The sequence below is a fragment of the Micromonospora trifolii genome (genome assembly GCF_022229005.1).
Classification (GTDB): Bacteria; Actinomycetota; Actinomycetes; order Mycobacteriales; family Micromonosporaceae; genus Micromonospora; species Micromonospora trifolii.
The window spans coordinates 399,575-453,732 of sequence record NZ_JAKKFD010000044.1; the positions used below are offsets into that span (position 1 = coordinate 399,575).

General features: G+C 69.7%; 46 protein-coding genes (1 of these 46 cut by a window edge). 14 read left to right on the plus strand and 32 right to left on the minus strand.

What is annotated here, in order from left to right:
• Positions 1-64: the beginning of an N-acetyltransferase gene (locus NIE79_RS26400; RefSeq protein WP_238681121.1), read on the minus strand. 644 nt of this gene lie to the left of the window's left edge; 64 of the gene's 708 nt are visible here — the first part of the coding sequence; it begins with the start codon at positions 62-64; the stop codon falls past the left edge of the window.
• Positions 61-1,269, minus strand: a complete 1,209-nt coding sequence (locus tag NIE79_RS26405; protein WP_238681122.1) for an FAD-binding oxidoreductase — start codon at positions 1,267-1,269, stop codon at positions 61-63. The genes NIE79_RS26400 and NIE79_RS26405 overlap by 4 nt, the downstream gene beginning before the upstream one ends.
• A 521-nt stretch (positions 1,270-1,790) precedes the next feature.
• Here NIE79_RS26405 and NIE79_RS26410 point away from each other — a divergent pair.
• From NIE79_RS26410 to NIE79_RS26425, 4 genes are all read left to right on the plus strand, one after another.
• Positions 1,791-3,098: an NsdA family TPR-like regulatory protein gene (locus NIE79_RS26410; RefSeq protein ID WP_238681180.1), complete on the plus strand. Its 1,308-nt coding sequence runs from the start codon at positions 1,791-1,793 to the stop codon at positions 3,096-3,098.
• Positions 3,095-3,802: an SDR family oxidoreductase gene (locus tag NIE79_RS26415; protein ID WP_238681123.1), complete on the plus strand. Its 708-nt coding sequence runs from the start codon at positions 3,095-3,097 to the stop codon at positions 3,800-3,802. Before NIE79_RS26410 ends, NIE79_RS26415 begins: the two co-directional genes overlap by 4 nt.
• A gap of 89 nt (positions 3,803-3,891) precedes the next feature.
• Positions 3,892-5,790: an Hsp70 family protein gene (locus NIE79_RS26420; protein ID WP_238681124.1), complete on the plus strand. Its 1,899-nt coding sequence runs from the start codon at positions 3,892-3,894 to the stop codon at positions 5,788-5,790.
• A 1-nt stretch (position 5,791) separates the two neighbouring features.
• Positions 5,792-7,861 (plus strand): AfsR/SARP family transcriptional regulator, encoded by a 2,070-nt coding sequence (locus NIE79_RS26425; RefSeq protein WP_238681125.1) that lies wholly within the window; start codon positions 5,792-5,794, stop codon positions 7,859-7,861.
• Between the two features lie 238 nt (positions 7,862-8,099).
• Here NIE79_RS26425 and NIE79_RS26430 read toward each other — a convergent pair whose 3' ends face one another.
• The 3 genes from NIE79_RS26430 to NIE79_RS26440 form a co-directional block, all read right to left on the minus strand.
• A complete protein-coding gene (locus NIE79_RS26430) occupies positions 8,100-11,006 on the minus strand; it encodes a M48 family metalloprotease (RefSeq protein WP_238681126.1) in 2,907 nt (968 codons plus the stop codon).
• 74 nt (positions 11,007-11,080) lie between these two features.
• Entirely contained in the window at positions 11,081-11,650 is a 570-nt protein-coding gene (locus NIE79_RS26435) for a hypothetical protein (RefSeq protein ID WP_238681127.1), read from the minus strand.
• Positions 11,647-11,811, minus strand: coding sequence for a hypothetical protein (locus NIE79_RS26440; protein WP_238681128.1), 165 nt, complete (start codon positions 11,809-11,811; stop codon positions 11,647-11,649). The genes NIE79_RS26435 and NIE79_RS26440 overlap by 4 nt, the downstream gene beginning before the upstream one ends.
• A gap of 280 nt (positions 11,812-12,091) precedes the next feature.
• Here NIE79_RS26440 and NIE79_RS26445 point away from each other — a divergent pair, with 280 nt between their 5' ends.
• Complete coding sequence (locus tag NIE79_RS26445; RefSeq protein WP_238681129.1) at positions 12,092-12,652, plus strand: hypothetical protein; 561 nt, start codon at positions 12,092-12,094, stop codon at positions 12,650-12,652.
• 204 nt (positions 12,653-12,856) lie between these two features.
• Here the strand turns inward: NIE79_RS26445 and NIE79_RS26450 are convergent, their stop codons facing one another.
• The 6 genes from NIE79_RS26450 to NIE79_RS26475 form a co-directional block, all read right to left on the minus strand.
• A complete protein-coding gene (locus NIE79_RS26450) occupies positions 12,857-13,117 on the minus strand; it encodes a hypothetical protein (protein WP_238681130.1) in 261 nt (86 codons plus the stop codon).
• Between the two features lie 5 nt (positions 13,118-13,122).
• On the minus strand, positions 13,123-14,217 hold the full coding sequence (locus tag NIE79_RS26455) for a hypothetical protein (RefSeq protein WP_238681131.1): 1,095 nt from the start codon (positions 14,215-14,217) through the stop codon (positions 13,123-13,125).
• A gap of 8 nt (positions 14,218-14,225) precedes the next feature.
• Entirely contained in the window at positions 14,226-14,540 is a 315-nt protein-coding gene (locus NIE79_RS26460; protein ID WP_238681132.1) for a hypothetical protein, read from the minus strand.
• 606 nt (positions 14,541-15,146) lie between these two features.
• Positions 15,147-16,013 carry a hypothetical protein gene (locus NIE79_RS26465; RefSeq protein WP_238681133.1) on the minus strand — a complete coding sequence of 289 codons (867 nt, stop codon included), beginning with the start codon at positions 16,011-16,013 and terminating at the stop codon, positions 15,147-15,149.
• Between the two features lie 4 nt (positions 16,014-16,017).
• Positions 16,018-18,207: a hypothetical protein gene (locus NIE79_RS26470; RefSeq protein WP_238681134.1), complete on the minus strand. Its 2,190-nt coding sequence runs from the start codon at positions 18,205-18,207 to the stop codon at positions 16,018-16,020.
• Complete coding sequence (locus NIE79_RS26475; protein ID WP_238681135.1) at positions 18,204-19,025, minus strand: hypothetical protein; 822 nt, start codon at positions 19,023-19,025, stop codon at positions 18,204-18,206. The genes NIE79_RS26470 and NIE79_RS26475 overlap by 4 nt, the downstream gene beginning before the upstream one ends.
• On the opposite strand from NIE79_RS26475, the gene NIE79_RS26480 reads away from it, so the two are divergent.
• Complete coding sequence (locus NIE79_RS26480; protein WP_238681136.1) at positions 19,026-19,721, plus strand: Pycsar system effector family protein; 696 nt, start codon at positions 19,026-19,028, stop codon at positions 19,719-19,721.
• Between the two features lie 72 nt (positions 19,722-19,793).
• Positions 19,794-20,477 (plus strand): Crp/Fnr family transcriptional regulator, encoded by a 684-nt coding sequence (locus NIE79_RS26485; RefSeq protein WP_112583990.1) that lies wholly within the window; start codon positions 19,794-19,796, stop codon positions 20,475-20,477.
• 703 nt (positions 20,478-21,180) lie between these two features.
• On the opposite strand, the gene NIE79_RS33830 is transcribed toward NIE79_RS26485, so the two are convergent.
• Positions 21,181-21,390 carry a tyrosine-type recombinase/integrase gene (locus NIE79_RS33830; RefSeq protein WP_308193236.1) on the minus strand — a complete coding sequence of 70 codons (210 nt, stop codon included), beginning with the start codon at positions 21,388-21,390 and terminating at the stop codon, positions 21,181-21,183.
• A gap of 1,015 nt (positions 21,391-22,405) precedes the next feature.
• On the opposite strand from NIE79_RS33830, the gene NIE79_RS26490 reads away from it, so the two are divergent.
• The 3 genes from NIE79_RS26490 to NIE79_RS26500 all read left to right on the plus strand — a co-directional run bounded on the left by NIE79_RS26490 (position 22,406) and on the right by NIE79_RS26500 (position 26,852).
• On the plus strand, positions 22,406-25,222 hold the full coding sequence (locus tag NIE79_RS26490; protein WP_238681137.1) for an AfsR/SARP family transcriptional regulator: 2,817 nt from the start codon (positions 22,406-22,408) through the stop codon (positions 25,220-25,222).
• A gap of 183 nt (positions 25,223-25,405) precedes the next feature.
• Complete coding sequence (locus NIE79_RS26495) at positions 25,406-26,308, plus strand: inositol monophosphatase family protein (RefSeq protein WP_238681138.1); 903 nt, start codon at positions 25,406-25,408, stop codon at positions 26,306-26,308.
• Positions 26,309-26,369: 61 nt separating this feature from the next.
• On the plus strand, positions 26,370-26,852 hold the full coding sequence (locus NIE79_RS26500; RefSeq protein WP_238681139.1) for a hypothetical protein: 483 nt from the start codon (positions 26,370-26,372) through the stop codon (positions 26,850-26,852).
• 211 nt (positions 26,853-27,063) lie between these two features.
• Here NIE79_RS26500 and NIE79_RS26505 read toward each other — a convergent pair whose 3' ends face one another.
• From NIE79_RS26505 to NIE79_RS26570, 14 genes are all read right to left on the minus strand, one after another.
• Positions 27,064-28,095 (minus strand): M23 family metallopeptidase, encoded by a 1,032-nt coding sequence (locus tag NIE79_RS26505; RefSeq protein ID WP_238681140.1) that lies wholly within the window; start codon positions 28,093-28,095, stop codon positions 27,064-27,066.
• Positions 28,096-28,226: 131 nt separating this feature from the next.
• Positions 28,227-29,363, minus strand: coding sequence for a hypothetical protein (locus NIE79_RS26510; protein WP_238681141.1), 1,137 nt, complete (start codon positions 29,361-29,363; stop codon positions 28,227-28,229).
• Between the two features lie 265 nt (positions 29,364-29,628).
• Positions 29,629-30,978 carry a hypothetical protein gene (locus NIE79_RS26515; protein WP_238681142.1) on the minus strand — a complete coding sequence of 450 codons (1,350 nt, stop codon included), beginning with the start codon at positions 30,976-30,978 and terminating at the stop codon, positions 29,629-29,631.
• A gap of 286 nt (positions 30,979-31,264) precedes the next feature.
• Positions 31,265-32,419: an ArdC family protein gene (locus tag NIE79_RS26520; protein ID WP_238681143.1), complete on the minus strand. Its 1,155-nt coding sequence runs from the start codon at positions 32,417-32,419 to the stop codon at positions 31,265-31,267.
• 145 nt (positions 32,420-32,564) lie between these two features.
• Positions 32,565-32,906 carry a hypothetical protein gene (locus NIE79_RS26525; protein ID WP_238681144.1) on the minus strand — a complete coding sequence of 114 codons (342 nt, stop codon included), beginning with the start codon at positions 32,904-32,906 and terminating at the stop codon, positions 32,565-32,567.
• Positions 32,906-33,583: a GGDEF domain-containing protein gene (locus tag NIE79_RS26530; RefSeq protein ID WP_238681145.1), complete on the minus strand. Its 678-nt coding sequence runs from the start codon at positions 33,581-33,583 to the stop codon at positions 32,906-32,908. The genes NIE79_RS26525 and NIE79_RS26530 overlap by 1 nt, the downstream gene beginning before the upstream one ends.
• Positions 33,584-33,734: 151 nt before the next feature.
• The gene (locus NIE79_RS26535) at positions 33,735-34,754 is read right to left on the minus strand and encodes a DUF4192 domain-containing protein (RefSeq protein ID WP_238681146.1); all 1,020 of its coding nucleotides are present in this window, start codon (positions 34,752-34,754) and stop codon (positions 33,735-33,737) included.
• 65 nt (positions 34,755-34,819) lie between these two features.
• Positions 34,820-35,173: a hypothetical protein gene (locus NIE79_RS26540; protein WP_238681147.1), complete on the minus strand. Its 354-nt coding sequence runs from the start codon at positions 35,171-35,173 to the stop codon at positions 34,820-34,822.
• A 156-nt stretch (positions 35,174-35,329) separates the two neighbouring features.
• Positions 35,330-36,079, minus strand: a complete 750-nt coding sequence (locus tag NIE79_RS26545) for a hypothetical protein (RefSeq protein ID WP_238681148.1) — start codon at positions 36,077-36,079, stop codon at positions 35,330-35,332.
• Positions 36,080-36,115: 36 nt separating this feature from the next.
• Positions 36,116-36,538: a hypothetical protein gene (locus NIE79_RS26550; protein WP_238681149.1), complete on the minus strand. Its 423-nt coding sequence runs from the start codon at positions 36,536-36,538 to the stop codon at positions 36,116-36,118.
• A gap of 315 nt (positions 36,539-36,853) precedes the next feature.
• Positions 36,854-37,618 (minus strand): GGDEF domain-containing protein, encoded by a 765-nt coding sequence (locus NIE79_RS26555; RefSeq protein WP_238681150.1) that lies wholly within the window; start codon positions 37,616-37,618, stop codon positions 36,854-36,856.
• 93 nt (positions 37,619-37,711) lie between these two features.
• On the minus strand, positions 37,712-38,374 hold the full coding sequence (locus tag NIE79_RS26560; protein ID WP_238681151.1) for a hypothetical protein: 663 nt from the start codon (positions 38,372-38,374) through the stop codon (positions 37,712-37,714).
• Positions 38,375-38,948: 574 nt separating this feature from the next.
• Positions 38,949-39,806 (minus strand): replication-relaxation family protein, encoded by an 858-nt coding sequence (locus tag NIE79_RS26565; RefSeq protein WP_238681152.1) that lies wholly within the window; start codon positions 39,804-39,806, stop codon positions 38,949-38,951.
• Positions 39,807-40,143: 337 nt separating this feature from the next.
• Positions 40,144-42,702: a type IV secretion system DNA-binding domain-containing protein gene (locus NIE79_RS26570; protein WP_238681153.1), complete on the minus strand. Its 2,559-nt coding sequence runs from the start codon at positions 42,700-42,702 to the stop codon at positions 40,144-40,146.
• 342 nt (positions 42,703-43,044) lie between these two features.
• On the opposite strand from NIE79_RS26570, the gene NIE79_RS26575 reads away from it, so the two are divergent.
• Positions 43,045-43,737, plus strand: a complete 693-nt coding sequence (locus NIE79_RS26575) for a DUF6348 family protein (RefSeq protein ID WP_238681154.1) — start codon at positions 43,045-43,047, stop codon at positions 43,735-43,737.
• A gap of 165 nt (positions 43,738-43,902) precedes the next feature.
• Here the strand turns inward: NIE79_RS26575 and NIE79_RS26580 are convergent, their stop codons facing one another.
• The 6 genes from NIE79_RS26580 to NIE79_RS26605 form a co-directional block, all read right to left on the minus strand.
• Positions 43,903-45,690, minus strand: a complete 1,788-nt coding sequence (locus NIE79_RS26580) for a VirB4 family type IV secretion system protein (RefSeq protein ID WP_238681155.1) — start codon at positions 45,688-45,690, stop codon at positions 43,903-43,905.
• Positions 45,668-46,630 (minus strand): PrgI family protein, encoded by a 963-nt coding sequence (locus NIE79_RS26585; protein ID WP_238681156.1) that lies wholly within the window; start codon positions 46,628-46,630, stop codon positions 45,668-45,670. The genes NIE79_RS26580 and NIE79_RS26585 overlap by 23 nt, the downstream gene beginning before the upstream one ends.
• Positions 46,617-46,829, minus strand: coding sequence for a hypothetical protein (locus NIE79_RS26590; protein ID WP_238681157.1), 213 nt, complete (start codon positions 46,827-46,829; stop codon positions 46,617-46,619). The genes NIE79_RS26585 and NIE79_RS26590 overlap by 14 nt, the downstream gene beginning before the upstream one ends.
• The gene (locus NIE79_RS26595) at positions 46,829-48,073 is read right to left on the minus strand and encodes a conjugal transfer protein TrbL family protein (protein ID WP_238681158.1); all 1,245 of its coding nucleotides are present in this window, start codon (positions 48,071-48,073) and stop codon (positions 46,829-46,831) included. Before NIE79_RS26595 ends, NIE79_RS26590 begins: the two co-directional genes overlap by 1 nt.
• Before the next feature lies 1 nt (position 48,074).
• A complete protein-coding gene (locus NIE79_RS26600) occupies positions 48,075-48,413 on the minus strand; it encodes a pilin (protein WP_238681159.1) in 339 nt (112 codons plus the stop codon).
• A gap of 388 nt (positions 48,414-48,801) precedes the next feature.
• Positions 48,802-49,677, minus strand: coding sequence for a hypothetical protein (locus NIE79_RS26605; protein ID WP_238681160.1), 876 nt, complete (start codon positions 49,675-49,677; stop codon positions 48,802-48,804).
• 376 nt (positions 49,678-50,053) lie between these two features.
• On the opposite strand from NIE79_RS26605, the gene NIE79_RS26610 reads away from it, so the two are divergent.
• The 3 genes from NIE79_RS26610 to NIE79_RS26620 all read left to right on the plus strand — a co-directional run bounded on the left by NIE79_RS26610 (position 50,054) and on the right by NIE79_RS26620 (position 53,316).
• The gene (locus NIE79_RS26610) at positions 50,054-50,782 is read left to right on the plus strand and encodes a hypothetical protein (RefSeq protein WP_238681161.1); all 729 of its coding nucleotides are present in this window, start codon (positions 50,054-50,056) and stop codon (positions 50,780-50,782) included.
• Positions 50,783-51,367: 585 nt separating this feature from the next.
• A complete protein-coding gene (locus NIE79_RS34290) occupies positions 51,368-52,678 on the plus strand; it encodes an ATP-dependent nuclease (protein ID WP_238681162.1) in 1,311 nt (436 codons plus the stop codon).
• On the plus strand, positions 52,654-53,316 hold the full coding sequence (locus NIE79_RS26620) for a class I SAM-dependent methyltransferase (RefSeq protein ID WP_238681163.1): 663 nt from the start codon (positions 52,654-52,656) through the stop codon (positions 53,314-53,316). The genes NIE79_RS34290 and NIE79_RS26620 overlap by 25 nt, the downstream gene beginning before the upstream one ends.
• Positions 53,317-54,158: the final 842 nt, after the last annotated feature.

Consider the following 54,158-nt stretch of genomic DNA (forward strand, 5'->3'; position numbering starts at 1 on the left):
TCGAGGACAAAGCGTCAACGTCCTCGCCGGTCGCGCGACGAACCGTCGTCTCCATCAATCTCATGGCGTATCCCTCCGGAATTGGCAGAGCGAGCTACCGTCGCCGGCCGCCTCCAGCACAGTCGCCAGGTGGGCAGCGTGCGCTGAGCGTTGGCGAGACACCCACAGCGCCGAATCGAGCGCGCGATGGAACGTCGCAGCGAGATGCAGGCTGTCCGCAGCGACCCCAGCGGCTGGCAGCCGGTACCGCGCCGCCTCGATCAACCGCGGTGAACCGCAGACATAGAACGCCTGCCCCGGCTGATGGTGATACAGGGCCAGGCTGAGCAGATCGCCCTGCGCTGCGGGCTCCACATCATGGTCGTTCGAGAATGCCAACACGACCGTGAGCCAGTCAGCATGCGCCTGTTCAAGCTTGTCCAACGCGACCGCGTCGTAAAGGTCCAGAAGCGTCCGCACGCCCACCACCAACGTCACCCGCCGACCGTTTGGCGATGCGGCAACTTGCTCGACCAACGCCCGCAGCGGCGCAAGACCAGTGCCCCCGGCCGCCAACAGCAGATCGGCGTCACCAGCGGCCTCCAGCGACAACCCGACGTCGGAAGCCGGCCCCAGCCACAACAGCTCCCCCGGAGCCACCCGCTCGACCAGAACAGGCGAAACCACACCGTCCGGTACGGCACGAACGTGGAACTCCACCCGCCCATCCGGGCGCGGAACGCTCGCCGGCGAATACCACCGCCACAGCCCCGGCAGCCGAGGCGTACACACCGGCAGCGCCTGACCAGGCAAATACCGAACCCTCCGCATCGGCCGGACAGTCAACACCGCAACACCATCGGCGGCTGCCTCGCACGCCTCCACCTCGCCGAACGTCACATGCGGACCATCACCCAACGCCCCCGCCGCGCGCTCGGCGAGCCGCAGCGCCCGACGACACCCCAGCTCCCACTGACCCGCCAGCTCGGGCTCCCAACCCTCGCCCGCGAACCGGCGCACCGTATCGACCAACGCCGCCGCGACGGCCGTCCCGTGATACGGCTGAAGATCAAAACGTCGGTATACCCGACCCAACACCGCCAACGCCGCGCGCCGACCAGCCGGATCACCCCGACCCGCGACCAACTGCCCAAGCGTCGAGAAGAACACCGCCGCGAACTGGTGCGGGAGTAGCCGCACGCTGCGGTCCTCCATGAACGACCAGAAGTGGTCGGCAGCTCGGCCAGGCGAGGCGAGGGCGACCGCCAGCGAGAGCCCCAGGTCAGCCATCGCGCCGGCTGGTCCTGGGTGCGCGGACAACGCTAAGCACCACCCGACTGGGCTTCGGACCCTCCGCACACGTCTTTACCCGTGCCTCGGTAGCCCTGTGCCACGTCACGTTAATGCCCACGGGATCGAACGACCTATCGTCGGCCGGAACAAACCACTTTCTCCGGTGCATCTTTATGCCACCCCTCTCTCGGCCCCCAACTTGGCTTCTCCATCCAGGAGGCTCGCCAGCGCCTCTAGGGCGGACCACCCCCTGCTCACCGCCGAGCCGGGCGACCTGAGTTCTGCGCGGCCCAATCACCGACAGCAACTGGTCGACACCGAAACGGATGGCCCGTTCAGGAAAGCCGAACGACCAGAGCAAATCGACGCTTAGCTTGTTGTCTCGCTGTTGTCTCATGACGAGTCCGAGCAGTTTCCGCAGCTGAGAGCACGTTTCTTTGACCGGATCGGACTAGAGTGACGGCGACGATCGGGGAGGCAGGATGACGCGGACACCATCGCCACGGAGTCAGCTCTTGGTGCATCCGTTGAGCTACGTTCGAGAACAGCGAAGCTGGACGCAGCAAGATCTCGTCGATGTCATCGCGCGCCGTCTAAACACTGCAGCCCGGCGCGAGAAGGCTTGGCGCTGGGAGCGATGGGGCGTGGTGCCGGATGAGGATTCACAGGTCGCATTGGCCGACGAACTCGGCGTTGATAGGCAAACGGTTAAGGCGCTCGGGTGGCCCCACTGGCTCCCTACCGGTCCCGCGATCAGCGCGTCAGCACCCTGGACCATCAGGGGAGCAGTGGCCTTGCTTGACGACACTGCAGGACCAGCAGTGCTAGATCGCCGAGGGTTTCTGATCATGCAGGCCGGGTTAGCTGCCGCGATAGCCGAACGGTGGCTCGCAACCGAGCCACCGAAGATCAACGCAGCGCTTGAGGGAGGCCGCGTCGACACAGATCTCCTAGATTGCTTTGAGCAGCGGCTGCCGGCCCTGCGCCGCATGGACGCCAGCCTCGGGGGCGGGAGCGTGCGGTCGCTGGTTGACGCCGAGCTGCGGCTGGTAACGGATCTCCTGCGCCACAGCAGCTACTCGGAGCTTGCCGGCAATCGCCTGCTGGTTGTCGCCGCCGAGTTGGGGCGAATCGCTGGCTGGGCCAGTTTCGATGCAGGATTCCACGCGGCGGCCGAGCGTTACTGGTTTGCCGCCCTACACGCTGCCCACTCCGCAGCCGACCGCGCGGCAGGCGCGAACATCCTAAAGTGCATGAGCCTTCAGAGAGTCGACACTGAACGTCCCACCGAGGCCCTCCGTTTGGCCAACGCTGCGCGGGCTGGGGCGAAGGATGCGCCCGCCCGCGTACGAGCGATGCTCACTACGCGTTTGGCTCGCACACATGCAGTGCTTGGTGAATCGGTAGCGTGCGAGCGCCGACTCGCAGAGGCCGACACAGAGATGTCACGCGCTGACGAGGAAGCAAGCCCGGCCTGGGCCAGCTACTTTGATCAGGCGGAGTACTCCGCCCAGGTTGCGGCCTGCTACCTGCTCCTGCAGCGCCACCAAGCCAGCGACTACTGGCTTCAGCAGACCCTCGCACTCCAACCGGCCGAGCGCAGCCGCGACCGCGCAACCTATCTGATCTGGCGCGCTGACTCCGTACTCAATCTCGGAGATGTCGAGCAGGCGTGCAGCCTCGTCGCCCAGGCTGCCCCAGATGTCGTCGCCACCCGATCCGTGCGCAACCATCGCCGCTTGCTCGACATCCATGGTCGTCTCGTGGCGCATCGACACCCCGCCGCAGGAGAGTTGGATGAGTGCGTGCGTAGTCTGCTGACATGAGTGAGGCCAATAGGGTCGCAGTTGTCACCGGCTCCAACCGCGGTCTCGGCAAGGCCATCGCCCGCGGCTTAGCCGAGACCGGTGCCCACGTGGTCGTCACGGCCCGCACCGAGGAGGCCGCACATCGGGCCGCCGACGAGCTTCTCGCGGATGAGCTCTCTGCATCCGGCCAGCAACTAGACATCGCCGATCCGGCAAGCGTCGCTCGTGCCATGGCGGACGTGGGCTACCAGTACGGCCGGCTAGACATCCTCGTCAACAACGCCGGCATCGCCATCGACCGAGGCCAGGCAGCGGCCAGCGCCGACCTCGAGAAGGTGCGAGCCACCCTGGACACCAACATCATGGGGACCTGGCGCTGCTGCACCGCAGCCATCCCCGAGATGAGAAAGAACGGGTACGGCCGGATCGTCAACGTCACCAGCCACATGGGCACGTTTGGCGAGATGGGAACCGGAAGCGTCTCCTACCGAGTGTCCAAGGCTGGGGTGAACGCACTAACCTGCATCCTCGCAGCTGAGCTCAAGGACGACGGCATCTTGGTGAACGCGGCGTCCCCGGGAAAGGTCGACACCCGCCTGGCCTACGGAAAGGCGAACTCCACGCCCGACGAAGCTGCGGACACCTTCGTATGGCTTGCCACACTGCCGTCAGACGGCCCGACCGGGGGACTCTACTTCCAACGACGACCACTCGCCTGGTAGCGGCATCACCGGACAGGCTGGGCGGCACCGAGCTACCTCTGCGTGATCAACAGATGACGTGAACGAGATCTTCATGTTTGACTGTGTGTATGCAGGCGGGGGAAGCGCGGCTGTCGATCGATTGTGGTGGCAGCAGTACCGTGGCAGTTCTTGCCTGGGCTGACGGCGGCGCGTCTGCGCTGTCGTTTGACGGGTTGCCGTATCTGCCCAGCGCTGTGTACGTAGGCCCCGACGGGGAAGTACGGACAGGGCAGCGGGCGTGGCAGGCCGCCGTAGAGCAGCCGAGCAGTTTCATTCCGAGCCCTCGCCGCGCCGTCGACGGCGACGGCACGGTCGAAAACACCCCGGTGGAGGCACTTGCGCTGGCGGCGGCGCCACTGCGCACGGTCGCGGCCGAAGCGGAGCGGGTTGCGGGCGGGCCGGTGCGCGATGTGCGGCTTGTGGTGCCGGCAGGTTGGGGGCCGCGTCGGCGTACCTGGATGAGGCAGGCCGCGCATCGGGCGGGTCTTGCGCAGCCGCGTCTCGTCGAGGCGCCGGTAGCCGTCGCCGAGTACCTGCTGGCGACCGGCCTGCAACTGCCGGTCGGGGCGTTTATCGTGGTTAGTGACGTCGGCGCGGGCGCGGAGGTGACGGTGCTTCGCCGCGGCCCGGCGGGGTTTGAGGTCCTCTCGACCCTCGCTGACCCTGCCGCCGGCGGCACCGCCGTCGACTCGGCCTTGACTGCCGTTCTGACCTCCGGTCGGGACGCATCCGTTGACGGCGTGGGCGATTGGGCGACAGCGCAGAGCATCCGTGCCGCGAAGGAATCCTTGGCAGTCCACCCGGCGGTCACGGTGCCGCTAGCCGGGCAGGCTCCGGTCGTCGCGAACAGCGCCATGCTCGTTGAGGCCGCCCTGCCGGTGGTGCGACGCGTCGCGGAGTTGGTTGAGGAAACGATCGCCGCTGCCGAGCTGTCCGCCAGTGACCTCGCGGGGATCTTTTGCGTCGGTGGCAGCGCCCAGCTGCCGCACTTGGACGCGGTTATCGCCGAGCGTACGGGCATCACTGCCACGGTTGTCCCCGAGCCGCAGTTCGTCGCGGCTCGGGGTGCTGCGGACGCTGGCGCCGCGGATGCGGGGGCGGCGGTTGTGGTGGAGGTGCCGGTACCGCCGGTGCGACGGGCCGTGGCGATCGCGGTGCCGGGCTTCGCGTCGCTGGCCCTGATCTGGCAGGTCCTCCTGACCGCGGAACAGTTCAATCTGATGAACGTCTACCGCTCGGTGAGTTTGAACTGGGGCGAGTTCACGATGGCCGCCGTGTTCGCCCTGCTGGCCTGCCTCGCCGCGGGGACGGTCCTCGGTTCCCTGATCGCCGCGCGTAGCCCCTCCCCGAGTACCCGCACCGAGGGCGGGAAGGTCAGTATCGGCATCCTCGCCGCCGTCAGTCTCGGCGCGGCGATCGCCGGTCTCTACGCGGTCGTCACCAGCCAGTACTTCGGCGAACCCGTGGGCCCGTTCCTGAAATGGGCGTTGTGGCCGATCACGCCGATCGTGGTGATGGCCGTGGCGATGGCGGTGGTCGCCGCCCGGCAATGGCGTGCCCCGCACGGCGGCTGGTCGGCGCTGCTGGCCGCACCGACCGGGTCGATCGTCACCGCAGCGCTCGGCATGGGGTTGATCCAGTACTCCCTGACGGCCGACAGGTGGCCCGACCGGCTGTTGTGGATCGACGTCGCCGGGCGCGTCGGTGGACTTCTCCTCGGCGTCGGGCTGGTCATGGCGCTGGTGGCGCCGCTGATGTTCCGCCTCATCCTCAGCGCCCCCGTCGCGGTCATCAGCGCCGCGATCGTCAGCAGGCAGGCCGCCGGCATTCTCGGCGTCAGCTACGCCGTGGCCGTAGCGATGTGGTGGGCAGCCCGACTGTGGACCCGCATCATCCGCCCCACCCCGGCCGGCGCCACCACGACATCACCCGCAGTGCTTGCCGGCACGTCGGGTGGAGGTACGTGACGTGCGGTGGCCCCGCCAGCTGATGTCACTGCTGGTCGTCCTCGCGCTCCTGGCCGGCCCGCCCGCGGTGCTGCTCTTCCTGATCGGCCCACCCGTCAGCGGGTGGCCCCGCACGAAGCAGATAGAGGCGTGGGTGCAGCAACCGCTGACCGAGGAAACCCTCACCGCCGCGTTGACGACCGGCGCATGGCTGCTGTGGCTGCTACTCGCCTACACCGTCACCGTCCGGGCCGTGACCCGCCTGCACGCCACCGCGGCATGGCTACGACACGTTCCCCTGCCCACGCCGTGGCAGGCGACGGCCAGCGGAATGGCGGGAGCCGCCGTGTTCGGCATCACCACCCACCCCGTCACCACCGCCGCACCGCAACCACCACCATCGTCAGCAGCGGGAACACCCGGGCAACCCGCCGCCGCCACCCCGACACCCGACGACAGGGCGGTCAGCGACGGCGGGATCCTCGTGCCCGGCGGATGGCTACCCCGGGATACCGCCGAGTCGGTCGCCGCCGCCGCAGCCCTGCTCTGGCTCCGCCGCCGCCGCGACTACCGACCCCGCCCCCTCACCCCGAACGCCCCCGACGAAGCACAAACTCCCCGGCTGCCCCCGGCCGTTACGGCCGTGCAGGCTGCCCTCGCCGACGCTCCCGCTGCGTCGCACGCGCCGGCACCCACGGACAGCTTCACCGCCCTCGTCGAGGTCCTCCCAACCGGCGGCGTGGGCCTCACCGGGCCGGGAACTCTGCCCATTGGCCGCGGTCTGCTCCTCACGGCGGTGCTGGCCGGTCATCGTCACCCCGCCCCGACGGTGGTCGTCACCAGGGCAGCGCTGACCGACCTGCTCGGCCCCGACGCAGAACCGCTCGGTGAGCGCCTGCCACAGCTGACAATCGCCGAAGACCCTGGCGACGCCATCCGGATCGTCGAGGGTGTCGACCCCCCGAGGATGGTGATCCTGGTCGGGGACGACGGCGACGCCGACGACGTGACACACCTCGCCGGTGTGACGGCCGCGAACGGCGGAAGGCTGGTCGTGCTGGGAGGCTGGCCGACCGGCGAGACCTGGCATGCCGCACCGACAGGCCGCCTCCACGACCCCACCCACCCCGACAACCCTGCCCCTCGACTGTGTGTCCTGGACCAGGTCACCGCCGTCGACCTCCTCACCGTCATCGCCCACCCCGAACCGACAACGCCCTCCCCCGCGCCACCACGCACGCCGCTGCCCTCAGCGGCGACACCGAAACCACGGGTGCCACGACAGAGCACCCGGGGAACACCGCACCGGCCACCGGCCGCCACCCACCAGCGGCTGCACCTGCGGGTCCTGGGCGAACCCACGCTGCTCATCGACGGCGAGCCCCTCACCATCCGGCGCAGCGCCGCCGTTCAAATCCTCGCCTTCCTCGCCGCCCACCCCACCGGCGCCGACACCCGGGAACTGACCGCGGCCATCTGGCCGGGCCTACCCCGCAGCTCCCTGACCGGCCGGCTCTACACCACCCTCAGCGACCTCCGCGGCGCCATCCGGAGCGCCAGCGGTCTCCCCGTCATCGAACACACCGACGACCGCTACCGCCTCAACCCTGCTCAGGTAGACGTCGACCTGTGGCACCTGCATGCCGCCGTTCACCAGGCCGCCGCGACCGTCACCGACACCACGGCAGCCTGGCGGGCGGTTCGTGACGCCTACCCCGCCGACCTCGCCGCCGGACGCACCTGGCCGTGGCTGGACCCCATCCGCGAGGTCACCCGCCGGCGCGTCATCGACACCTGCGCCGCCCTCGCCGACTGCGAAAACGACCCCCAGCGGGCCCTCGTTCTGCTGCAGGGCGGCGTTGACATCGACCCGTACAACGCCGACCTCCACGAGCGCCTTGTCACCACCCTCACCGTCCTCGGCGACCGCGAGGCCGCCGACCAGCTGCACAACCGCTACCTCCGCACCCTTGCGCAGGCCGGCATCGACAACGAATCCCTGGGCCACCGCGCTACCAGGAGCACCACCGCCCAGCCGGAACCTGCCCTCCACTCCTGGGAGCACCGCAGCACCCACATCCCGCTGAATTGAGATGAGCTCCACGTCCGCGCATCGGTAGTCGATCACGGCGCGGTTGTCGTCCTGCGGCTGTTGCCGCTGGCAATGCTGCCCAGGTCTTCCGGTGGCCGGAAGTTAGACGCTTCCGACAATGCGGGACGCCGGCGTCAGACAGGCGTTCTCGGCGCCTACCCAGGCTCGGCGACCTGATCGCGCCGACGATAGTGACACGCTGCAGGTCCCGTAGACGTCGACCGACGGGTCGGCGAGGTCAGCTCCGGCGCAATTCGATCCGGTACCAGGTTCCCGCATCAGTGGGGGTCTCGACCAGGGTGTCGGTGGTGCAGTTGTATCGGTCGGCACTCCAAGGGCCGCTGTCGAGCCCCGCCCGCACTTCCCCGTTGACCAGCACGGTTTTCGACGACTCATGGGAACGTTCGGCGTCATAGCGGATCACACCGTCTTGCACTTCGTAGCGGGCGTCGACGTGGCCAGACCAGATGATGTCGATGCGCTGGTCGTCGATTGCCGTCGTGAAGCGGGTTTCGTTGCCGTAGTCCACGACGACGACGCCGTCGGGCCGGAATGTCTGGGTGATGCCGGTGGTGATGATCCGGTGAGTACGGCCGGCGAGTTCCAGGTCGAACTCCCGTGACACCTCGCGCCAGGTGCCCACGAGGCAGGGATCCCCCGCCGCTGCGACCCTCTCGGGAGGTGGCACGGGATTTGTGCCGATGGGCACAGGATCCGGTTCCCAGAATGCGTAGTTGCCCGGCACCTCGGCGGCCGCGCCGCCCAGGACCAGCAGCGCCAATCCGGCGAGTCCGGCAGCCAGGACTCCGCGAGTTGATCTCGGCGTGGCATCCGCATCTCTGGTAGGCGTGGGGATCGGTGCGACCCCCCCATTGATTCCGGAGGTGTTAGTGCGGCGGCGCCAAAGTCCGCCGGCCGCCGCCGCGAACAGCGCGGCCGGCACCGCGAGCAGTACCCCCGATGTCGCGATCCACGCCAAGTGGAAGGTGATGTAGCTGTCGGGCAGGAAGCTCGGCAGTTCACAGGCGCGTCCTCCGGGGCCGGTGAGCTGCAGGCAGTCCGAAATACCCCGGCTCAGATAGAAGCCGAGCGTGGCCACCGCCAGGGTGGTGGTCACCGCCAGTGGTACCAGTACCGGTCGCAGCCGCGTCGAGCGGGCCGCAACGACAGCGGCACCCATGGCTTGCAGCAGGGCAGCGACGGTCACATACGTATTGCCGTACACCATGGAGAAGTGGAGCAGCTCGCTGCCGGTGAGCTCCTCCACGTTGAAGTCCGCCGGCAGGTAACGGACGTCGGCGGGCAGCGCTGCGTGGGCCGCGAACGGCAGGGCCAGCCCGACGGCGATCACGCCGAGCCCTGCCACAGCACCGATGCGGAACGCCCGCTGCACCCCCGGTGGGCGGAGCCCAACACGCCGGAACCAGCCCAACAGCAGCGCCGGTACCGCCCACAGCAGCACGAGTCCGGCGGTGGCGAGCGGAGTGAACTGCACGAGGACCCGCGGATAGTAGCTGTAGACGATGCTCGTCCAGCTGGTTAGCTGGACGTACCAGTCGATCCCCCACCCCGCCTGGGGGGTGGAGTGCCACTGGAGGCTCTGCAGGCTGTTGCCGCCGTAGGCGGTGGCGTACCAGATCGCAAACAACGGGGCCCCGACTGTGATCGCGGTCGCGGTGCCGACGCGCCGCCGCCACCGGTGCCCACCGGACCGGCCGGTCGGCTCGACGAGCACGGTGTCCACGGACCGCACCCAGGCGGTGAAGACGAAAAGACCCACGACGAGGATCGTCGCCGTCACGGGCCACCCGATCATGCGCAGGAGTCCGGTTTCGCCCAGGTCGTAGTTCTCCGCGTACGTCAGGGAGAACGGACCGCTGAGCGCGAATCCCAGCGCCGCGACGGCGGGCAGCAGCAGTCGGCGTCGCGTCCCGGCCGCTTCGACGGTGCCGGTTCGGAGCACCGCGCGGGCGAGCAGGTGCAGCAGGAGCACGCCGACACCGAGTGACATCAGTGCCAGAGCGATGACGAGATACTCCTCCACCAGGCCACCGACGGTGAGGGTGACGTTGTAGAGCGCCAGTCCGAGGACGACGCCGTAGCCGGCGGTCTCGGCGAGGCCGGGCCGCAGCGTCCCACGGGGATCGGCAACAGCCAGTGCCCGACGTGTCGGCGACGGATGGCTGCCGAGCCTGGCCAGCAGCTCGGTCCACATGCCGCCGAGGCCGATCCGTCCGGTCCGCACGGGCGGCCAGGGCAAGGCGTTCAAAACCCTGCCGAGTGCGCCGCCCGGCGTATCCCAGCCGGCGGCGGTGATATCCGCGTGCAGTTCGCGGGCCCGGAGGATCGCGTTGCGCGCGAGGTACACGACCGCGGTCAGCACCCCGAGCGCGACGAACGGCAACAACACTTCGGCCACGGGGTGCGCGGTGTCCAAGTCCTCACGGGCCCGGAAGAGATCGGGCTTCAGTGACACCGCTACGAACGGGACAACGGCGACGGCGACGAAGGCCCACCAGGTCGCGATGCTGAGGTAGGTGCGGTCGACATCGCCGTTACGCAGATGTGCCAACTCGTGCCGCAGTACGGCACGGAAGCCGGCCCGGTCGAGGTCATAGCGGACCAGCAGACCGACGTCGAGGCAGATCCGCCGCCTACCCGCCAGCCCGAACGCCTGGCCGCCATGTGTGGTCGAGTAGGGCGCGACGAGCCACCTCGGCGGCCGGCGCAGCCCCGCCTGCCGGGACATATCGGCTAGTTCATCCAGCAGTTCGGCGTCCGCGCCGCTTGCTATCGGGCGCATCCGCCGACGCCGGGATAGCCACCACGGATGCAGCAGATACAGCAGTACGGCGACAAGCAGCTCCGCCAGGATCCCCGCCCCGACCCACAGTGCCTGCTCCCGAAGTAACGGACGCATGCAGAGCCGCATCAGGGCGGGCCCGTGGATGGCCGCGTCATCCGGCGGTGCGTAGGCGGTCGCCTCCTGGACATCGGCTAGGCACTGGTCCAGCGCAATGTTCACCGGCCCGGCCCCGGGCGACGCGAAATACAGCGAGCCGAACGCGACGACGCTGGATGCCAGAACGGCGGCCACCAACATCATGAAACGGATGTCGGTACTGGCCTTCAGCGCCGTTCCCAACGGGGGCGCCGGGGGTGGCAGAGCATGCTGATCGGGTAGGGGTCGGAACGGCTCGTCCCCCTCATCCTGCGCCCTCACTGCGGTGGCTCCGCCCGTGGCCGGCTGACCCAGTCGCCCACGATCGCGGCCGCCAGCAGGTCGGCCTCCGGGGTCGGCATCCGGCCGTGCTGAATCAGGGACCGGGCAATGAGTGCCCGTACCTCGGCCCACTGGTCCGGGGCCAGCACCGGCAGGCCGACTCCCGGCGCATCCGCCACCGCCTTGCCGTGATCATCTGCGGCCGCCCCGGCATCCGGGTGCGGCACCGGCGTCAGACCCAGCACCCGGCGGACGCCCCTTGTCGACGACAGGGCCGCGGTCACCACACCCAAGCTGACGACGTACGACAGCACCTGCGCCGACGCGTCCAACAGCACCGGGGTGAGGAGGTACTCGACTTCCGGCAGGCCCAACTTGAGCTGCCCGCTGCCCGGGTCGCCACCAGCAAGAGCGCGCTTCGGATCAGCGATGTAGGCGTCCCGCAGCAGCTCGAAGACCCGCCGCTCCGCGGCGACCTGAGCAGGTCGCAGCGATGCGGCGCGTTGCAGCATGACCTGAGTCAGCTCGACGACCATCTGTTCGTCGACGGCTGGCGTGACCTTCACGCGGCATCACCGGCGATGCCGCCATACTGGACACCCGCCCTGGAAGTGAACACGTAACGTACTCGGATTGCCGGTCGATCGATCGCCCGGCGAATACACAGAACCTGCTTGGCCTGCTGCATCACGCCACGATGATGCACGGCGAAACCCACGATCATCACTTAAAGTCACTGTCATTATATTGACGTGGCCGCGGGAACAGCCGGTGATCATCGCAATCCTGACGCCATCCCGAGGTGAGCGGGCCGGCGCCGCGATCACGAAAACACGGGATCCGTCAACGATCGGTGTGCGCCGCAATTCTGATCATTGCTCTCGGGCACCCGTGCCGGTCGTGTTGCCGACAGGGTGAGGCTTGCCTGCATACGTCACACTCACCGCACGAGCAGCGATGCCATCAATATCACCGCCGCCATCAGCGGAATCATCACCGTGATCTTGGTGGCCGCGTTCCTCTATGTACGGAAGCACAGCGATAAATGGACGATCATGTCGTTCGCGGCGGCGGTCCTCTTCGGATTCGCCACGGTCGCCCAGGTCGCCCTCGCCGCGGCACCGGCAGAACCTGATGGCAAGAGCCCCTCCTCCACGCCAGCTCCGAGCATCGCACCAACCACGTCGAGTCCGACACCGCAGGATCTGCGCTATCAGCTCAGCTCGTCGCCCGGCGACCCACACACGGTTAACGTCACGGCCACCGCATCCGGCGAGCCCGAGCCGGGGCTGACGTACTGGTTCATTCTCGAGGTGAACTGGGGCGACGGGAATATCGACTACTACCCCCGGCGTAAGATGACCGGACGGTCGACATCCTTCGACCTGACGATCCCGGCCAACGCAGAGACCACGTACCTGCGGAACGGCCGGGCATATGGTCTGGACAGTGCCCAGAACTCCCAGGCCGAGGACCTGCTGAAGCGGCAGGGAGCCCGCGGCGTCAACGACTACTTCGATGAGGCGACCGGCCAACCGGTATCGGACGCGGTCACGCTCCCCTACTGACGCTGGCAGCCCGGCGAGGACCTCTGCCGTCTGCGGAGCTGCCGCAACTCGCGGGAGACGTGCGCCTCCTGTCGGTGTCCGTTCACCACCTGGCACGTCAGGGCCGGGGCAGCGGAATCCCCGCACCCCGGCGGCGGCACGCTGGTGCCTGCGAGAGCCAGATGAAGATCACGACCGCACCTCCGGCGACCAGGAGGGAAGAGGTCAGAAGCGCGAGGCGAGGTCGTCGCGCTCCTGGGTGGTCATGCCCTGGTAGGCCTTCCAAAAGGTCCGGAAGGACTCTGTCAGCTCATCACCGTACGTGGAGGTGTTTGCTGCTTGCCGGAGAGTGAGGTGTCCGTCCTGGATCGCGGCGGCCATCTCTCGAAGGAGGGGGTTGTTGCTCCTGCTGATGTGTTCGAGGGCGTCTCGGAGGGCGTCGGCCCGTCGTGGGTCTCCGTCGGCGATATCGTCCAGGTCGTCCATGGTTGCTATGCCTTTGCTCCGGCGAGCGGGTGGTCGTAGCGGCCCCCGTCGGGTAGCGCAGGGAGGGCGGCGGTGTCGAGGTCGTTGAGGATCCGGACGAGGGCGGTGCGGAAGACGAGGACTGCGGCGGCGATGTGCTGGCACAGTCTGGTGGCTTCGCCCCACAGACGGAACATGTTGGCGACCTCGGCGGCGGCGAGGCCGTAGCCCACCACGGCACCAATCCCCGTTGCGCTGGTCGCGGTCCCCGCGACGGCGCTGACGCTGGTGATGATGGCGGCGTCGATGATGCCTTTCACCACCCCGCCGAGCGATTCGCCTGCTGACCAGACAGCGTCCGCGAGCTCCAGGTAGGCCTTGCTGATCTCACCCAGAGGTTCACGAAGGTCAGCAACGACGTTGGCGGTGGTGGTGAAGTATTGGAAGGCCCCGTCGCCGGCGACGCCTCGCCAGAATGGACGCAGGGTGGTGGTGCCGGACTGCACGTTGTAGGCCAGCTCGTGCAGGGCCCGTCCGATGTTGTCGACGACCGGCGCCATCCTGGCCAGGGCTTCCCCGTCGCCGGAGACCCGGTTCTGGATCTCGCCGATCGGGTCGAAGCCGAAGACGTCATCGAGGACCTGGTTGATCCAGGACGACGGGCTGGCGTAGTCCATCCACCCCAGCGCATTCGACGGGTTCTGCGCCTCCCCGGGGGAGTCGAGCTGGCCTCGCACGTCACGGGAGTCGACGAAGTTCGCCGGGGTGCAGGGGTTGCTCGCCACCTCCATCTCCAGCGCGGTGATGCAACGGTCGAACTCGCCGGGCAGGGTGCGGTCGAGGCCGTCTGCGGCAGCGAGGTCGGTGGCGCGGTAGTAGTCGGCGCTGACCCGCAGTTCAGGGGCGGAGTTTTCCAGGAGGCAAGCGAGCCGGTTGAGGGTGGCGTTGAGGACCTCGACCGCGTGTTCATGTGAGGCCTTGGCGATGTGCAGCGCCTCACCTCCGGTGGCGACCTCGGCATGCCGGTTCAGGTAGCTGCGGATCTCCCACACGTCGGCAGCGGCGCGGTCGACCTGACGTGCGAAACCGACCAGCGCATCGGGCTGAACGACCAGCGTCATCTCGCCGCCTAATCCACGAGGAAGACGCCGACCACGCCGGCGACAGTGAAAGCGACGGCAGCGAAGAGCACGTAGAGGCGCACGCGAGGCTCCCGCATGGCGTAGGTGCACAGTCCGAGTGCCCCGCCCACGATGGACGCGGCGTACCACGGCAGGCGCGCAGCGGTGACGTCGCCGGTGACGACCATCAGAGCGATCAGGACCGCCCAGACGATCGTTGCGAGGGCAATGGACTGTCGCAGGTTCCGATAGGCCGTCGCCTGCAACCGCGCAACCGACTCGCGGTAGACCTCCGCCGCCTCGGCGTGTTCCTCCTCAGGCACCCGCCGCCAGACGCTTCGACTGCCCGGCCTTCGCCCACGACTCATGCCGGCGAACATATCAACCACAGTCATGCCGCCGCTGCCCTGCGTAACAACCATCGACGGCACAGCGGGCGGGTGTCCCCCGATACCGTCGTGTCCAACAGATCCGAACCGACTCCGCAACAGAGTCACCAGAGTTCGTGAACGGGGTTTCCCGCGCACACCTGCCAACCCGCGTGCTGCCGAATCGCCCTGGTGCGGATCAGGCGCCACGCGTCGCGCGTCGCGCGGCGCGGATCGGCAGGCACTGCCGGCAGCACACCATCCCCGCAGCACATCGGACAACCGGTCTGGAGGTCGCCGGCAGGCTCGATAGCGGTCGCATCGCTGCCGAGCGTGAGTTGGGTGGATGGCTGAGCTGGTACGAGCGCGGCGGCTTACTGAGGCGGAAGGGCTGCCCGGCGGTCCACCAGATCATGCGGTGGGGCAAGCACAAGACCTGTGTCGTGCCAGTACTCGTTCATCGGCGGTGACGTGGCGTCTTGAAATCAGTTCAGGCTGCCCGATGTATTCGTTGATCACCTCGCTGAGGCGCCTTCGGCGGGTTAGGGCCTCCCGTAAATGTCACCCCTTAGATGAGCCGTTCGAGCCTGAAGTCGGCATTGTTGTGGGTCTTGGTCCGTGAGCGTTCAGTCGCTCGGTCAGAATGTCAAAAGACGTGGCCTGCTCGTAGGCGTCGCCGTTGCGTAGCCGTTCACCGAGGAGGTCCTCCAGCCGCTGCGCGGTGGCGTTCTGTTCGGCGATGAGGTCTCGAACGACAGCAGCGAGACTTTCGTTGGTCATCTTGGCCGCGCCGCTGGCGACGGGGTTGTCGACGAGCTTCTCGAGGATTGCCAGCCAATGACGGCTCATCCGATCCACGTATTGTGCGCGTTTCGCGTCCACGTCGTACTCGCAGTCGAGCTTGATCAACTGCTCCCAATACGGTTTGACTGCTCTCTTCACGCCCTCATCGAGTTCTACCCACACGTACGGCTGGCAGGTCACCCGCACTCCGTTGCGCTCGTACCGCCACGCCCCGCTGTCGGCGATGGCCCGCTGCAGCTCTACTTCAAGTTCTCTCGCGCGGTGCGCGACGACGTTGCGGGCTCGGGCGGCGGCGAGACGTGTCAGGGCTCGAACGGCATAGGGCATGAAGTACTGGGCAGAGCCGCTGAGGAACTCCCTCGGTATTCCTTCGGATGACCATACGAATGTGGCGTGGACGCGAAACGTGAAGACGTAACCGCGCGCCGGCACGATGATCGGCGCCGGTGCGTCCCGGCGTTCGGTTAACCGGCCTGGCGGCGGTGGTGGTGGGGGCGGTGGGGGCATGGGGACAGGCTCGGGCCCGCGCAGCGCCGCCACGAGACGGTGCCATAGCGTCAGTAGCCATGATCGGAACCGGCGCCAGGCGGCGGGAGAACTGGCCGTGTTGGTGGTGTCGGTCATGTCGTCACTTCCTCATCGCGGCGTCGAGCCATTCCGGTAGCCCGTCCTCGAACTGCGAATGCCGGGCGAGGTGGAACCTCATCCGGCGACCCATGCTTGGTAAGGCGGTGAGGTCGGTGACCAACGCTGCGGTCGCCTTACGCAGGGCTTCGTCGGAGTCAGCCTTGGTCAGCCATTGCTCGAAGGTGCTCCATGCCCTCCGCGACACATCGGCTGTCAACAGCGCCACCTGCCAGAGGCGTACGAGATCGTGGCTGTCGACCTCCTGCGCTGCGGCTCTGACCAGGAGTTCGGGAGCGCCGCTCGGGGAGGTGTCGGCCGGTATCGCGGCCAGACTGAGCAAGGCGCTGGCGGCGTGCAGTTGTAGCTGTCGGTCGTCCGACCACTCCGCGAGTTCGAAGATGATCTGATCCGCCCTGTGCGGGGCGTAGAGCTGGTACACGCCCTCGGCGACCATGTACGTGTGCTGCTGCATCGGATCTTGGGCGATGCGACGTAGGTCGGCGAGGCTCCAACTGAGATCCGGTTGTTGCAGCCCACTGGCGTACACGCGGGCGGCTGCGTCTCGCTGCAAGTTGCGATGCCCACTGGCCCAGTCTCGGACCTGCCCACGGACGAGATGACCCACCTGTCCGCCCATGTCAGCCGCGACCATCGCCCAGGCCGCTGCCTGCCGAAGCCGACGTTTGGGTGAGGCCGCCCAGCCGTCAATGAGGTCGGCGCAGACCCGCGCGAAATCATGGTGAGCGAGCAGGCCAGCCGCCTCAGCCGCCGCTCGCTGCATCGGCTCGTCATCCTCCGAGACCAGCCTGTCCAGCCACTTGAGCAGGGCTGGCCGAGTGCTGTCGAACTCATGCCACGCCTCATCGATGATGACGCCGCGCATGCCGCCGTCGTGCAGCCATGCCGAGCGTGACGACCCGCCCCGTAACCGGGTGGCTTCTCGGCCCTCCTGCCAGTCCACCGCGAGCGGTCCGAGCAGCTCCGACACTGGGTGCTGCAATGCCAACCGGCCCCAGTCCACCCGCTTGGCCTGCCCGTCGATCTCCTCGAGCAGAATGCCGGCCGCCTCGAAGGCGTAATGCAGGGACTGCCAGGCGACGACGGCGTACGCAATCCGGAAGGCCCTTTCGTGCTGGTCAGCCCGCCGGGGCCGTCGGCTAGCCTCGCCGGCATCCGAACGCAGGATTTCCGCCGCACGAGCCCTGCGCCGCGGTTGCGAGCTACGGAGGATCTCGGCCAGTGCGCCGCCGTCGGCCGGATGCCCCTGCCCGAGGGCTTCGGCGATTGGCACCACCTCGCGAGGTCCATAGGTGCTGTGCAGGGCATCGACGAGGTCGCCGTGGTGGAGATACCCGCGGACGAGTTCGGCGCTTTCCTCGTCGCTGAGCCTCAGCCGGTCGCGCAGGTGATGACCAAGATGAGCGCGGAAGACGGCCAGCGGTGCTGGGCTCCTGTGCTGCACCTCGGCGCTGTGCCGAACACCCGCACGCGAGTCGTCATGCCTGATCAGCAGCAGGCTCGCGGACCGTCGTCGAAAGAGATCTGCCAGTAGGCGCATTACCTGACTGTGGCTGTTGCCGGGCAGCCGGAGCACGTAACCGTGATCCTCCTCGATGCTGTCGCCCGCTCGGCGGAGTACTTCCGGCGCGACATCCCCCGGCAGCAGGATCTCATGTACTCGATCCGGGCTGTGGCGGCGAGCCAGTGCCGCGCAGGCGGTACTGAACCGCCCGGTGTGCGGCCTACCTGCCAGGCAAGCCGTGGATCGCTGGCCGAGCTTCTCCCCGAGTTCCTCATCTGCGCCCGCCGCTGCGTACACCGCGAGCAGATCGGGTACTCCCGGCAGATCCCTGATGATGGGTTTCGTCGACGGTTGACCCGTGATAGTCACGACGTGAATCGTGTTGTTGTTGCCGACAGCGTTCACACCGCGGGCGTCGATCCCCGAGTAGACGGCTGAGAACTGGGTGCCGTACAGCTCCGCACCCACTCGTGGGTCCATCCGTAAGGAACCCGGGACAATCTCCTCCTGCTCCTCCTGCGACTCGGCTGTCGAGTCCGAAGCACTCTCCTCTTCACGGCGAACCGGCTCATCTATCCGCGGCTCCTGCAGGGCTGCGTCGCCGGACGCCGCCTCTCCGGAGGACGTACTGGGCGGCGACCGGTCTCCGTCAGGGGTGGTGTCGCTCATCGAGGCGAACCCCACGAGTCGAGGTCTTCTGGGCGGCCCGAGACGGAGATCGAATTGCCGTTGCCGATCGCACCAATTCCCCGCGACCGGATGTCCTGGAAGACCTGCCCACCACTGGCCGACTGTGGGCGAGACCGGTCGTCACGGCGTTCGACGCTCTCACCGCCGCTCCCGTCGTGTGGTTGGTCAGAGGCGGAAACGGGAGGACCAGGCTCGTAGGTGGTGGAAATACTCTCGCCCGGAACGTAGATCCAGGCGGTGGCCTCGAAGTGCTTCTCAGGTAGTCGTGCCGTCACCTGTTGGAAGTGCTCAGGCCGAAGATCCTGGTACTGGCGGACGATGTCGTGGTAGAGCCGGTCCGACACAATCAGCGCGACCGCAGCCCCCGGGAACTGCCGTAACGCGGCCTTGAGCTGGGGCGAGTCCACCAGTCGGCAGACTGTCACGACGGCGTCGCCTGGGTAGCCGTTCGCCCCGTCGAGATGAACCGGCCCTTCGTGAACACCGACGCGCAAACGGATACGTGCCTCATGCCTGAGCCCACGGTTGTGTTCGCGCAACAACCGATCGAGGACCGGCGTAAGCCGCGTCACAACCGCCCGCTCGCTGGCGCCTGGCGGGAGGATAGCTAGCTCACCATCGCCTCCCTGTTGGATCAACCAGTTGGCGCGGTCGAAGCCCAACTCGTCGCACGCCGTCGCCATGACCTCCCGAAAGGCCAGCTGCGCTCGATGCTGTAGGACGTTGTCTCGGCCGCTGTAGGACTCCATGTCCACAGCGACCAACACACGCCGGTCTGGGTCCGTGACGTAAGCCATGTGCTTTCCATCCCTCACTGGCTCGACAAGTCGTTCGAGACTCATCTCTACAGGCCGGCGGAGCTGGAGATCCCATACAAATACAGGAACAAGGTCCACTGTCGAGTCAGCGACAAGCGATACTTCGACCCCATGGCTCTCGCCAATATGGCCTTGACTCGAAGCATGGGAAGAAGCCGGAGAGCAAGCAGCGGCGAGGACACGTGGCGGGATCTTCATGTCGGCCTAGTCACGGCGGCATCACTGCAAGCCTCGATCAGACATGCGGACGCGAAAGCCTTGGCGCTGCTGACGGCCGAAGGAGGCATGGCCGCGACGGTCGTGGATCAAGCCTTGCCAGTCTCGCCGGATGGCAGCACAAAGGTTGCCGCCCTTACCGTGCTCCTTGCGGCCACCATGGTGATAGCCATGACGGCGGCCACCTGCCAGCTCGCGCTGTCGCTTCGGCCCCGTCTGCCCAGCGCTGGTGGTACGAACCGGTTCGGTTTCCCGGATCTCGTCGCGGTTGGCCAGCGGCCATCGATTGCCACAGCCACCCGGCACAGGAACGAAGCCTGGGATTTCGTGGTGGTACTCGCCCGGATCGCGATGGCGAAGCATCTATGCATTCGTCGGTGTATGCCCTGGTTTCTCACGTCGCTGGGCTCCGCCGTCAGCTTGGTGATCCTCAAAGCCTTTGCGGGTGCGATCACGTGACTGGCTACTGCGCGGTGTAGCGGCATCGACGCGAGACGTGAAGGATGATCTCTGGAGCCTGAGGAGGCGTACATGGAGGAAGTGCTCTGGCCACCCGCTACGTTCCTCGGACGCCTTCAACCGTCGACGCGAGAGCAACTCTTGGCGGTGGGAGTCAGGCGCTCGGTGCGAGAGGCCCAGGTGCTTCTCCGGGAGGGCGCCTTGGAAACCCACGTGGTCCTGCTCCATGACGCGCTCGTCAAAGTCACGGCAGCACTCTCCGACGGCCGGCACGCCTTGCTGGCGATCCGCGTGTCTGGCGACATAGTTGGAGAGATCTCCGCCCTGAACGGCACGCCGAGGACGGCGACGATCACTGCGTGTCGTCCATCAACCATCCGGATCATCCACCGCAACGCATTCAGGGCCTTCCTCCGCGACTACCCTGAAGCCGCTCTAGAGGTGGCCGGAATCGTCGCCGACCGTCTTCGGTGGGCCAACCGGCGACGGATCGACTTCACCTCATACCCTGTGCGAGTTCGTCTGGCCCGAGTCCTGTGGGAACTAGCAGCCGCCTACGGACGACGCAGCCCTCGCGGGTTGGTCATTGACATCCGACTAACGCAGGACGAGCTGGCTACCCTCTGCGGCGCCGCGGAAATCAGCCTGCAGAAGGCGCTCGGAGGCCTTCGGGCGGACGACGTTGTCGCCACGGGCTACCGCGAGATCGTCGTACGAGACAGCGAGGCGCTGCGTCTAATTGCCGAACTTGACTAGCTTTCGACCGGTCCCGGGCGGGCAGTTCGACCCGGCGGACCGGGTTGTCGCCGATCAGCCCTTCTCGAACTGCGGCGTTCAACGCCGCTCGCGAGGTGTGGTGTGCACGTGGTGCAGGGTGCACGATCTGCGGCGGCCCGGCCCGGTAGTGGGTGACGGCGATCCGCGCGAACGCCGCGTTAAGCTGCCGTTCGGTCAGGTCACCCAGGATCAGTTGCCCGAGGTGCGGAATCAGGAATACCGCCACGTCTCGGCGTTTAGGGCATCCCCGTTGTCGCGCGGATCCGGGTTTGGTTCGACAGCCAGCACCGCAGCCACCGGGCCAGGGTCCACGAGCGGCCCGCCTGCTCCTCGCGTTACAACGCCAGCAATTCGTCGCGCGCCCGCCGGGCGGCTGCCGGCCTTCCGCACGCAGGCAAAGACCGGCGGGCTTCAGCGCACCCCGCTAGTGGTACGTTGTCGAGCCGGGCGATCAGACCATCGGCGAACGATCACACGGAGCGAGTGTTTGACGTCAACAACGGCTTCAACGGGGAGTAGCCGGGCCGCATCGCCGACGGGCGCGCAGCGCGGACCCGCACTGTTCTGGGCCATCGACCTCCACGTGCACACCCCAGCCTCACGCGATGTCGACGACAGCGGTAGGAACCGCCACGGGCCAGGCCGTGCCAGCCTGTCCAACGCCACCCAACGATGACCAGGGTCAACCAACAGCACCGGATGAAGGCCACTCCCGGACGTGGCCCGGCTCGATCGAGGCCAGTTGCCGAGCGCCGAAGAACGGCAGCAGGTGCGCGCAGACCCGATACTCGTTGCTTTGCCTAGTCGACTCGTTGGACCTGTGGTGGCGTGTGGTTTGTCCGTGGATAGCATGCAGCCACCGTCGGGGACTCAGTGGTTGTGTGGACCTCAGGGGATGCGGCGGTGGCTACCGCCCCAGGGGCTGAGCCTTTCTCCATGATCGATGTGCGTGAGTCTGGGTCCCATCCTGCAGACCTCGGATGGCAAGGGCGAGCCTGTCGATCAGCCAGTCAGATCCGGTTGTGCTGTCGCAATCGCGAAGGACGGCGGCGACCTCGCGGTAACCGATCGGTCTGGCGCGAGCGAGCTGTATAGCAGGATTCTGAGCAGCAGCGTCGTTCGGCGGAGGGCATGGGCGACGTGAGCTACACGGACCTCCGCCGACAGGTGCGCGACATCGTCGATCAGCACATGAGCCGTTGGACATAGCCCTGGCCGTGGCTCTGATGTGGGACCAAGACCAACAAAGCACGCTCCCGCCCTGACGGTGGCAGCTCCGAAGTGGTCACCCACCAGCGAGACGTACCGGAAGATCCTGATACTGCTGGAGCCAGGTAGAGCTGGAGCCAGACCGAGACCACTGCGGCGGAAATGTGCGCACCATAAGGATCTCCTGCATGCTGCCACGGTCCAGGTCACACGCCGGGATGTGCCTGCCATCCGCTGTCGCATGATCGGTCCCTGGCCGGAATCGGTACGGCCCCCACACTTGCTTAAGACGTCCTCCTGCGTCAGCCCCCATGGAGCGGTATCAAGCGGCCGCTCTTGGTCGTCACGACAACGGTTTCGATCGCGTCCAGGCGGTCCAGGCCGTCGGGTCCGACACGTTTGACCGCACCGTACGCAAGGTGATCCGCGGGGCTCATGCACTCATGCTGCCCCGGATCTTCCCCGTCATCGCCGGGTAGCCGGATCCGACGCTGTCCCCGCGCGGCGATCCGTGCACCTCTCACCGCCGGACCGCCGCCTCGCCGACCTGCAGGTGTGAGGTCGTGTCAGGCGTCGTGAGGTTCTGTGAGTCACCGAGTCACTCCCCCGGCAGGTCCGTGGTCATAGCGTCGCGGCACCGGGTGATGCCACCCGCCGCCACCGGTTCCGGCCGGAACCAGACGATGAACGGAGGGCAGGTGACACGCACCCGCACCCTCGCGCTTGCCACCAGCGTGCTGACCACTGCCACCGCTCCGGTCGTTCTCTCCGCGACCGACACCTGGCAACCCCCGTCACCGACGTCGGATGACATCCGGCAGCTGATCGCCTCTCCCCTGAGCCCTCACCTCGTCACCGCCCTCATCGGCGCTGCGGCAGCGACGCTGTGGCTGGTGCTGATCACGACCCTGCTCACCCACGCCTACGCCATGCTCGCGCGCCGGGCACGCTGGACGGTCACAATCCGCCTCCCCGGCCCGATCCGCAGCCTCACCGCAGCCCTGCTGGGCGCCAGCGCCGTCACCACGGCCACCGGCACCATCGCCCACGCCACACCTGTCACCAGCACCACCGACCAGCCCGCCACTGAACCGGTCACCGCCGCACCCAGACCGCTGGCCACCCACTCCACCGCCGAGCATCCGCCGCCCGCCCACCGGACCGCTCCCACCCACACTGTTCAACGGGGCGACACGTTGTCCGAGATCGCCGAGGAAGCCCTCGGCGACGACAAGCGCTGGCGTGAGATCTTCGCCCTGAATCGCGGCACCCATTTCGCCACCGTCGGTGGGACGCTGCGCAACCCGAACCTGATCTTCCCTGGCTGGGTGTTGACCCTGCCCGCTGCTGACATGCCGCCGGACTCCGCGCCACCGCGCAATCCCCCCACCCAGGACCCACCGCGAGGGCCGACCGCTTCACCACCGACGACTGCGACCGCCGCGCCGCGCACAACTGCGCACGCCTCCTCACCAACGGCAGCGCCGAACACGTCGCCTACCGCCAGGCCCCAGCCCTCGGCAACATCACCTGCCGCCGACGACGGGGTCGTCGAGCCACCCTCAGCGTCGGTGTCGCCGACGCCCGGCATCACCAACCCGGCAACATCGACGACCGCACCCGGTCCGCCAACCGCCGATCGGAGCAACGCCACCACACCGCCGGCCGGAACCACCGACGACAGGCCCTCCCACTCGCTGTGGGGATGGGTGGAGATCGGCGGTGGCGCCATCGGCGCCGGACTGGCCGCCGCGCTGGTCTCGGCCGCCACGATGGTGTGGAAGCGCCGCCGTCACCGCTACCGGCCCACGCCCATCACCAGCCCGGTTCTCGCTGATGCGGACCTGACGCCACCGCTGGCGGCGCTGACCCGGCTGCGCCACGGCGTGCGGCGCATCGCACCGCACCTGTTGACCCGCACCCCGGCGCGCGGGCGGACCGTCCGCGAGGACACCACCGCGCAGGTGACACCTCCACCGTCGTCCGCCGCGCCCAACGACACCGAATCCGCGCGCGTCGGCGCCGGGCTCGGGCTGGATGGACCCGCCGCCCTGGACGCCGCCCGCGCCCTGCTGGTGGCCACCCTCACCCCCGGTGCCGACGGCCCACACGCGCACGGCCGCGTCATCATCCCGGCCGCCACACTGACAACGCTGCTCGGCGTGTCCGCGGTGGACCTCCACCCGATGCCCGGACTCACCGTCGCCCCGACATTCGCCGCAGCGCTCACCCTGCTGGAGGAGGAGATCATCCGCCGCAGCCGGATCCTCGCCGACCAGGAGGCCGTAACCGTCTTCGCCCTCCAGCAGGAGCACACGGTCGGTGAGCCGCTGCCGCACCTGCTGCTCATCGCCGACGTCCCCGAGCACAGCTGGCACACCCGGCTGGCCACCGCGATCCACCTCGGCACGAACGTCGACATCGGCGCCGCCCTGATCGGCACCTGGCCCCACGGCATCACCCTGACCGTCGCCGCCGACGGCACCACCGGGGGCGGTCACGGCGAGCGCGTCGGCGTCCTCGGCGCCACCGCGGCCACCGACATCCTGCGCATGCTCGCCGAGGCGCACGGCGGCACAGCACCCGCCACCACCACGCCGGGCCCACCTGCACCCGGCGCGCCGGCGACCGTGCGACACGGCGACACCACCCGCGCAGCGCCCGAGAAGGTGAACCCCACACCGCAGAGCTCCCTGCCGGCGCAGGGCGCAGCCCCACCGGATCAGGGAGCCACCGCTGCCGCCGGCCGCGTGCGCGCCCGCGTGCTCGGCCATCCCACGATCCTCGACGGCGACGGCATACCGGTACGCGGCCTGCGCGCCAAGAGCATGGAGCTGTTCGTGTACCTGGTCGTGCACCGCGGCGGCGCGAACCTGGACGACATCATGGAGGCGATCTGGCCGGACGTCACCGTCTCCCGCGCGTCAGAGCGCCTCTCCACCTGCGCGGCGAACCTCCGCACCACCATCCGGTCCATCGCCCAGACGGGCACCGGACCGAACGACGCCACCCCCAAGATCGAACCGGTCATCAACACCGGCGGCCGCTACCACCTCGACCCGACCCTGCTCGACGTCGACTGGTGGACCGTCCAGGACTCCTACGCCCGGGTCGCCACCGCCGTCGACGATGCGGATCGCCTCGCCCACCTGCACGCCGCGATCGCCGCCGCCTGCGGCGGCCTCGCCGACGGCAGCACCTACGAGTGGATCGACACCGACCGCGAGCACGCCCGACGCCACCTGGTGAAGGTCTACGCCCAGGCCGCCGGGCTGCACCTCGGCACTGATCCTGCCGCCGCGCTCGCCCTCTACGACACCGCCCGCGCCCTCGATCCGCTCTCCGACGAGTTGACCCGCCGGGCGATGCGCACCGCGGCGCGTCTCGGTGACGCCGTCGGCGTACGTGAACGGCTCGTGGCGCTGCGCGGCGACCTCGGTGACGCCGGCATCGACATCGACGCCGACACCGAGGACCTCGCCACCAGCCTGCTCCACGAGCTCACCCACCAGTGAAGTCTCCGCCAGCCGACATCACCCGTGAGCCTTTCCAACCTGATTCTGCAGGGTGTAGCGGGTGTGTCTCCCCGATGGGCGATAGATACGAGCTCTGAACCACCGCCGACTGCACAGGCAGCCACCGCAAGCAACGCCTCCCTGGCCCAATCGCAACAGCGACACCTACGCCCACGATTGCGGATGCCGGCGTTGATCCTGGAGATGCCGGTGCGTACGCAGCCGCCTCCCGGCGTCCATAGCGGCGCTCTGGGCATAATGGCGATCATGGAAAATGATCTATTGCTTGCTCGCCGTGCTGCTCTGACCGGCGCCGCAGTAGGCCTGCGGTACTTTGCGACCATCGCTCAGCTTCCCCGGGAGCTGAAGTCGGACGGCAGCGTGGTGACGGAAGCTGATCGCGCTGTCGAAGCAGCTATCCGAGAGGTGTTGGCCGACGCGCGGCCCGACGATGCGATCCTCGGCGAAGAGGAAGGGCAAAGCGGTCGGGGCAGGCGCCGTTGGATCGTTGACCCGATCGACGGGACCGCTCTGTTCATCGCTGGTGACGACCGATGGCTCGTGCTCGTCGCGTTGGAAGAGGCCGGCGAGATCGTCGTCGGCGTGGCAGCGGTACCCGCTCAAGGCAGCATCTGGTGGGCGCAGCGGGACAGCGGAGCATTCCGAGCGGACTTCTCCGGACTGACGGTTACCGACGAGCGACGGATCACCGTCGACGTCGATAGACGGGAGACCCTACGCGGAAGTCGACTCGGCGTGATCCCCACCGACGACGGGCTCCTCCCGGCTGAACGCGAGATGATCGCGCCGCTGAGCGTCATGACAGAGACCGTGCCGTGGAGCACCCACGCCGCGCTGCTAGTAGCGAGCGGGCAGATGGACCTCGCCATCCAGGCTCGGGGACAGGTGTGGGACTACGCAGCCACCTCGCTTATCGTGGACGAGGCGGGCGGGCGCTACAGCGGGCTCGACGGGCAGACACAGCCCACCCCCGGGCCCGCTCTGTTCGCGCGCAGCGCCCTCATGCATGCCGCAGCACTCGAAGTTCTCATGGCCGGCGCTCATCCATCGACCGAAGGCCGTTAACCAACAGAATCGTCTTCCGCCAGGTCGACGCAGCCGCGGTGGCTGATAGCCTGCCGAGCTGATGACACGACGGTTCGGTGACAGGGCCACCTTCGCGGTAGAGGTCGGCGAGGTCGAGTCGCCCACCCTTCGTACCATTGATGTGTGGGCGGCGGGAACGCACCTGACCACGGACGACAACTCGGCCTACCTCCCCTCCCTACGCCCGGCCATGCGGTCGACGGCAGCGCGGATACGGCGGCGCGACGTCCCTGCCTGCCCCTACCCGGGACGCTCTCCAGAGACTGTTTTCCGGCTCCTGGAGCAGGACGGCACAGAGTTCCGGGAACGTTTCTGGTTCCTGCAGTGGGGCGAAATCCTGGACAATGTGTCCCGGTACGCCTATCTGGACGGCGACCTGGTGCTGGTCTTCTCGTTCTGGCGACCGACGCATCCCGTCCCCGACGATCTCGGCGCGATCTTCGTTGCCACGCTCCCACCGGACGAGTTCACCACCACCGTCCTCGCCGCAGCTGACCTGCTGGACGCCGAGTCCGTCCGCTAGACACACCTGCGTGACCTCTCCATCCAGAACCCCCTGCACCCGCCACCGTCCCGTTACCGAGAGTAGTCGACAGGGATGCAAAAAAGGACCTGTCGCGCCTCCCAGGCGCGATGGTGAGCAGCCGGGCGGGCCGCCCAGCGACGTTCTAGCACCGAGTGACCTACACACCCCGCGACTTCCCGGCGAACCTCCTGGATGGACGTGACGTGCGCTAGGTGGCCGTCAGGTCGATGCCGCGCGAGGCGAAGAAGCCGACGGGGTCAACGGCATGGGATGCGGTCGCATGCTCGCCGATGTGGGTCTCCAGGTGCAGGTGCGGCCCGGATGAGTGGCCGCTGCTGCCGACCTGACCGATGACCTGGCCAACGGCGACCTGCTGGCCCACATCGACCGCTGGCCGCCGCCGCATGTGGCAGTAGCGGGTGACGGTCGAGTCGGGGTGGCGCAGTTCCACGTACCAGCCGCACCCGAGAACGGTGACCGGGTGGCCGTCCACGTCGCAGGAGTAGGGGCTGCCGTCGCGCCGGTGGGCGTTGCAGACCACGCGGATCACCAGACCGGAGGCGGCGGCGTGGATCGGGATTCCCTTGGCGGCGGCGATGTCGACTCCGTCGTGACCGGGCCGGTCGTCGGTCCGGAATCCGGATACGAACGTTCCCTGGATCGGTCTCATCCAGCCGCCGACGCTGATGCACTGCTCGCCGGGACTACCGGCCGGTTGGTCGGAGACGAGCCCGACGAGGGCGGCAGCGTCGCCCTCCCACCGGGCGTAGGCGTCGGGGTAGGCCGAGCGTTGCACGGCCTGCGCGGCGACGGCGAGCGGCAGGGACTGCCAGCCGGCGACGGTGACGAGCGCACGGTAGAACGCTCCCGCCGCGTACTCGGGATCCATGATCTGCGCGGGGGTTCCCCAGCCCTGGCTCGGTCGCTGCTGGAACAGCCCCCGGGAGTCGTGGTCGTTGTCCTCGCCGAGGTGCCCGAGGTTCCGCAGCCCGGATTCCTGCAGGGCGGTGGCCACGGCGATGACCTGCCCGCGGACCGGTATGCCCTGCTGGACGCCGACGGTGACGATGACGTCGGCGTGGTGCACCTGCCCGGTGTCGTAACGGCCGGTAGTGCCCGCCGGGGTGGTGACGACCGAGCAGGCCGTCGCTGCTCCGGTGAGGGTGACCAGTCCGGCGACGCACAGGGACGCGACACCAACGACGACGGCGGCGGTGAGGGCGATGAGGCGGCCGCTCACGGCAGCCGACGCAGAGTGTGTACATGCATGAAGAACTCCCGTCGAGGTAGGTGCCCGCGCCGATCTACCGTGCGGGCTCCCGCAGGGGTCCGGCGTGGACTGGGCAGGGATGCGCGCCGCTTGGCGCAGGCTCATGAGGTGGATGACGGGTGGTGCGGGGCATGACCGTTGATGGCGGCCAGTTGGGCGATCCGGTCGATCAGGGTGAGCGGTGAGTCGAGCAGGCCGCTGGCGCCGGTGCGACGGATCCACTGGACCTGCCGCAGGGAGATGCCGTGCCGGTGCGCGAACGCGGCGAGTTCGAGGTCCGGGTCGGCTTTGAGGTCGGCCCACAGTTGCCGCCACCGGTCGTAGGAGGCTTGGTCCTGTGGCACCCGGCGCAGCACGTCGGCGGGCGGCATCGGTCCGGCCACCGTCACGGACTCCCGCTCGGGGTCCGCGTCGACGTCGCCGCCGACGCCCGGCAGGGGCACGGGCGGTGGGCGCAGGTCGGCGCCGATGACGCGCGCCCAGCCGGTCACGTCGGCGTGGGCGGTGAGGTCGGCGGCGACCGCGTCGAGGTCGAGGGTGGTCGCGGCGATGTCGGCGCGGACGGGGTCGTCGTGCCGGGACCGGATCAGCGTTTCCACGTGCGTGGCGAGGGCGGTGCGGCGTTTCTCGTCGCGGAGTTGTTGGCGGGCGTGGGCGAGGGACTGGTGTAGCGGCAGCTGTTGGGTGAGGGCGAGGGATCGGGCGCGGCGGGTGACCGCTGGTTCGCGCCACCACTGGGTGAGGCCGTAGACGGGGGCGGTGTCGGCGAGTTTCCCGGTGGCGCGCAGGGCGTCACGGCGGCGTGCGGCGCTGTGCATCAGCCAGATCGCGTAGGCGAAGACGCCGAGGCCGCCGAAGACGACGGCGAGGTATGCCACGTCGGCGTGGCCGACGATGTTGGTGGTGACGCCGACGGTCACGGTGGCGGCGGACAGGGCCCGCCATCCGTAGGCGGCCTCGCCGAGGCGTTGCCGCCAGTCGGCGAACGCTGCGGTGACGGCGCCGCCGAGGTCGATGACGATCGCGAACGGTGCGACGAACACGGCACGCCACCACCAGTGCAGGGTGTCGGGCCACGGCGGGATCTGCACGCCGACCCAGATCTGGCCGATGGTGGAGCCGAGGGCGGCGATGGCGTAGAAGATCCAGGCGGCGTGTTCGACCGGTGGGCGACGCGAGGTCTCCGTTCCGTTGGGTAGATCCACCCGTCGGGGCCGGTGGTGCTCGTCGAGGGTCATGCGCTTCTCCTCCAGTGGGGAGGGTGGCCCAGCGCCGAGGGGGCGCGACGCTGGGCCACCCGGGGGTGGGCATTCCGCCGCGACGGCCACCCATGGGGTGTCCGTCGCTGAGTGCGTGCGGGTCAGGTGGTGAGGCGAAAGGGCGGCGAGTGGGTGCCGTCCGCGGCCCGCACCCCCTCATGAGGTGAGGGCGGCCGGAGTGCCCGCTCCTGCAGCGACGTGGGCGTGGTGGCGGTGATGCCGGCTGTCGCCTGACGCCGTCGGGTTAGGTCAGCGTCACCGCGGGAAGCGTTGCCGCCAACGCGGCGGTCTTGGACGCCGTGCGGAACATCGACACCGCGTTCGCGGCGATGTCGGCGATACCGTCCGTACGTTCCCGTGCCGTGAAGGGCAGCCGGGCGTGCGGGCCGACGCGGAACGCGGGCAGCTCGTAGTGCTCACGCGCGACGACTGTCCCGTCGGCGGTCGTGTACTCGTAGAAGTCCCCGAGGCCGAGGCCGCCGATGGTGGTCTCCTGGTTGCCGGTGCAGACCACCACGAGGTCGTAGGTGCGGCCGTCGATGAGTCCCACACCGGGCAGCGCAACGGGCTGCGCCCGGCGGGGCAGCACGGTGAGTCGTCGGACCCCGAACCGGTCCGGGCGCAGGTACCGGCCGATCCCCTGATACCTGCTCCGGCTGTCGTCGCGCCACTGGTCGCAGGTCCTGGGCAGGTCCTCGGCGTACCAGTCGATGCGCTGCACCTGGTCCAGGGCCGCGGCGGCCATGAACGGTTGCGGGGCGAGGCCCAGGCACGATTCGACGGCGCATCGGGCGGAGTCACCGCCGCCGATCACCGCGACCCGACGTACCCCGCGCAGCGGCCACATGCCAGCCATGCGGTGCATGAACTGCGGGTAGGTGAGGATCGTGGTGCCGTTGGCGACGTCCTGGCCGGCCGGGTCACCCAGGCCGCGGGCGTCGATGACCCGCCCGGCGGGCAGCGACGTCCTGCCCTCGATTTCCACCTCTACCCCAGGGTCGCCCTCGTTGACGGACAGGACGGTGGCGTGGGGGACCACGTCGGCGAACTGCGCCAACGCGAGGCGGATCACGAAGGCCATGTCCGTGTTCGTCTGGTACTCGGTCATCGACACGTTCGCTGCCTGGATCGGTGCGCCCGGCAGGTAGTTCGGGCTGGTGCCCTGGTCACCTGCCAGGCCCGCGCTGCCGGCGCGGTTGCGGGAGTTGAGGTGGAACACCGGCCGGGTGGTCATCGCGAAGGTGCCGCCGACGCGGCCGGTGCGCTCCAGGACCAGCGGTTTCGGGTGACCGCTGAGGACGCGCACGGCGGCGTAGGTCGCGGCGTGGAAGCCGCTGCCGATGATGACGTCACGGTTGAGGTGTTCGGCGTTAAGTAGTTCCTGCTGGCGCTGCTCGTCGGCCCAGGTGGCGTCCAGGACCTCGTCGGCGTAGGCGCGGCCGTACGGGTCCAGGGCGATACCGGTGAGCCGGGCCTGCGTCGGGCTGGGGAATTCCTGTTCGCGGTGCATCATCGCCCGCATTCCCGCGGCGGCGGACTCCTTCACGCTGATGGCGGTGAGCAGGGACGTGATCTGCGCGGATGGCTCGAACATGGTGTCCTTCCTCGGTCACCGGGTGCCGCGCCGGCCGCGCACCTCACCCCGGGGCAGCCCCCCGGGGTTACGGCACAGGGCCGGCACGATCCCCGGGAAGGGATTTACTGGGTGGGCGTTGGAGGGGCTGGCGGTTGCCGATCCCCAATGGACGGGTCGTCGGCAGGGGCGCCGGGGCGCGGCGCGGCCCGGCCTGTCGGCCCTGCCGGAGGATGGTGCGGTCAGGCGGTGGCCGGAAGGGGCCCGCTGCGCAGCGGTGCGGTCAGCTGACCGTCACTGGTGTCCATCAGCCGGCTTCCGGTCCCACCGGCGGCGGGCCGGCCAGTGCGAGCGCCACCGGCTCCGGTGCGCCGGGTCCGGGCGGGCTGGGATCGGCGGCGTCGTCACGGTCGCCGGGGGTGAGGTCGGCCAGGATCTGCTTGGCGACCCGCAGCACCGTGGCGGCGCACTCCTTGACCAGGTCCATGTCCCCGTTGGCCCAGCCGAACACGTAGGCGTCGGAGAAGGCCGCGCTGTCCATTCCCAGGGCCCGCAGCACGATGTGCGTGACGCTCTCGGCTTCGGTTTCGGTGCGGCCCCGGTGCAGGGTGTGCCCGGACGTCAGGGCGTCGAGGTGCCCGCAACGGAGGTGCGCCAACTCGTGCAGGGTGGTCTTGGTCCGCTGCGCCGGGTCGACGTCGTCGCGGACCTGCACGACCCGGATGTCCGGGCCGGGGACCGTGACGCCGTTCGCGCCGTTGAGGTGCCCGGTGTGCGGTGCGACAAGCTTGTAGTCGTAGCCCTCGCCGGTGATGAGGGTGACCAGGTCGTCGTAGACACCGGTCGGGTCGTCGCCGACGAGCAACTGCGGGCGGTCCCCACGCTGGTTGACCCGCCGGCGTACGAGCACGGTCGGCGGGTCGAAGGGTTCCCCGTCGGTCTGTGACAGCTCGAAGGTGTTGGCCAGACCGAACCCGACCACCTGGACCGCCGGACGGCCGGAGGGTTCCCGGCGGACGGTGCGGCCGTTGGCCTCCCACGCGGCGGCCTGCTCCTCGGTCGGCCGGCGCTTCATGGGCGCCCAGATCTTGAAAGCCTTCTCACCGGCGCGCACATACCGCTGGTGGGCTTTCCACCCGGTCGAGCCGTCCTTCCTGCCGTACGGCAGGAAGTAGCGGGGCGTGATGCCGCGCTCGTCGGCCTGCACCAGCAGCAGGATCTGGTTACCGAGGCTGTACCGGGCCCCGAACGCGGCAACGTGGTCGATGAACTCGATCCACTGCGCCGGGTCGGCGGCCATCCGCGCCAGCCGGTCGTCGAAGTCGGCTTTGATCTTCGCCAGCAGCCCGTCGCGCTCGTCGTCGCCGCGGCGGGATGCCTCCTCAGTGGTGCTGGTGGTGTCGTGCTGCGTAGCTGCACTATTGGCCCGGGCCTTTCGGGCCGGGGGTTGACGCGTGGCCATCAGGGTGGCCTCCTATCCCCGCCTCGTGGCGGCGGACAGGTGGGGACCCGCTGCGGCCCCCACCTGCCCGTAGGCACGAGGTGAAGCCGCCGCCCCGCGAATGGGGCGAGTTAAGGCCGGACGCGACTGAACAGGTGAGGACCGGTCACCGGGCGATCACCACCTCGTCGTCGAGGATGGCGAACCAGGGGATGACGGTCGCCCGGCGCAGCCGGGTCAGCCAGCTGTCGATGACGCCGATCGGGCCGTCGGGATCCGGCAGCGGATGCCGGCGGGTGAAGTCCGGGTCGTCCTCGGCCAGGCCACCGGTCTCGGCGAGGGTCCTAGCGAAGATCCGGATGGCTTCGCGGGTGACCGCGTCGGCGCTACGGCCGACGATGAGGATCGGCGCGTCGTCCCAGTCGATCAGCCCGTACACATCCCCGCCGGGCGGCGGCGCCGTGGGCCGCTCCCCCACCCGGCAGACGACCGGTCTGCGGGTCTTCATCACCGCGTCCCGGTGCCGGCGTCCGGGGCGGGTGGGCGGTCGTGGCCGCGCATCCTGACCGGGTCGAAGACCGCGGTGCGTCCGCGGCCGATCGTCTTCGCCGCGCGCATCGCCCGGTCGGCGCGCCCGAGTGCCCGCCGCTGATCCGGGTCCTCATGGGGGGTGAAGACGGCGACACCGGCGCACGCGGTGACGGTGACGGTGATCCGGTGCCCGGTGATACGCAGGTCGGTCGGGTCGGCGACGGCAGCGACCAGCCGGCCGGCGTGCCCGGGCGCGGCGGCGGGATCGTCGAGGATGACGGCGAACTCGTCGCGTCGCATCCGGAACACCGCCCCGCCCCCAGCGGACGCGACATGCGCGAGGCGGCCGGCGGTCAGGACGAGCAGCTGGTCGAGCGCGCGGTCGCCGAACCGCCCGACGACCGTCCGCGTGCCGTCGAGGTTGACCACCATGACGGCGACGGGGCGGCGGCGTGCGGAGGCGGCGGCCAGCGCCGCGCGGAAGCCGGCGCGGTTGCCCAGGCCGGTCAGGTCATCACGGTGGGCGGCCTGTACGGCGGCGGTGAGCGCCGCCCGGTAGCGCCCGGCGGTGCGGCGGCCGGTCAGGTGGGCGGTGATGGCGGCGGTGAGCGTCAGCGCCGCGACGACGGCGGTGATCTGCGCGAAGGTGGACATGGGTGCCCACACCTCCAATCCCCAGGGGTTGGGTGGTGAGGGCAGCCGGGATGCCACCGGCTGCCCTCACCTCAAGCGGTGCGCGAACCCCGGTGTGCGGGGTTCGCGGGCGGTGCCGGCGGCGCCCGGTACAGGCACCGGACGGGGGGTGTTACTCGGTGGTGGTGCCGGTGATCGCGGCCTGCCAGACCTGCGGCGGCACGCCGGCCTGCAGGGCCTGGCCGAGCAGGTGCGCGAGCCGGTAGTCCGGGTCCGCGTCGAGGGCCCGGTCCAGGCCGATGCGCGCCAGGGCGCCGTCACCGTCGAGGTAGGCGGTGACGGCGAGCAGGCAGGCCGGGGCGGCGCTCAGTCCCGGCGTCGCCCGTCGGGTCACGTCGGTCCACAGCCGCCGCTGCGCGTCGCTGCCGTCGCCGGTGATCCAGGCGTGGTCGCGGACCTCGGGGACCATGAGCACGGCGGTCAGCCACGCCACGTCGTCGTCGGACAGGACGTCCCCGCGCACCGCGCTCTCGTAGGCCTGCCGGACGGCCGTGACACCGTCGGTGACGACCTGTTCGGGCGGGGATGACGGCGACTGCCCGCCAGCGGCGACGGTGGGGTCCCGGCCGTCGGTGAGCATGCCGGCGAGGCGGCGCAGCGCCGTGTCGGTCGCGGCGCGCATCCGCTCGCGGGGCGGCCCGGTGATCGGGCTGATCAGGTCCTGCAACGCGGCCCGGTCCGGCAGCGGCGCGATCCCGAGGTAGACGGCCTCCGCGGGGACCCTGCTGGCGGACGGGTCATATGCCACACCGTCGGCGCAGGCCGGCGCACCGCACAGGCACCAGTAGCGGTCGCCGTCGACGCGCAGCACCTCGGGCACGGTGACATCGATGCTCTGCAGCTCAGCGGACAGGGCGGCGGTCGCGGGTGCGACGCGGTCGCACCCGCCGTAGCCGACGAGGATCACCGCCGACGCGTACCGCGCCAACAGGGTCGCGGTGTGCGCGGCCGGTTCCGCGAAGTCGTCGATTTCGGACGGTTCGGGCAGGTCGAGTCGGGCGACGAACCGGATCCGCCGGTCGTCGAGGGCGATGCAGACCAGGCTGTCGGTGGGGTGGAACCCGAGGAGGTAGGGCACCGCGACGACGATGTCGTCGCGGCTGGTGAGCCGGAGCGTGCGGGGTGCGACCACGGTGGGTCCTCCTTGACGATGCGGTGAAAATGGCCGGCGACCCCGGGGCCGCCGGGTGGGGCACATCAGCGGCAGTGGGTCAGCGCGGCCAGGACCGCGTCGACCTGGGCGGCGGTGAGGCTGCGGGCGGCGCCGTCGCGGTAGCCGGTCAGGGCGATCGGGCCGGCCAGCGGCAGCCGGGCGCCGCCGAGGTGGGCGATGAGCAGACCGGCGGCGGGGTTGGGGCGGCGACCCACCGATGGTGCGGGCGCGTCACGCCAGGCGATCAGGTGTGCGGCGGCGAGCGGGATCGGTGTCGGCGCGGCGCCGACCGCGCGGCGCAGCCAGGTGTCAACGCCACCGGTGCGTTGCCGGGTGTGGTGTTCGTGGCTGGTGCCGTCCTCGGCGACCACGATGAACGTGTAAGCGGTGTGCGCCATGCGGAACCCCTTTGGGAGGTGGGTCGCCGGGCAGGGCCGTCCGGCCATGCCCGGCGACACGTGATGGCCGGGCGTCGGCCAGGAGCGGAAGATGGGGCCCCCGTCGAGCCCTTCCGATCGGAGCGGCTCTTCGGGGCGCGGGTGCGGTGGTGGTGGTTAGGCGTCGAACACGGGCTCGCCGTCGACGGTGACCCGCATCGGCACGGTGCCGTCGGGGCGGCGCAGCCACCCGGCCGCGTCCTGCAGGTGCGCGGACACCTGCAGCACGCCGCCGGCGTCGACGGCGGCGATCACCCACACCCCGGCGACGTGGATCGCCGGGTGCGGCGCGTCGAAGCGCGCCGCGACGACGCGGGCGTCGAGGTTCGCGCCGAACGCGACCACCGGCGTCGATCGGTGGATCTCGTGGAATCCTGCGGCGCGGCGCCGCCACCCGTCGGGGTCGTTGCCCGGCGGCGCGGCGCCGCCGTGCCTGTCGGCCCACTGGTGGGCGCGGTCGGCCATCAGCTCGCACAGCCGCGCGGCCTCCCCGAAGAGGGTGGCGTGGGTCAGCTCGGCCACCATCTGCGGTTGTGGCTGCCCCAACGGCCCGCGCAGGTGGTGCACGCGCAACCGCACCGCATGCGAGTCGTCGTGCAGGACCAGGTGGTAGCGGTAGTCGAGGTCACCGATGTACGTGTCGTTGGCGGCAGTGGTGCCGGTGACCTCCACCCGCGGCAGGGTGCCGGGGAAGGTGTCGGCGTGGGCGAGCCAGCTGTCCACGGTCAGCGGCCGCTGATGCCGGTCGGCCCACGCGACGAAGTCGGCCACATGCGGTATCTGATACTCCGGGCTGCCCCAGCCGGCCCAGAAGCAGCGGCTGTTCCCGTGTTCGTCGGTGATGGTGACCACGGCGCGGTTACCCATCGGGTATTCCTCCTTCGGTCGGGTGACGGCGCGTGCTCACAGCGCAATGCCGTGGACGGTGACCGTCGGGGTCGGGTCGGTCAGGCGCAGGACAGCGGTCGGCGGTACGACCGCGTGGGCACCGTCGGCGTGGGAGATGACCCACCAGCGGTCACGCCTAGGCCAGATCGCGGCGACGGTGCGGGTGGTGCCGTCGAAGGCGAGCACGTCGTCCCCGGCGCGCAGCTCGCGCACCGGGCGCAGGCACACCCCGTCGGCGGGCCGCACCCTCCAGGGCGCCACCACCTCCGTGCGCCGACGACCAGGCGCCACAGCGAGGTGGTAGTCGACGCCGACGCGCGCGGCTGCCAGGGAGGTGACGGTGGCCGGTAGCCAGGCGGCGCGGGCGTTGACGTGCACGGCCTGCCCCACATGCAGCACGGCCGCGGGGAGGAAAGGAGACGTGAACAGGTCGGTCATGCCGGGCTCCTTCACGGGGGATGACGAACCCGGACACGGCGGCGCTGCCGTGCCCGGGTGGGGTGATCAGGTGCGCAGGCCGGGCAGCGGCCGGTGAAAATGCCCGCAGGGGCGCCGGCGCCGCAAGGCAGCACGCGGCGCGGTAGCGGCCCGGTCAGCGGCCGGCAGTGCGGCGCGGCGTCAGTGAGTGCCGCGCGGACCGTGACTGCCGCAGCCCGATCAGGTGCCTGCCGTCGGACGACGATCAGGTAGCTGTGGTGGGGGTACCGGTTGCGGGCCGCACCCCGTGGTGCGCCAGCACGGCGCGGGGTGGGATCAGGAGGTGCCGGTGCGGTGCCCGTGGGGACGGCGGTCGCGGTGTCGCACCGCCGGGCGCACACCGGGTGCGGGCGGCTCGCCGTCGCGGACGGGGTCGTAGTGCGCGATGCCGCCGCCGCGGCGTTTCGCCGCGTACATGGCCCGGTCGGCCCGGCCGAGGGCACGGTGCGGGTTCCCGCCGGGTGTGCGGCAGATGCCGATGCTGACGGCCATCGGCCGGGTGACGCCGTCGATCGTGATGGGCGGCGCGAGGACACCGGTCAGGGACCGGGCCAGGGTCCGCGGGTCGCGGGGGGTGACGAGGACGAATTCGTCGCCGCCGAGGCGGGCGACGAGGTCACCGACGTCACTGGCCTGCTCGAGTCGGGCGGCGAGCTCGGCGAGGAACCGGTCACCGCCGTCGTGGGTGTGGGTGGTGTTGATGGCGTGCATGCCGTCGACGTCGATCAGCGCGACGGTCACGTCGGTGCCGGCGGCGTCGATGAGGTGGTGTTCGGCGACGCGGCGGACCGCGAGCCCGGTGACCGGGTCAAGGTAGGCGACCGCAAGGTCGCTCTCCAGGTCGGCGATGCGGTCCGCGGCGTGCACGGCACGGTGGTGGGACAGGGCCAGCAGGATCGACTGGGTGATGCCGACGGCGGCGATGATGCCCGCCACGCAGGGGCGACCGGTGAGCAGCAGGGCGAGCAGGGCGGCCTGGGCCCCGATCGTGGTGGCGATCGGGATCCGGCGCAGGGCTGTCGCCCACGCGGTCAGGCGCATGAACGGTTCTCCTTTCGCACAGGGGGGACGCGCATGCCGGTAGGCGGACCGGTGCGACCGGTCCGCCTCGTCGTTCGGGGGTAACGCAAGGGTTCAGCGGGTGTGCAGCGCCACGAGAACATCGCGGTGGTGCAGCAGGCTGATCTGGTGGTTGACCGCCGCGAGGTAGGCCACCTGGGTGACGTACCGGTCGGTGGCGGCTACCAGGTGAGCGCCGTCGAGGCAGACGAGGCTGCGGCCCGGCACGGCGCGCAGCCACCCGTAGTGGGCGTAGCTGTGCGCGCCGGACTGCAGCGCCTCCAGGTGGCTCGTCGGCAGACCGGTGAGCCGGTGCGGTAGGGCGTTGTAGGTGAGCATGCTCGCGATGCGGGGTTGGGCGAGGTACTGCTGGCGGGCCGTGGCGATCGGGTACGTGCCCGCGCTGGCCCGGTGCCGGTCGAGGAACGTCCAGTAGGGCTGGGCGGGGCGGGTGCCGGCAACGATCTGGTTCCAGAGGTGCCAGCGCCACCAGAACGCGTCGCGGGCGGCGGCGCGCATCGCCTCGAGGTCCAGCCATCGGAGGGGTCCACCGGCGGCGGTGTTCTTCCGGGGCTGCAGCAGCCTGCCGCGGTGCCAGCGGGTGCGGGTGATGAAATGCCGGGCGCTGCTGAGGGGGGTCAGCGGGGTGCCCGCGAGGCGGGTCGTGGCCGTGGTGGCCAGTCGGTGGGCGGGGGTGCCGTCAGGCAGGCACACGATGGTCAGGGACCCAGGGGGCACGGTTCCTCCTTGCACGGGGGCGGCGGCCGGGCGCGGGCGCGCCGGGGACGGGTTCCCAGGAAAAGGGGAGGTGAGGTGAGGAAGGGGGCTTGACGGCGATGCCGTCAGCGGTTCGCGGAAGAATCCACAGTGGACGCCGGATCGGCGCGAGGTGGTGTCGAGGGTGGGCGGGACGCCTACGGGCGGCGCAGGCCGACCGGCCAGATGGCGGGTGGGCGGTGGCGACCGCGGTCGTGGGCGGCGGGGCCCGGATGGTGCGGCATAAAGGGGGTTCATTGAAATGAGCCCTCACCGTAGCCCGGTCACCCAACACACATCGGCCTCGCGGACCTTTGCCGGCGCGGGCGGTGAGGCACGCCGGTGCGACGGCACCGCCGGGTCCACCGCTGTTGGGTGAGGTGCGGGTGCCGGTTGGCCAACCCGCCACCGTCGTGGCCGTTGGGTAACCCGACGAGACGTCTGGGACCCGGCTTCGCCCGGCTTCACCGCTGACTCCTCGTCGGCCACCATCACCGACACCGAACGCTCAAGGCCCCCGGCTGGTCCGCGAGTCAGCGCGTCGCCACCCGCGTGGTCACGAGGTGACGTCGACGACGAGGCGCAGCGGATGGTCCTCCGGTCGCGCCGGTCCGGGGGTCAGCGGGCCGGGTGGGCCGTGGCTGCTCGGCAGGTCGGCCAGGGTGAGCCGGTGGCGTCCGTTACCGGCCAGCCGCCACACCGGCCCGGCCGGATTCGACCCGGATTCCGGTGAGGTGGTCGCGACGGTCAGGGTGGGTTCCGGCCGGTCGGCGAGCCGGCGGTGCAGGTTCTGCTCGCGTAGTCGGCTGGGCAGGACGAACAGCAGCGGGTACTGCGGGCCGCCTTCGGCATGCAGCTTGCGGTGCGACGCCAACTTGTCCACCAGGCGGCCGATCGGCTCGGTGCCGCGGTCGAGTTCAAGGAAGAACCCGGTTTCCTGGTCGCCGTCGGTCCAGACGCCGTGGCCGTCGGGTTTGATGCGGTGACCGAACACCGCGGCGGTGGTGCGCTCCGACCACCAGCGGGTCAGCGCGGCGCCCGGCTGGTGGCGGGCGTGCACGAGCAGGGCGACGAAGACGTCGTTCACCGCGAGCAGGTGGCGCAGGGTGGGGCTGGAGTAGATGCGGTCCTGACGGTCCCGCACCGCCCGGGCGGTCGGTGGGCTGTCGTCGCGGGCGAGGGCGACGTAGCGGGAGGACAGCAGGCCGGGTAGCCAGCACACCGGGTCCGGTGCGCCAGGCCGGTTGCGGATGAACCGGTCGATGAACCGCAGGCGCCGCAACAGGTGCAGACGGTGCCGGCAGGTGGTTGGGTTGGAAAACAGGACGGCCGTGAGGTGTTCGGTGGTGAGGGTGCCGTGCTCGTCGAGGAGCGCGGCGATGGTGTAGTCGCGGGGTCGCAGCCGATGGGACACGTCGATGAGGGTGTGCGCCGGGGTCGGACGACGGGTGGTCGCACGCGACGCCGTTGGCGGCGTGTCCCCCGTGGAGAGCTCCCCCTCAGGGAGGTGTCGGGATTCGGTGTCACCGGACATGACGGCTCCTCGCTGGGCTGTTGGGTGGGCAGGGGCGGCCTTGGGCCGGCAGCACGGCGCCCGGCGCCGGCCGGGTCGGTGGCTGCGACGACGACCGGATCCTGGCCGACCCCCGGTGGCGGCTGGACCACACCCGGTGGGTGCCCGGCGGTCCCCGCCGCGGCGGCGAAGGCCCTGAATCTCACCGGGCGGCGTCGCCTGGTGGCGCGCTGGTGGGTCACGGCGCCTCCCCTGCGATGGCCGGCGGGTTACCCGGATCAGCGGTGCCCTGGCCGGGGAGGTCGGCCACCCCGGCGAGCCGGGCGATCGCAGGCCGTCGTGCGGGCTGCCCGGCGCGGGGCGGCGCGGCGGCCTGGCGGACCGCCGTCGACTCCCCGATCAGTGGCCGCGGCGGGTTGGTGCGCAGGGTGAACGCGGCGGTTTCGCGGCTGTGGACGACGAGCCGGCATCCCGCCCGGTAGGCGTCCAGGTGCGACAGGTCGTGCTCGTCGAGTTCGGGCATGGTGTGCCGGGCCAGCTGGTGGGCGTCTTCGGGGGCGCAGGAGAAGAACACCTTGTTGCGGGCGTTCGCGGAGATGGCCAGTTGGGTGTCGCGGGGCATCTGCGTCAGGTTCTGGTGGGCCAGGACCAGGCCGAAGTGGTAGCCGCGGGCCTCGGCGAGCATGTCGCCGACCGAACCCGGCAGGTTCATGAAGTTGTGGGCTTCGTCGATGTAGGCGAACGCGTCGCGGCGGTCCGCCTCGGGGAGGCGGGCGCGGCCGGTCGCGGCCTGCCAGGCGGAGGCGAGGACGAAACTGCCCATCAGCCGGGCGGTCTCCTCACCGATCTGTCCCTTGGGTAGGCGGGCCAGCAGGATGCCGCCGTCGAGGACGCGGCGCATGTCGAAGCTCGACTGCGGGGCGCCGAGGGTGCGGCGGACGAAGTCGCGCAGCAGGAACGCGCGCAGCCGGGACAGGACCGGGCCGATGACCTGGGCGCGCAGCGGCGGTGGGGTCGACTCGAACCATTCCCAGTAGCCGCGCAGCCCTTCGGGGTCGTCGAGGTCGTGGGTGAAGGCGTGGCGGAACGTTTTGTCGTTGAGCAGCGGCGGGATCAGCGTCAGCGTGGCGTTGGCCTTGCGCAGCAGGGTCAGGCACGCCACGCGCAGGGTGTCGTCGATGCGCGGTCCCCAGTGCTTGGCGAAGATCCGCCCGAAGATCGACACGATGTTGTCGACGACCAGGTCGTGGTCGGCGCCCTGCAGCGGGTTGAGGGTGGTGCCGGCCGGCTGGTCCGGGTCGATGATGGTCAGCCGGTTGGCGTGGCTGGTGGGGATCCGGTCGAGCAGGTCGAGGACCAGGTCGCCTTTGGGGTCGATGACGACGACGCCGCGGCGGGCGTGGATGTCGTCGAGGATCATGTTGAGCAGCAGGGTGCTCTTGCCGGAGCCGGTGGAGCCGAGCACGTGCAGGTGCTGGCGGGCGTCGGTGACGCTCACAGCCACGGAGTGCCCGCCGACGTCGGCGCGGCCGAGGACCTTCGTGCCGCGTCCTCCGGTGGGCACGGCGACAGGTGCGGGCATCGGCTTGGCGCGGGCCCGGTCCAGACCGGGCACGGCGATGTCCTGCGGCAGTGCCGCGATCGCGGCCACCTCAGCGGCGCTGAGCAGGAACCCGCGGCGCAGCACCCGGGCGGCCAGGACACGCGCCGGATCGTGCAGGGGCCGCTGGCGCAGCCGGTTGCGGCCGGTCCAGGATCCGAACGCCGACGCGACGCCATGCGAGACGGTGACCAGCCGGGGCGTGAGGGTGACAGGGTCGCTGCCGCGGGGGTTGGTGTGCGCGACGCCGAAGCGCAGCGCGACCTCCCACTGGGTGCCGGTGAGCTTGTCGATGCCGGCGCGGGCGTCGCGCTCGCGCCGCGGGTCACCGCCGGGCACGGATGGGTGCGCTGCTGGTGACGGGGGCCGCCGGCCGGTGGTGAACAGCTCCAGGGTGAGGTCGAGGACGGCGCGCAGCCACGTGGCGGGGTCGAGCAGGTTGCGCGGTGGGTGTCCGGTGCGCAGGCTCTGCACGCCGCGGCGCAAGAATCGGATCTGCCGGGCGGTGGCGGGCCGGGCCAGGACCTGCACGCAGGCGGACTCGGCGGCGCGCAGGCCGGACGCGGCGGCGATCAGGGTCCGCAGCGGGTCGCTGTGGTGCTCGGTGTGCAGGGCGTACCAGGGCGCCAGGGTGGGGGCGAGTGCGCCACCGACGGTGAGGGCGTCCAGGGGCAGCGGTGGTGTGGCATCGGTGACGGTGCACGCCGCGCCGGGCCAGGCACCGCGGATCGCGGCCTGGATCGACGCGGGGTGGACGGTGCCCGGCACCCACACGGCGATGGTGAGTTCCCGGCCGTGCCACCGGTACTCGACGGCGAGGTGCGGGCGGCCCTCGCGCAGCCGGCGCCGCCACCCCGTGTTCAGGACCTCGGCGAGGGTGGCCCAGAGCGTGGCGGCGCCGTCCGGATCGACCTGCGGCGGCGGGCTGATCGTGATCAGGTGGGCGTGGCGGGTCATCCGGGCGTGCCGGCGCCCGGCCACGACGACCCGCGCGGTGTGGTCGGCGGCGATGAGCAGCACGGCGACCAGCGCGAGCCAGGGCCGGTCCCGGCACCAGTCGATGGCAGCGGCGGCGGTGTCGTGCAGCCACTGAGACGGGCCGGGCAACGGCGCGGCCGGCGGTGAGGTGGGAGCGGGCGCGGGCGTGAGGGTGGCAGCGATTGCGGGGATGAACGCGGAGACGACACTGATGCTCACTGGTCGGACCCCTCGGTGAGAGCACGGACAAGAAGGGGCCGGCGCCGCCGGTGCTGGCGGCCCGCGGCCCCTCGGGAAGGTGGTCGAGTCCCGGCCGGTCGGGTGTGACTCCTGCTTTCATGACGTCCAGCCAAGCTCCTCGATCGAGGGTGTGGGGCTGACTGTCGTGCGCTCGTTGGGTTCGCCGCGTCGGCTCGGGTCGGCCGAAGATGAGGCGGACTACGAGCAGGAGTTGGTGAATCAGTACCTGCTGGCGTGCGTGGGCGCGGGAATCTGCGACAGCACCGTCAGGGGTGACCGTCGACGTTGGGCCCCTGAGCGATGCCGGTACTGTGATTTACCATGATCGACCAGCGGCCGACCCCACAGCCCCTCCCTGCCGAGCGTGTGCTGGAGCTTGCCGCGCCGATGCTTGCCGAGGTCGGTGGCGAGTGGCTGCTGACCGAAGGGCCGATGCTGCGCTCGGGATCGTTGGGTGTCCGGGTTCTTCCGTCGGACAGCGACGATTACCGCCACCTGGACCTGGAGATCCTGCTGAATGTCGACCGGCCGGACGTGCCAACGGTCGTCGACTGCACGCTCGGCCTCGCGGCTGATCCGGTCGAGGCGGCCCGTCAGGCGATCCAGGCATGGATCGAAACCTGCCTGGTGACGGTCCTGGAAATGATCGAGCAGCAAGGGCGACTGGCGAACCACTTCAGGTCCGGCGACCAGGGCGGGTTCGCCGGCTGGCATGCGATAGTCGGCAGTGCGACCGGGTGGTCCGTCGACGGATCGCAGGCTAAGCAGGAGTGGTTCGCCGAGGCGATGCCGTGGTCGACCCTGGCGCCGGTGATCGCGGCCGGGCTCGACCGCCCGTATCTCAATGGCGTTCGCATGCTCCTCGGCCAGGGTGGTGACTCCACCGAGTGCGAGGTCCGGATCAACGGCCAGCGGCACGAACCGTCCGCCGCCGCGCTCGCCGCCCTGGATTGGCCGCGTACCGACCATTTCGGCCTGGCACGCACCTTCGTCCTCCTGGTCGGCCCCGACTAGTGCCTTGACCGCAACGGTGGTCGGGGTTGGTCAGGCCGCCCTCGTGGTGCAACTGATGCTCAGGTGTCGGACCCCTCAGTGAGAGCACGGACAAAGGGGTAGGGCGCCGCCGTTGCTGGCGGCCCGTGGCCCCTCGGAAAGGTGGTCGAGTCCCGGCCCGGGGTGTCACTCGTCGTCGGGCACCTCCAGGTCCCCGATGCACAGCCGGTGCTCCTGCGGGGAGGCCACCGCTTGGAAGCCCACCCGGTGGGTGCCCGAGATCAGCAGGCCTTCGCCGCGGCCGGCGGAGAGCAGGACCCGGGCTTCACCCGCGGTCAGGCCGAACACGTCGGCGATGACGTCGATCGCCTGCGGTGCCTGCCGCAGCAGCACCTGGGTGGCGGCGTTCGCGATGACGACCTGCCCGAGCTCGGAGCCGAGCAGGTCCCCGACGTCCTGGGTGATGACCGCCAGCCCGGCCCGACGTTTGCGGGCGGACTTCGCGAGCCGCGACAGGAACCGGGCGCCCTCACCGTCGCGGAGCAGGGTCCACGCTTCGTCGACGACGACGAGCCGCCGGGGTGTCTGCGCGCAGCGGACGGCCGGGGTGTCGACCTCACGCCAGATCGCGTCCAGCGCCAGGAGCATGCCGGGGGCGCGCAGTTCGTCGGCGAGGTGCCGGGTTGACCAGCACACCAGCTGCCCGCTCGGGACGGTGGTGGTGGGGCCGTCGAAGAGGTCCCGGAACGATCCGGTGGTCCACGGCGTCAGCCGGGCGGCGAGGGTGTCGGCGGCGTCGGTGCGCTGGTCGGTGAGCGCGACGGCGACGTCGCGCAGCAGCGGGGCCGGCCGGCGCCAGGTGTCGGGGTCGTTGGAGATCCCGGCCCGGTCGTAGGCGTCGTTGATGGCCTTGTCCAACGCGGCCCGTTCCGACGGCGGCGGCTGGTGTCCCAGCAGGACCGCGATCAGGGTGTGCAGGAACAACGCCCGGTGGGTGCGCGCCTGCGGGCGGCGGTCCCCGGGTGGAATGTCGAGGGGGTTGAGGCGGACCCCGCCGGCACCGAGGGTGATCGTGGCGCCGCCGACGGCGTCGGCGAGGCGGATGTACTCGTTGTCGGGGTCGATCACCGCGACGTGCACCCCGTCAGCGAGGGAGCGGAGCACGTCAAGTTTGACGAAGTAGCTCTTGCCGGCGCCGGATCGGGCGAGGACGACGCTGTTGGCGTTGTGTTGTGCCCACCGGTCCCACCAGACGATGCCGTTGCTGGCCGGGTTGAGGCCGTAGAGCATCCCGCCGGTGTCGCCGGGCTGACCAGGTAGCGGCGCGGGCAGGTCCGCCGAGGCGAGGGGGAACGCCGAGGCGATCGCGTCGGTGTCCATCACCCGCCGCAGGCCCAGCCCGTCGGTTGCCAGGGGCAGGGTGGTGGTCCAACCCTGCAGCTGCCGCCACGTTGCCGGCTGGGTGTCGAGCAGCAGCGACGCGGCAGTGGCCCGCACGTGCGCGACGGCCTCGTCGAGGTCGTCGAGGGTGGTGGCGTGCACGCACAGGTACAGCCCGACGCGGAACAGTTTGCTGTGCCCACGGGCGATCCGGTCGGCCAGCTCGGCGGCGTCGTCGGCGGCGGCGTCGGCGGCCGGGTCGGTGAGGCGGCCCTTGTCGGCGTCGGCGCGGCGGGTGGATTCCAGCCGGGCCCGTTGCTTGCGCAGCTGGGCGGCGGCGGTCTGCGGGGTGAGGGGGTCGATGTAGACGACGACGTCGAGGCGGCCGGGCCAGGCCAGCAGCGGATCCAACCAGGCCGGTCCGACCTCGGCGGGGTACCCGGTCACGATCAACGTGGCCGTGTACCCGTCGCCGACGCGCAGGTAGCGGGGCGTGTTCTCGATCCCGGCCGGGCCCGCAACGGCCGCGAGCCCGGCCGCGTCGGCCGGGCCCGCGTCAACGCTGGTGGGCTTAGACCATGGCAGTGGGGGCATGTCCGTCTCCTGATCCGGTGATGGCCGCGTCCGGCAGGGCACGCGCCCAGGTGACGTCGGCCGGGGTGTAGGGGTCGGTGGCGCAGGTCAGCACCGCGGCGGCGTGACCGCCGTCCAGGACGGTGGTCTGCGCCCCGAGCGCGGACAGCGCCGACGCGGCGTGCGCCGCGCGGCGCAGGACCTCAATGTCGCGGGCCTTCTCGCCGGTCGCGGTGACCGCGACGGTGACGGTGCGCCACAGCGGGTCCCGGTGTGCCGCGAGGTCGTCGAGGAAGCGGGCGTAGTCCCGGGCCGCGCCGGCCAGCGCCGGATGGGCGATCGTCTCGCTGTTGTCGGCGATGCGGTGGGCGTGGCGGGACAGATCGACGCGCTGCGCGGAGATCACGATCTGCACCGGTGCGGACAGCGAGTTGAGCCACCGTCCGTAGCTGCCGATCAGGGCGGCCTGCTCGTCGCCGGTGCGCAGCCCGATGTTCACGGTGCTGCAGGCCACCAGCGCCACGGCGTGCGTGCCGACGTCGACGACACCCGTGGCGCTGATGGCCGTCGCGGGTAGCCGCAGCACCGGCACCGCGGTGGCGGGTGTGGCGGTTCCCGGCGCCCAGTCCGGCGCCGCCCCCGGGTGCCCGGCCGCGGCCGGGGCCAACCGCTTCGGGCCGCGGGTGTGCCGCAGCGCCGCCATCAGCCAGGCGTCCATGGACAGGCCGTCGCGGCGTCCCAGGGCCAGCACGATCGCCGCACCGGCGAGCGGGGTGAGGACCGCGATCAGGACCGGCTGCGGCAGCAGCGTCCCCACCGACCGGACGATGCCGTAGCCGAGCGCTGCGGCCACCGCCAGGATGGCCACCTGCCGCGCGGTCAACCCGTAGACGATCTTGTCGGGGGTGTCGACGTCGGCGGGAATGCGGGCCTGCGGGGGTGCGTCCTCACTCGGGCGCATCGTGGTCCCCCTGACGTGTGGTGCCAGTGGCACGGGCCTTCATCGCCCGGGTGTAGAGATCCACACCGTCGGCGATCTCCGCGGCGGTGTACCGGTAGATCGGCCGACCAGTGGGCCAGGCGATCGCGACGATGGTGGATGTGGCGTGGGATGTGCTGGTGACCTCGGCGTCCGCACGGGAGGCATGGTCAATGGTCATCAGGGTGCCTTTCGAGAGGACGAGGCGGCGCGGGCCTTCAAAGCGCGGGTGTAGAGATCGACACCGGCGGCGATCTCGTCGCGGCGGTACGGACGCACCGACCGGCCCGTCGGATCGGCGACGCCGATGCGTCCGGCACCGGCGCCGGACGGCCGCGCCGGCGGTCGGGGTGCGGATCCGCCGATGAGCAGTGCCGGGGACGACGGGGCCGGGCGGGGTCGCCCCGCCCCTGGCCCGCCGGTCACCGGCCACGGCCGGGGGGCCGCACCGCCGCCGGTCATGCCAGGGCCGCCGCCTCTCCCGCCGACGGCCCGGGCGGTCCCACCTCGGGAGCCGACCGCCCGGGACAGGCCCCGGGTCAGCTGCTGCACGAGCACGACCCGCAGGATCGTGCCCATCGGGTTCGGCCGGCTCTGCGTGACGTAGCGGCTCATCAGCGCGGGAATCTTGACCACACCTAAGAGCAGGCAGACGACGATGAGCAGGTTCATCACCGCGCCGGGATCGCCGGGCAACCCGAGGACCGGAAGATTCGCGTCCGGGGCCAGGAAGATCGTCAACGTGGTGTGCAGGGCGACGGCCTGCACGGTGACCGTCCCCAGACAGCCGAGCAGGGTCCGCCACCACAACTTCGCCGCGCCCTCGGTCTGCGCCGTGCCGTGCAGGGCCAAGGCGATCGGCGCCACGCCCACGGCGATGACCAGCAACCCCAACCGGATGATCCACTGCACGACCAGCGTGCCGAGCAGGACGACGATGAGCCCTCCGATCAGCAGGAGAAGAAACCCGACCGGGCTCGTTCCCGTCTGCCCGGACAGCGCGGCGGCCGTGGTGGCGCGCAGCTGCTGCAGCGAACCGGGCGCGGTGATGTCCTGCCCGGTCAGGGCAGCGGTGAGGGCGTTGACCAGCTCGATCGCGGTGGAACAGATCGGGATGGCGAAGTTCGCCGCGATCAGACCGATGACCAGCCGGGGGATGAGGTCCCCCGGCCCCACCCGGGACTGAATGGTGTCGCGACCCATCACGACGATGGCCACCCACAGGAACGCCATCACGTAGCAGGTGTTCACGATGGCCAGCGACGTGTCGGCGAATGCGGTGACCTGCGGCAGCCGCGTGACGTCGGGGCTGACGAACACCGTGGCGGCCAGCAGGTCCCATAGGACGTTCAGCGCGCCGAGGATGGTTGCGGCGAACCATCCGATGACGGGGTTGATGAGTTGGCCGACGAGCCAGTCGTCCACCTCAGCCCCCGACCCAGCCCTGCACGACGGCGAGCAGGATGGGCGCGAGCACGGCCAGGGCGTAACCGATCAGCGCGCTCTTGAGCGCGGACTTGGCCTTGTCCAGCTCGGTCGGGTCCCCGCCTGCCGCGAGGTAACGCAGGCCGCCGATGGTCAGGAACAGGGTGGCAACGCCGATGAGGATCCCGACGATCCAGGTGGTGATGTTGCTGATGACCACGGGCAGCGAGTTGGCGACCAGGACGTGCGGCGTAGCCGCGTACGCCGGGGCCGGGCCGGTCACGGACGTCAGGAACGCGACCGTGACCACGGTGCAGCGGTAGAGGATGTGGCGGACCATGGTGAGCACCTCCCGCCCCGCAGCTGCGGGGCCGATTGGGGTTGAGGTGCGCCACCGGGGACCGGGCGGGCCGTGGGAGCATCGCTCCTTCCAGCCGTGAGGTGATCGGGTGCGAACACGGCCACTCAGGCCGGCCGCGCCCCGATCCCCGGGGCGCCGACACCGCCCGACTCTCGGTCCGATGTCTTACCCACCAAGGCCCACTGTTGGGTGGCCAACACGACGTCCGGCGCGTCGCGGCGACCCAACAGCGACCCAACACGCCGCAGCTGTTGGGTCGCTCCTGCGACAGCGACTCGGTGTGGGGCGAGGACGGCGCGCTGTTGGGTCGTGGCGACCTGACAGTGAGTCGCGGAGTCCGTGGGAGTGACGCGCTGGTGGGCGACGGTCAGGCATTCGTCGATACGACGACCCGCTGGTGAGTCGCGGCGGCCCGGTGGTGCGTCACGGCATTGCTGCGGCGCCGGCGAGGATGCAGCGACACGAAGGCGAGATCGCCCGCGCGAATCGCCTCCAGAAGCCGACGTTCGGCCTTCAACCGCCACGACGAGGCCAGGCTGGCGGTGATACCCAGGCGCGCCGCTGCCTGCGCGAGCGTGGCGTCCTCCAGGCGGGTCGCAGCGATCAGGTTCGCCTCGTCCGCGTCGATGACCCCGGCCGCGACAGCCCTGGCCAACACCAGGTCCGGGTGATCCCACGGCTGCACCGGCGCAATCGGCCCGGTCACGCCCGTGTGAATGAGCTGCGCATCGCAATCCGCATCGCGGGCCTTGCGGGCCGCGCGCAGACCAGCGTCAATAAGGCGGCCGACTACCCGCGGCGGTTCCAGGTCAATGGTCGTGAGACGTTCGATGAACCCGACCAGCAGCTCCGCGTCCAGGTCACGGGTGTCCCCCCGCCACCCCAACGCGAGGAGTCCAGCGAGGTGCCGCAGGCCCGGCAAGGCAATACCAACCGCGGCCACGACCCACGCCGGGCCGTCCCGGCGAGCGCGGACAACCAGCTCGCGCCATACCGCGTCGCGGACCTCGACACTGGTACGCGGCTCCAACAGCAGCGCGCGCAGCCGTTCCAGCGGCAGGATCTCGTCGGGCAGGCCGTCGAACCCTCGACCGTCGAATCCGACAGGAGTGGGCGGCTGGACCAGCAAAGTGAAGGCACGGCCGGCCGCGGACAGCGACGACGACGGCCAGGATCGAACAGACATGGCATCCCTCACGAGGCGCTCAGGCGCCGCACCATAACGGCGGCGCGAGACCTCCATCCGCGCACAGCTACCAAACAGTCCACGAACACACGAGCGCGGACGAGAGCCTGTTACGCCTGCTCACAGGGCACCTCCACCCAACATCCAACAACAGGCGCAGCCCCGCATCGGTAGAGTGCGCCACCCACCAGCCCAGCTCACCGTCCTGTTGGATGCTGTTGGCCAGGGAAGATCCGCGAGTTGCGGACCACCAGACCCGGGGCCGTAGAGATGCCCCTGAGGTGAAGCACAGCAAGGCGGGCGTTCGCCCAACAGGTCCAACCGCTGTTGGGTGCCGTTGGGTGACCATCCCCGTCACCGGGTGCTCTGAGCCGGGCCGGCGAGGCCATTCGTAGACGCGAACACGGTCAGCCAGCGCGGGAGCCACCCGCCCATGACTGCTTCACCTGACGCCACCCCGAACGGCGCGACCCACCCGAACCCGTCGCACTACCAGGCACGACAGCACACCAACGAGGCGGTCCTCATCGGTGGTGATGTCCCGATCGCCGTCTGGCGCCTCGACAACCGCGACGACACCGCACCCGCCGCCCACCCGGGCAGCCGGCTTGCGTCGCGCCTAGCGCAGCGACTCATCCTCGTGTACACCCACCGCGGCGACACGATCGTCGATTTCGACAGCGACCCGCACCTGGAGAACGCCAGCTGCCTCACGTCCCGCACGTACCGGCCTATCACCGACCCCACCACGGTCGCCGACCTCGACGCGCTCACCAACCCGATCAGCCTCGTCGTCCTGCGATGGCCTCCACGGCACAACACTCGGACACCGGCCAGCATCACCGACCTGTTCGCCGCCTGCCGGCTCATCATGACCGCCGACACGTGTGCCATGGCCGCCGTCAGCTCCGCGGCACCCGGCCAGCCCGGCACGACGCACGCCGAACACCTGAGCGAACTCCTGCCCGCCGCCCGCTCCGCAGGCCTCACCCACATCCTGCACATCGTCGCCGTCACCGGACCCGGCGACCACGACGAGTTCCTCTACTACACAACGCAGGCCGAAGCCGAGGCGGCACGGCAGGGCTGGCCGACCGGCGACAACGGATCGAGCTACGGCGTCGACCTCATGGTCTTTACCAACGGGAGTCGTCATGGCTGACCGCGACCCGAGACAGGCCGGGGTTGGCGCATCCCAACCCGCCACCCCTCGCCGCGGCCACAGCAACGACTCAGCCCCAGTCACCGACAACGCCGCCGCTGATCCGGTGCACGACCGTACCACCGCGTGGCGCGAAGTCGATGGCGCGCCGCTTGAGTCGGGAACTCAACCTGCCACCCAACCGCACACAGCCACCCGCCCCGAGCTGCGCCCCTTGCTGGGGCTGCCGATACCGATTCCGACGAATGCTGCCCGCGGTGCCGAGATCCGGTGCGTGGTCACGCCGGTCGACCGCGATGGGCGGCTGGCCGACCGGTCAGCGTTGATGTTCCTGGGTTGGTCCGCCGGGTACGCAGTCGAGTTGGCGATTGAGCCGGGCCCGATCGTGGTCGCCCGCACAGGTCATGCCCTCCGCATCAACCCTCGAGGCTTTCTACGGCTTCCCCTGACGGCACGCCGCAGATGCCGGATCACTGCTAGCGATCGAGTGCTCGTCGCTGCGTTCAGGCCAGCGGTGAGCTGGACGACAACTTCGACTTCGGCAACCTCTGCCTGCTCGACCTGCTCGGCTTCACCGCCCAGCAGTTGTCCGAACTGGCGGCTACCACCGCTCCGAGCTTGCCTGCCAACCGGCACGACGAGAACGCCATGGCCCAGCACCGTCGGCATGAGCAAGTCTGGCAGGAAAAGCTCGACGAGCGCCAGTACCGGCTAAATGCCGCGAGCGTCGACCTGACGAAGATGGTGCGTCGGGTATGGGGCGACGAAAGCGTGACGCTCAAGTTTGTCGCGGACGGCCAGTACCTCAAGGTCGTCGTGCAGGACGATATCGGTGTCGAAGTCGAGCTCGACCAGCGCAGCGATGGTTTCCGCTGGCTGGTGAGCTTCTTCGTTGTCTTTCGGGCGCAGGCCAAGGGCGATCTGAAGAACGCCATCCTGCTGCTCGACGAGCCAGGGCTAAGCTTGCACGCGCTCAAGCAACAGGAGTTTCGCAAGACCGTGTCGCTGTTGGCCGAGAACAACCAGATTGTCTACACCACGCACTCGCCATTTATGGTCGGCCCCGACGAGCTGCACCTCGTACGGGTCGTCCAGATGACCGACCGGTCCACCGGGACCAAGGTCCACACCACGCTTATCGTCGATGATCCGCGGTCGGTCTATCCACTGCAGGCCGCACTCGGCTATGAGCTCGCGCAGAGCCTCTTCGGTCAGAAGCGGAACCTTGTCTGCGAGGGCATCACCGACATGTGGATGCTGGAAGGCGTCACGGCCGCGATGCGCGAGGCCGGCGTCGCAACCATGCGCGCTGACATCGCGATCACCCCGGCTCAGTCCGCGAGCAAGGTCATCTATTACTGCACATTGCTGCGCGGTCAGAGATTGAAGGTAGCGGCGCTGCTGGACTCCGACGCCGCTGGCGACCAAGCCGCTACTCAGGATGAGTTCATCCGGCTCATGAGGCAGAAGGAGATCCTGCGGGCCAAGGACTTCTACATCGGCGAGGTGACCCGACCGGAGACCGAGGATCTCCTTCGCGACACCCTGATGACGGTGGCAAGGGAAATACTCAACTGGGATGTAACACTATGCGTTCTGCCCCGACAACGTGTGGCAGCCCAGCAGAGACACCCTCATCCGTTACGCCGAGAGCCTCATGAACCGGGCCTGGTGGTGGATCTGGTGGGACTGAACCGCCAGGGGCATAGGTTGACCTACAACCGTGGCCGAGCCCGGCCAGGCCTCGGTCGAGGCGCCCGGGCTGTCGCTCTCCTTACGGCTGCCCACGCTGGTCGTGCAACTCCTAATTGGCCTGCGCGGCTTGGGCATCGCCCATGGGCGGACGAGGCTTGCGCTCCTATAGTCCCTTCGTGGACGCCAACACCGAAGAGTTGAGAGCCGCACACGACGTCCTCGCCGAGTTCTACGCCGAACGCCTGGCTGACGCTCTGGATCGCATGCCCGCGGAACGGGCCGTCCTCGACCTGTTCTGCGACCTGACGCTTGCCACGGACATGGGCATCAACGTCGGCGACGTTGGCTGCGGGACGGGACGCCTCGCGCCCTACCTGGCGGCCAGGGGCCTGGCACCGTGGGGAGTCGACCTCTCACCCGAGATGATCCGCGTAGCCCGGCGTGACCATGCGGCCTTCCGGTTCGACGTCGCCGACCTGCGCGAGCTGCCCTTCGAGGACGCGTCGCTGGCAGGCGTGGTTTGCTGGTACTCCCTCATCTCCCTGAAACCAGGCGATCGACAAGCGGCCTTTGGCGAGCTGTATCGCGTCGTCAAACCGGGCGGCTACCTGGTGACCGCGTTCAAGGCCGGGACCAGTCAGGTCCGACGCGCGGGCCGCAGCACCAATCTTGGTGTCGAATTCGACCTCTACTGGCAGACCCCGCAGGAGATGGAACAAAACGTCACGGACGCTGGCTTCACCACCGTGTTCTGGGGCGGCATCCCCGCCGATAGGCCGGACAGCCCCGCGCAGGGGTATCTGCTCACCCGGAAAGCTGTTGCTGATCCACCACGTTGACGCGCAAACCCTCAACTCGGCATGACCGGACCGCTTCGCCACCACAGCAGGTTACTCATCGCGCCGCCCCGTCGGCGGCATGATCGGACGTGTCAGCTCATCCACTACCGTCCGGACCATGGCGGCCAGAGCAGCGGGAGCGTTTCGTCGGACGCCGATCGAACGGTCAGACCAACGGGTCGCATGGGACCGAACAGACCAGGCCTTCTTCGCTGCCGGAGCCTGTCACATCCTCGCCTGGGCCTGCCGGGACTCCTATCCAGACAGGTCCATCGAGATAACCACGGTAGGAACAGTTAGCAGCATCGAGGCGTCGAATGTGCGCTGACATCGACAATTGAGGGCGTCGTGGGCGCCGGTGCAACCCACGACGGTGACGCTTTCGGGCCCGCCGAAGAGTTCACCAGCTTGGAGTGCCTGGTCAGGACGCCGCCCGTGGGATCGGCGTCTCAGATGACGGGACCGTGACGGACTCCAGCAGGCTCACTCGCGATGCTTCACGTCGATCCACAGCAGACCTACAGGCGTGGCGTTAGGCGACCCGAGACGCCGGCCGGCGACGGCCATCCTGGAGCAACACGCCTGACCACTTCGACCTCTACTGGGAGGTCACGCCGCACCGCTCCATCGCATCACCGCAGGTCAAAGCCCTCGGCTCTGTCCGCCGTCGGTGAGCACTTCGGGCGCGGTGACCTCTTCGCCAACCTGCACCCAATCTGCTCCCAGTTGCAAGGCCAAGCCAACCATCGGCTCCTTACCGCCTTGACCTGCGCACACTCCCCTACCAGGCGACATAGAGCGTTCTCGACTACATCGCAGAACCGCAGAGCACTCCGCGGGAA

Excerpts from the sequence above, each read along its gene's own strand:
- NIE79_RS26485 (WP_112583990.1), top strand. The coding sequence starts at position 19,794 with ATGGAGGAAGTGCTCTGGCCACCCGCTACGTTCCTCGGACGCCTTCAA.
- NIE79_RS26590 (WP_238681157.1), bottom strand. The coding sequence starts at position 46,829 with ATGACCATTGACCATGCCTCCCGTGCGGACGCCGAGGTCACCAGCACA.
- NIE79_RS26405 (WP_238681122.1), bottom strand. The coding sequence starts at position 1,269 with ATGGCTGACCTGGGGCTCTCGCTGGCGGTCGCCCTCGCCTCGCCTGGC.
- NIE79_RS26545 (WP_238681148.1), bottom strand. The coding sequence starts at position 36,079 with ATGGGTAACCGCGCCGTGGTCACCATCACCGACGAACACGGGAACAGC.
- NIE79_RS26455 (WP_238681131.1), bottom strand. The coding sequence starts at position 14,217 with ATGACGCTGGTCGTTCAGCCCGATGCGCTGGTCGGTTTCGCACGTCAG.
- NIE79_RS26465 (WP_238681133.1), bottom strand. The coding sequence starts at position 16,013 with ATGACCGACACCACCAACACGGCCAGTTCTCCCGCCGCCTGGCGCCGG.
- NIE79_RS26520 (WP_238681143.1), bottom strand. The coding sequence starts at position 32,419 with ATGGCCACGCGTCAACCCCCGGCCCGAAAGGCCCGGGCCAATAGTGCA.
- NIE79_RS26540 (WP_238681147.1), bottom strand. The coding sequence starts at position 35,173 with ATGGCGCACACCGCTTACACGTTCATCGTGGTCGCCGAGGACGGCACC.
- NIE79_RS26475 (WP_238681135.1), bottom strand. The coding sequence starts at position 19,025 with ATGGCTTACGTCACGGACCCAGACCGGCGTGTGTTGGTCGCTGTGGAC.
- NIE79_RS26515 (WP_238681142.1), bottom strand. The coding sequence starts at position 30,978 with ATGTTCGAGCCATCCGCGCAGATCACGTCCCTGCTCACCGCCATCAGC.
- NIE79_RS26415 (WP_238681123.1), top strand. The coding sequence starts at position 3,095 with ATGAGTGAGGCCAATAGGGTCGCAGTTGTCACCGGCTCCAACCGCGGT.
- NIE79_RS26500 (WP_238681139.1), top strand. The coding sequence starts at position 26,370 with ATGACACGACGGTTCGGTGACAGGGCCACCTTCGCGGTAGAGGTCGGC.
- NIE79_RS26600 (WP_238681159.1), bottom strand. The coding sequence starts at position 48,413 with ATGGTCCGCCACATCCTCTACCGCTGCACCGTGGTCACGGTCGCGTTC.
- NIE79_RS26495 (WP_238681138.1), top strand. The coding sequence starts at position 25,406 with ATGCCGGCGTTGATCCTGGAGATGCCGGTGCGTACGCAGCCGCCTCCC.
- NIE79_RS26450 (WP_238681130.1), bottom strand. The coding sequence starts at position 13,117 with ATGGACGACCTGGACGATATCGCCGACGGAGACCCACGACGGGCCGAC.
- NIE79_RS26605 (WP_238681160.1), bottom strand. The coding sequence starts at position 49,677 with ATGGAGGTCTCGCGCCGCCGTTATGGTGCGGCGCCTGAGCGCCTCGTG.
- NIE79_RS26575 (WP_238681154.1), top strand. The coding sequence starts at position 43,045 with ATGATCGACCAGCGGCCGACCCCACAGCCCCTCCCTGCCGAGCGTGTG.
- NIE79_RS26510 (WP_238681141.1), bottom strand. The coding sequence starts at position 29,363 with ATGACCCTCGACGAGCACCACCGGCCCCGACGGGTGGATCTACCCAAC.
- NIE79_RS26610 (WP_238681161.1), top strand. The coding sequence starts at position 50,054 with ATGACTGCTTCACCTGACGCCACCCCGAACGGCGCGACCCACCCGAAC.
- NIE79_RS26555 (WP_238681150.1), bottom strand. The coding sequence starts at position 37,618 with ATGCGCCTGACCGCGTGGGCGACAGCCCTGCGCCGGATCCCGATCGCC.
- NIE79_RS26470 (WP_238681134.1), bottom strand. The coding sequence starts at position 18,207 with ATGAGCGACACCACCCCTGACGGAGACCGGTCGCCGCCCAGTACGTCC.
- NIE79_RS26585 (WP_238681156.1), bottom strand. The coding sequence starts at position 46,630 with ATGCGCCCGAGTGAGGACGCACCCCCGCAGGCCCGCATTCCCGCCGAC.
- NIE79_RS26580 (WP_238681155.1), bottom strand. The coding sequence starts at position 45,690 with ATGCCCCCACTGCCATGGTCTAAGCCCACCAGCGTTGACGCGGGCCCG.
- NIE79_RS26550 (WP_238681149.1), bottom strand. The coding sequence starts at position 36,538 with ATGACCGACCTGTTCACGTCTCCTTTCCTCCCCGCGGCCGTGCTGCAT.
- NIE79_RS26530 (WP_238681145.1), bottom strand. The coding sequence starts at position 33,583 with ATGTCCACCTTCGCGCAGATCACCGCCGTCGTCGCGGCGCTGACGCTC.
- NIE79_RS26420 (WP_238681124.1), top strand. The coding sequence starts at position 3,892 with ATGCAGGCGGGGGAAGCGCGGCTGTCGATCGATTGTGGTGGCAGCAGT.
- NIE79_RS26525 (WP_238681144.1), bottom strand. The coding sequence starts at position 32,906 with ATGAAGACCCGCAGACCGGTCGTCTGCCGGGTGGGGGAGCGGCCCACG.